The organism is Leeuwenhoekiella sp. CH_XMU1409-2, assembly GCF_037029365.1.
GTDB lineage: Bacteria > Bacteroidota > Bacteroidia > Flavobacteriales > Flavobacteriaceae > Leeuwenhoekiella > Leeuwenhoekiella blandensis.
Genome location: NZ_JAYMEI010000003.1, coordinates 288,358 through 346,028 on the forward strand (window position 1 = coordinate 288,358; position 57,671 = coordinate 346,028).

At 40.6% G+C, this 57,671-nt stretch carries 54 protein-coding genes and 1 tRNA gene (2 of these 55 only partly in view); 36 read left to right on the forward strand and 19 right to left on the reverse strand.

Annotated features, from left to right (window positions below):
* The 4 genes in view from WA338_RS04695 to bglX are tightly spaced (at most 4 nt apart) and all read left to right on the forward strand, a layout consistent with a single transcriptional unit that may run on beyond the window.
* Positions 1-456, forward strand: the final stretch of a protein-coding gene (locus WA338_RS04695) for an AGE family epimerase/isomerase (RefSeq protein WP_273016734.1). Its footprint begins 762 nt before the window's first position; the window shows 456 of its 1,218 coding nt (coding positions 763-1,218); its start codon lies off the left edge, out of view; the stop codon is at positions 454-456.
* Positions 457-460: 4 nt separating this feature from the next.
* Positions 461-1,702, forward strand: coding sequence for a glycoside hydrolase family 26 protein (locus WA338_RS04700; protein WP_272986113.1), 1,242 nt, complete (start codon positions 461-463; stop codon positions 1,700-1,702).
* Positions 1,677-2,987, forward strand: a complete 1,311-nt coding sequence (locus tag WA338_RS04705; RefSeq protein WP_099644533.1) for a glycoside hydrolase 5 family protein — start codon at positions 1,677-1,679, stop codon at positions 2,985-2,987. The genes WA338_RS04700 and WA338_RS04705 overlap by 26 nt, the downstream gene beginning before the upstream one ends.
* Complete coding sequence (gene bglX / locus WA338_RS04710) at positions 2,971-5,304, forward strand: beta-glucosidase BglX (RefSeq protein WP_272986114.1); 2,334 nt, start codon at positions 2,971-2,973, stop codon at positions 5,302-5,304. The genes WA338_RS04705 and bglX overlap by 17 nt, the downstream gene beginning before the upstream one ends.
* Here bglX and WA338_RS04715 read toward each other — a convergent pair whose 3' ends face one another.
* From WA338_RS04715 to WA338_RS04755, 9 genes are all read right to left on the reverse strand, one after another.
* Positions 5,305-6,684, reverse strand: coding sequence for a sialate O-acetylesterase (locus tag WA338_RS04715; RefSeq protein ID WP_272986115.1), 1,380 nt, complete (start codon positions 6,682-6,684; stop codon positions 5,305-5,307).
* A 13-nt stretch (positions 6,685-6,697) separates the two neighbouring features.
* Positions 6,698-7,798: an SGNH/GDSL hydrolase family protein gene (locus WA338_RS04720; RefSeq protein ID WP_272986116.1), complete on the reverse strand. Its 1,101-nt coding sequence runs from the start codon at positions 7,796-7,798 to the stop codon at positions 6,698-6,700.
* A 149-nt stretch (positions 7,799-7,947) separates the two neighbouring features.
* Complete coding sequence (locus WA338_RS04725; protein ID WP_272986117.1) at positions 7,948-8,433, reverse strand: DUF4982 domain-containing protein; 486 nt, start codon at positions 8,431-8,433, stop codon at positions 7,948-7,950.
* Between the two features lie 11 nt (positions 8,434-8,444).
* Positions 8,445-8,816: a BfmA/BtgA family mobilization protein gene (locus tag WA338_RS04730; protein WP_272986118.1), complete on the reverse strand. Its 372-nt coding sequence runs from the start codon at positions 8,814-8,816 to the stop codon at positions 8,445-8,447.
* 442 nt (positions 8,817-9,258) lie between these two features.
* Complete coding sequence (locus WA338_RS04735; RefSeq protein WP_272986119.1) at positions 9,259-9,456, reverse strand: hypothetical protein; 198 nt, start codon at positions 9,454-9,456, stop codon at positions 9,259-9,261.
* Positions 9,457-9,467: 11 nt separating this feature from the next.
* Positions 9,468-9,917 carry a JAB domain-containing protein gene (locus tag WA338_RS04740; protein WP_272986120.1) on the reverse strand — a complete coding sequence of 150 codons (450 nt, stop codon included), beginning with the start codon at positions 9,915-9,917 and terminating at the stop codon, positions 9,468-9,470.
* Between the two features lie 10 nt (positions 9,918-9,927).
* A complete protein-coding gene (locus tag WA338_RS04745; protein ID WP_272986121.1) occupies positions 9,928-10,308 on the reverse strand; it encodes a DUF6876 family protein in 381 nt (126 codons plus the stop codon).
* Between the two features lie 74 nt (positions 10,309-10,382).
* Entirely contained in the window at positions 10,383-10,721 is a 339-nt protein-coding gene (locus WA338_RS04750) for a single-stranded DNA-binding protein (protein ID WP_228231454.1), read from the reverse strand.
* A 1,238-nt stretch (positions 10,722-11,959) separates the two neighbouring features.
* Positions 11,960-12,039, reverse strand: a tRNA-Leu gene (locus WA338_RS04755).
* 308 nt (positions 12,040-12,347) lie between these two features.
* Here WA338_RS04755 and WA338_RS04760 point away from each other — a divergent pair.
* From WA338_RS04760 to WA338_RS04835, 16 genes are all read left to right on the forward strand, one after another.
* The gene (locus WA338_RS04760; RefSeq protein ID WP_009781791.1) at positions 12,348-13,289 is read left to right on the forward strand and encodes a ribose-phosphate pyrophosphokinase; all 942 of its coding nucleotides are present in this window, start codon (positions 12,348-12,350) and stop codon (positions 13,287-13,289) included.
* A gap of 29 nt (positions 13,290-13,318) precedes the next feature.
* Positions 13,319-13,948: a 50S ribosomal protein L25/general stress protein Ctc gene (locus WA338_RS04765; RefSeq protein WP_272986122.1), complete on the forward strand. Its 630-nt coding sequence runs from the start codon at positions 13,319-13,321 to the stop codon at positions 13,946-13,948.
* A 218-nt stretch (positions 13,949-14,166) separates the two neighbouring features.
* Positions 14,167-14,787 (forward strand): aminoacyl-tRNA hydrolase, encoded by a 621-nt coding sequence (gene pth / locus WA338_RS04770; protein ID WP_272986123.1) that lies wholly within the window; start codon positions 14,167-14,169, stop codon positions 14,785-14,787.
* Between the two features lies 1 nt (position 14,788).
* On the forward strand, positions 14,789-15,724 hold the full coding sequence (locus WA338_RS04775) for a bifunctional riboflavin kinase/FAD synthetase (RefSeq protein ID WP_272986124.1): 936 nt from the start codon (positions 14,789-14,791) through the stop codon (positions 15,722-15,724).
* Positions 15,717-17,075 (forward strand): HTTM domain-containing protein, encoded by a 1,359-nt coding sequence (locus WA338_RS04780; protein WP_272986125.1) that lies wholly within the window; start codon positions 15,717-15,719, stop codon positions 17,073-17,075. Before WA338_RS04775 ends, WA338_RS04780 begins: the two co-directional genes overlap by 8 nt.
* A gap of 123 nt (positions 17,076-17,198) precedes the next feature.
* Positions 17,199-18,467, forward strand: coding sequence for a serine--tRNA ligase (gene serS / locus WA338_RS04785; RefSeq protein WP_272986126.1), 1,269 nt, complete (start codon positions 17,199-17,201; stop codon positions 18,465-18,467).
* A gap of 127 nt (positions 18,468-18,594) precedes the next feature.
* Complete coding sequence (locus WA338_RS04790; RefSeq protein WP_336092311.1) at positions 18,595-20,337, forward strand: tetratricopeptide repeat protein; 1,743 nt, start codon at positions 18,595-18,597, stop codon at positions 20,335-20,337.
* 34 nt (positions 20,338-20,371) lie between these two features.
* Positions 20,372-20,698: a DUF4286 family protein gene (locus tag WA338_RS04795; protein ID WP_009781798.1), complete on the forward strand. Its 327-nt coding sequence runs from the start codon at positions 20,372-20,374 to the stop codon at positions 20,696-20,698.
* Between the two features lie 30 nt (positions 20,699-20,728).
* Positions 20,729-21,586 (forward strand): 16S rRNA (adenine(1518)-N(6)/adenine(1519)-N(6))-dimethyltransferase RsmA, encoded by an 858-nt coding sequence (rsmA, locus tag WA338_RS04800; protein WP_336092315.1) that lies wholly within the window; start codon positions 20,729-20,731, stop codon positions 21,584-21,586.
* Between the two features lie 133 nt (positions 21,587-21,719).
* The gene (mgtE, locus tag WA338_RS04805) at positions 21,720-23,072 is read left to right on the forward strand and encodes a magnesium transporter (protein ID WP_272986129.1); all 1,353 of its coding nucleotides are present in this window, start codon (positions 21,720-21,722) and stop codon (positions 23,070-23,072) included.
* A 69-nt stretch (positions 23,073-23,141) separates the two neighbouring features.
* The gene (locus WA338_RS04810; RefSeq protein ID WP_009781801.1) at positions 23,142-23,552 is read left to right on the forward strand and encodes an acyl-CoA thioesterase; all 411 of its coding nucleotides are present in this window, start codon (positions 23,142-23,144) and stop codon (positions 23,550-23,552) included.
* A 17-nt stretch (positions 23,553-23,569) separates the two neighbouring features.
* Positions 23,570-24,514 (forward strand): 2-hydroxyacid dehydrogenase, encoded by a 945-nt coding sequence (locus tag WA338_RS04815; protein ID WP_272986130.1) that lies wholly within the window; start codon positions 23,570-23,572, stop codon positions 24,512-24,514.
* 73 nt (positions 24,515-24,587) lie between these two features.
* Complete coding sequence (locus tag WA338_RS04820; RefSeq protein ID WP_009781803.1) at positions 24,588-25,190, forward strand: MarR family winged helix-turn-helix transcriptional regulator; 603 nt, start codon at positions 24,588-24,590, stop codon at positions 25,188-25,190.
* Positions 25,191-25,196: 6 nt separating this feature from the next.
* A complete protein-coding gene (locus WA338_RS04825) occupies positions 25,197-25,598 on the forward strand; it encodes a VOC family protein (protein ID WP_009781804.1) in 402 nt (133 codons plus the stop codon).
* Positions 25,599-25,617: 19 nt separating this feature from the next.
* On the forward strand, positions 25,618-25,770 hold the full coding sequence (locus WA338_RS04830; RefSeq protein WP_336092322.1) for a hypothetical protein: 153 nt from the start codon (positions 25,618-25,620) through the stop codon (positions 25,768-25,770).
* 20 nt (positions 25,771-25,790) lie between these two features.
* On the forward strand, positions 25,791-26,108 hold the full coding sequence (locus WA338_RS04835) for a GNAT family N-acetyltransferase (protein ID WP_336092387.1): 318 nt from the start codon (positions 25,791-25,793) through the stop codon (positions 26,106-26,108).
* Here the strand turns inward: WA338_RS04835 and WA338_RS04840 are convergent.
* The 4 genes from WA338_RS04840 to WA338_RS04855 form a co-directional block, all read right to left on the reverse strand.
* Positions 26,095-27,927 carry a lysophospholipid acyltransferase family protein gene (locus tag WA338_RS04840; RefSeq protein ID WP_009781806.1) on the reverse strand — a complete coding sequence of 611 codons (1,833 nt, stop codon included), beginning with the start codon at positions 27,925-27,927 and terminating at the stop codon, positions 26,095-26,097. The two genes, WA338_RS04835 and WA338_RS04840, sit on opposite strands and share 14 nt — an antisense overlap.
* A 135-nt stretch (positions 27,928-28,062) precedes the next feature.
* A complete protein-coding gene (locus WA338_RS04845) occupies positions 28,063-29,316 on the reverse strand; it encodes an aspartate kinase (protein WP_272986131.1) in 1,254 nt (417 codons plus the stop codon).
* A gap of 9 nt (positions 29,317-29,325) precedes the next feature.
* Positions 29,326-29,814, reverse strand: coding sequence for a GNAT family N-acetyltransferase (locus WA338_RS04850; protein ID WP_272986132.1), 489 nt, complete (start codon positions 29,812-29,814; stop codon positions 29,326-29,328).
* 107 nt (positions 29,815-29,921) lie between these two features.
* A complete protein-coding gene (locus WA338_RS04855) occupies positions 29,922-30,350 on the reverse strand; it encodes a tellurite resistance TerB family protein (protein WP_272986133.1) in 429 nt (142 codons plus the stop codon).
* A gap of 224 nt (positions 30,351-30,574) precedes the next feature.
* On the opposite strand from WA338_RS04855, the gene WA338_RS04860 reads away from it, so the two are divergent.
* The 7 genes from WA338_RS04860 (at position 30,575) to WA338_RS04890 (ending at position 38,354) form a co-directional block, all read left to right on the forward strand.
* A complete protein-coding gene (locus tag WA338_RS04860; protein ID WP_336092390.1) occupies positions 30,575-31,588 on the forward strand; it encodes a ligase-associated DNA damage response exonuclease in 1,014 nt (337 codons plus the stop codon).
* Entirely contained in the window at positions 31,585-33,195 is a 1,611-nt protein-coding gene (locus WA338_RS04865) for an ATP-dependent DNA ligase (RefSeq protein ID WP_009781811.1), read from the forward strand. The genes WA338_RS04860 and WA338_RS04865 overlap by 4 nt, the downstream gene beginning before the upstream one ends.
* A 109-nt stretch (positions 33,196-33,304) precedes the next feature.
* A complete protein-coding gene (locus WA338_RS04870) occupies positions 33,305-33,667 on the forward strand; it encodes an endonuclease domain-containing protein (RefSeq protein WP_009781812.1) in 363 nt (120 codons plus the stop codon).
* Between the two features lie 131 nt (positions 33,668-33,798).
* Positions 33,799-36,267: a ligase-associated DNA damage response DEXH box helicase gene (locus WA338_RS04875; protein ID WP_009781813.1), complete on the forward strand. Its 2,469-nt coding sequence runs from the start codon at positions 33,799-33,801 to the stop codon at positions 36,265-36,267.
* 146 nt (positions 36,268-36,413) lie between these two features.
* A complete protein-coding gene (locus WA338_RS04880; protein WP_009781814.1) occupies positions 36,414-36,821 on the forward strand; it encodes a VOC family protein in 408 nt (135 codons plus the stop codon).
* 103 nt (positions 36,822-36,924) lie between these two features.
* Positions 36,925-37,560: a ligase-associated DNA damage response endonuclease PdeM gene (pdeM, locus tag WA338_RS04885; RefSeq protein ID WP_009781815.1), complete on the forward strand. Its 636-nt coding sequence runs from the start codon at positions 36,925-36,927 to the stop codon at positions 37,558-37,560.
* Complete coding sequence (locus tag WA338_RS04890; protein ID WP_009781816.1) at positions 37,557-38,354, forward strand: hypothetical protein; 798 nt, start codon at positions 37,557-37,559, stop codon at positions 38,352-38,354. The genes pdeM and WA338_RS04890 overlap by 4 nt, the downstream gene beginning before the upstream one ends.
* On the opposite strand, the gene WA338_RS04895 is transcribed toward WA338_RS04890, so the two are convergent.
* The 3 genes from WA338_RS04895 to WA338_RS04905 all read right to left on the reverse strand — a co-directional run bounded on the left by WA338_RS04895 (position 38,344) and on the right by WA338_RS04905 (position 40,663).
* Positions 38,344-38,802 (reverse strand): RES family NAD+ phosphorylase, encoded by a 459-nt coding sequence (locus WA338_RS04895; protein WP_009781817.1) that lies wholly within the window; start codon positions 38,800-38,802, stop codon positions 38,344-38,346. The two genes, WA338_RS04890 and WA338_RS04895, sit on opposite strands and share 11 nt — an antisense overlap.
* Positions 38,802-39,221: an antitoxin Xre/MbcA/ParS toxin-binding domain-containing protein gene (locus tag WA338_RS04900; protein WP_009781818.1), complete on the reverse strand. Its 420-nt coding sequence runs from the start codon at positions 39,219-39,221 to the stop codon at positions 38,802-38,804. Before WA338_RS04900 ends, WA338_RS04895 begins: the two co-directional genes overlap by 1 nt.
* An 89-nt stretch (positions 39,222-39,310) precedes the next feature.
* Positions 39,311-40,663, reverse strand: a complete 1,353-nt coding sequence (locus WA338_RS04905) for a dihydrolipoyl dehydrogenase family protein (RefSeq protein ID WP_040533794.1) — start codon at positions 40,661-40,663, stop codon at positions 39,311-39,313.
* A 161-nt stretch (positions 40,664-40,824) separates the two neighbouring features.
* Here WA338_RS04905 and mfd point away from each other — a divergent pair, with 161 nt between their 5' ends.
* Together mfd and WA338_RS04915 are read left to right on the forward strand one after the other, a co-directional pair.
* Positions 40,825-44,208, forward strand: a complete 3,384-nt coding sequence (gene mfd, locus WA338_RS04910; protein ID WP_336092340.1) for a transcription-repair coupling factor — start codon at positions 40,825-40,827, stop codon at positions 44,206-44,208.
* 202 nt (positions 44,209-44,410) lie between these two features.
* Positions 44,411-45,238 (forward strand): helix-turn-helix domain-containing protein, encoded by an 828-nt coding sequence (locus tag WA338_RS04915; RefSeq protein ID WP_336092343.1) that lies wholly within the window; start codon positions 44,411-44,413, stop codon positions 45,236-45,238.
* 41 nt (positions 45,239-45,279) lie between these two features.
* Here WA338_RS04915 and WA338_RS04920 read toward each other — a convergent pair whose 3' ends face one another.
* From WA338_RS04920 to WA338_RS04930, 3 genes are read right to left on the reverse strand one after another with little or no spacing between them, the layout of a single operon-like run.
* A complete protein-coding gene (locus WA338_RS04920) occupies positions 45,280-45,603 on the reverse strand; it encodes an HNH endonuclease (RefSeq protein ID WP_336092346.1) in 324 nt (107 codons plus the stop codon).
* Between the two features lie 9 nt (positions 45,604-45,612).
* The gene (locus tag WA338_RS04925) at positions 45,613-45,969 is read right to left on the reverse strand and encodes a YraN family protein (protein WP_336092349.1); all 357 of its coding nucleotides are present in this window, start codon (positions 45,967-45,969) and stop codon (positions 45,613-45,615) included.
* 5 nt (positions 45,970-45,974) lie between these two features.
* Positions 45,975-46,880, reverse strand: coding sequence for a S66 peptidase family protein (locus WA338_RS04930; RefSeq protein WP_009781823.1), 906 nt, complete (start codon positions 46,878-46,880; stop codon positions 45,975-45,977).
* A gap of 215 nt (positions 46,881-47,095) precedes the next feature.
* Between WA338_RS04930 and metG the strand changes: the two genes are divergently transcribed.
* From metG to WA338_RS04965, 7 genes are all read left to right on the forward strand, one after another.
* Positions 47,096-49,177, forward strand: a complete 2,082-nt coding sequence (gene metG / locus WA338_RS04935) for a methionine--tRNA ligase (RefSeq protein ID WP_336092353.1) — start codon at positions 47,096-47,098, stop codon at positions 49,175-49,177.
* A gap of 76 nt (positions 49,178-49,253) precedes the next feature.
* On the forward strand, positions 49,254-51,389 hold the full coding sequence (locus tag WA338_RS04940; protein WP_336092355.1) for a Tex family protein: 2,136 nt from the start codon (positions 49,254-49,256) through the stop codon (positions 51,387-51,389).
* 87 nt (positions 51,390-51,476) lie between these two features.
* A complete protein-coding gene (locus tag WA338_RS04945) occupies positions 51,477-53,870 on the forward strand; it encodes a hypothetical protein (RefSeq protein WP_272986137.1) in 2,394 nt (797 codons plus the stop codon).
* Between the two features lie 17 nt (positions 53,871-53,887).
* Positions 53,888-54,790 carry a histone deacetylase family protein gene (locus WA338_RS04950; protein WP_336092358.1) on the forward strand — a complete coding sequence of 301 codons (903 nt, stop codon included), beginning with the start codon at positions 53,888-53,890 and terminating at the stop codon, positions 54,788-54,790.
* Between the two features lie 168 nt (positions 54,791-54,958).
* The gene (locus tag WA338_RS04955) at positions 54,959-55,423 is read left to right on the forward strand and encodes a hypothetical protein (protein ID WP_336092361.1); all 465 of its coding nucleotides are present in this window, start codon (positions 54,959-54,961) and stop codon (positions 55,421-55,423) included.
* A gap of 136 nt (positions 55,424-55,559) precedes the next feature.
* Positions 55,560-55,817, forward strand: a complete 258-nt coding sequence (locus WA338_RS04960; protein ID WP_272986140.1) for a DUF4212 domain-containing protein — start codon at positions 55,560-55,562, stop codon at positions 55,815-55,817.
* A gap of 105 nt (positions 55,818-55,922) precedes the next feature.
* Positions 55,923-57,671, forward strand: the 5' portion of a protein-coding gene (locus tag WA338_RS04965) for a sodium:solute symporter family protein (RefSeq protein WP_272986141.1). It continues 24 nt past the right edge of the window; 1,749 of the gene's 1,773 nt are visible here — the first part of the coding sequence; it begins with the start codon at positions 55,923-55,925; its stop codon lies off the right edge, out of view.

Below are 57,671 nucleotides of genomic sequence, written 5' to 3' on the forward strand. Positions count from 1 at the left end.
ATTGTTTCTTACGGACATGATATCGAAGCAATCTGGCTTCTAACAGAGGCTTGTAAAGCAGTTGCCAACCCCAAATTACTACTAGAAACCAAATCAATCAGTGTTGCGGTTGCTAAAACCTTTTTAAAACAAGCTTATATACCCAAATCAGGAATTATAAATGAAGTTGATCTTGATACAGGTAACGTTGATACTGATAGACATTGGTGGGCCCAAATGGAAGCTTTGGTAGGCCTGCAATATGCTTATGAATTTTCTGGAGATATTCAATTTAGAAACGCGCAACTTGACATTTGGAATTACACAAAAAAACACTTTATAGATAGTAAATACGGCGAATGGCATTTTCGCCTAAATGAAAATCAAGAGCCCTATACCACTGAGGATAAAGTAAGTATGTGGAAAGCCCCCTATCATAACTCCAGGGCTTGTATGGTATTAATCAAATTAATTTAGAATTATGAAAAGAATATTAACATCACTTTTTATTGTGAATTTTTTCTTGGTAAGCTGTTCAAAAGACGAAGAGTTTATGGAAGAAATAGACGCTACACCTCCGGTTTCTGAAGAACAACCAGAAATAGGTTTCCCTCCTTCCCTTGCGTATTCATTTATGGTAGATGCTGGCGCCACACCAGAGACTATTGCTTTGTTTTATAACCTTAAAGCTTTGTCATACTCAAGTTATATTGTAGGTCAGCAGGACGCTTTCAGTGCATTTTATCAGAATAACGGTGGAATGTCTGACATGAAAAAACTAACCGGTAGTGATCCTGGAATGTTAGGATCAGACTTTATGTTTATCACAGATGATGCAAATGACGAGCAGCCCAACAACTGGTTCTATCAACAAGAGCAACACATCCGTTCAAAAGCCATTGAAGCTTTTGATAAAGGAATGGTAAACATCTTTTGCTGGCACCTTAGAGAACCCTATGAAGGAGACCACTTCTATACTTCTGAAATGACAACAGATCAGAAACAAAATGCCTTCAAAAGTATTCTGCCGGGTGGTGAGAATCACGAGTATTATAAGAAGAAATTACAAAAGGTAGCCACTTTTACAAAAAATCTTAAAAGTACAAACGGCACACTCATTCCTATAATATTTAGACCATTCCACGAGTTTGACAAAGACTTTTTCTGGTGGGGCGCCGCTTATAGTTCCCCTCAGGAATTCATTGATCTGTGGCGGTTTACGGTTTCTTATTTGCGTGATGATTTAGACGTAAGTAATATGTTGTACGCCTTTTCACCCGATAACAGCTATACTACCGAAAACAGCTATTTAACGCGCTATCCTGGAGATGAATACGTAGACGTGGTAGGGATGGATAATTATGGGGATTTAGCCGCACAAAATGGGTCATTGATAAGTCTTGCCAATCAAAAATTAAAAGTGGTGTCAGACCTTGCAGAAAAACGCAACAAAATTGCTGCATTTACAGAAACCGGGTATTTTGTGTCTCCTTCAGATCAATTAGCCTCAGATTTTTACTCCAGAAACGTTTATGAAGTACTTACCAAACAGGACATAAATTTAGGTTTTATGATGTTTTGGCAAAATTATCAAGACTCTTATACGGTACCTGTACCAGGAGCCCGGGGAGCAGATGACTTTTTGAAGTTTAGGGAAAAGGAAAAAACTATGCTATTAACAGATATGCCAGATATTTATGATTTACCTGAAGACGACATTTAAAAATATAAGTTGGAGGTTCTATACTTGGGCATTGTTGCTTATTATGTTCACTTCCTGCGGAAGTATTGAAAAAATAAGGGTTGATGACGGGCGTTTTTACAAGGGTGACCAGCCATACTATTTTATAGGTGCTAACTATTGGTATGGCCCTCTCATAGCTGCACCAAATATAGGTGATCGAAAACGTTTAGTTCGTGAACTTGATTTAATGGATAGTTTAGGAATTAATAATCTACGAATATTGGTAGGGGCTGAAGGCGGAAACGAAGACTTCCAGGTTAAACCCGCATTGCAACCCACGCAGGGCGAGTATAATCAAGACTTACTTGAAGGTCTGGACTTTTTGCTGGCAGAGATGAGAAAACGCAATATGTATGCGGTGTTATACTTAAATAATAATTGGATTTGGTCTGGAGGAATGTCTGCATACCTAAATTGGAATGGATATGGGGAAGTTGCAAATCCCTTTCTGGAAAAATACACCTGGCCCGATTATTTTAAGTATACGCAACAATTTCACACCTGTACACCCTGTCGCCAAGCGTTTTTAAACCATATCCGATTCATTCTGGGGAGAACCAATTCTATAAATGGAAAAAAATATACCGAAGACAATACCATTATGTCCTGGCAAGTTGCCAATGAACCCCGGATTTTTACAGAAGAGGATCGAGCACCTTTTAAAGAATGGCTAGATGAAGTCGTTACCCTTTTAGAAAATTTAGATCCAGACACACTAATATCTACCGGAGCTGAAGGTAAGGCCAGTTATCTTCAGGAAATAGATACCTATAAGATGCTTCATAAAAATCCCAATATTGACTATCTCACGATGCATATGTGGCCAAAGAACTGGCAGTGGTACGACCCGAATAACGAAGAGGAGTCCTTAAAATCTTCTATTGTAAAAGCAAATGATTACATACAAGAACATCTACAGGTTGCCCGGGAACTGAATAAACCAATAGTTATATCAGAGTTCGGTTTTCCACGTGCGAAGGAAAGCCTTTCTAAGAAAGCCTCTATTGGTAATAGAAATACATTCTATAGAGAATTATTCCAACTTATTGAAATAAGCTCTAAAGAAAAATCGGTATTATCAGGTCTAAATTTTTGGGGATTTGCGGGCTTCGCCAAAACGAATGAAAAGAATGGAAAATGGGAAGTAGGAGATGATTTTAGTGCAGATCCCCCTCAGGAACCGCAAGGCTTAAATTCTGTTTTTGCTTCAGACACCTCTACATTAAACCTTATTAAAAAATACAACGATGGCCTACAAGATTAATTGGATAAAATGGGGCTTATCAATTTCTTTAGGGCTAAGTGCTTTTATTTTTTTGAACAGTTTTCGTTTTGCAAACACTTCAAATTTATCAGAAATGCAACGATCGCAAACAGACTCCATCGATGTTAAAGTAGATTCCATTTTAAAAATTATGACCCTTGAAGAAAAAGTGGGTCAAATGAATCAATATAATGGTTTCTGGGATGTAACAGGCCCCTCACCCAAAGATGGAAATGCAGCAAAAAAATATGAGGATATCAAGAGCGGTAGGGTTGGCTCTATGTTGACCGTTCGCGGGGTAGATCAGGTGAGGGAAGTCCAGAAGCTAGTTGTAGAAGAAAGTCGTTTAGGCATCCCTTTACTTATTGGTTTTGACGTTATTCACGGCTATAAAACCTTAAGTCCAATTCCACTTGCAGAAGCAGCCAGCTGGGATATTGAGGCAATCAAAAAATCTGCTGCGGTTGCTGCTTCAGAAGCTGCTGCATCGGGTATCAACTGGACATTTGCTCCAATGGTCGACATTTCTAGGGACCCGCGTTGGGGACGAGTAATGGAGGGCGCCGGTGAAGATCCTTATCTGGGTAGCAAAATTGCAAGAGCACGCGTTGAAGGTTTTCAAGGAAAAAATCTAGATGCCTTTAACACAATTGCGGCTACTGCAAAACATTTTGCAGCTTATGGTTTTGCTGAAGCAGGTAAAGAATACAATAAAGTAGATATAGGCACTGTCACTTTACATAATATGGTACTCCCACCGTTTAAGGCTGCAAACCAGGCCGGTGTAAGTACCTTTATGACAGGTTTTAATGAACTCAACGGTATTCCTGTTACAGGAAGCGAGTACCTTTTACGGGACTTATTAAAAAATAAATGGGGTTTTCAAGGCTTTGTTATTTCAGATTGGGCCTCTATAGAAGAAATGGTAACTCACGGCTATGCAAGGGATAAGGCTGATGCCGCAAACAAGGCGGTAAAAGCAGGTGTAGATATGGATATGGAGTCCTCTTCCTTTGTTGATGAATTGATTGGGCTGATTCAAACTGGGGCAGTACGGGAAGAATTAATAGACGATGCCGTTCGCAGGATTTTAAAAGTAAAGTTTCTGTTGGGCCTCTTTGATGATCCCTATAAATATTGTGATGCAGAACGTGAATTACAAACTATTGGTAGTGAAGAAAACCGCAAAGCCGTTCTGGATATGGCCAAAAAATCTATAGTGCTTTTAAAAAATGAAAACAATTTACTACCCCTTAAAAAAAATGGTCAAAAAATAGCAGTAATAGGTCCGCTTGCTGATGATAGCAACAGTGTTTTGGGAAGTTGGCGCATTGCTTCTGAAGACAGTAGCGGTGTTTCAATAGTAGAAGGTTTAAAGCAGTATACGGGAAATGAATTGATCTTTAAAAAAGGGGCCGATCTAATTACAAATAAGCCTACATTTATCAACGAACTTGAATTTAACACTACCGATAAAAGAGGTTTTGAAGAAGCCCTTTCAGCTGCAAAAGCTGCTGACGTTGTTATAATGGTTTTGGGAGAGCACGGATTCCAGAGTGGCGAGGGACGTAGTAGAACACAATTAGACCTTCCAGGAGTTCAGCAAGAATTAATGGAAGAAGTGTTTAAGGTTAATAAAAATTGTGTTCTAGTGCTTAATAACGGGAGACCCCTGGCTATTGAATGGGCTGCTGAACACATCCCCTCAATTGTAGAAGCCTGGCATTTAGGTACCGAAACAGGAAACGCAGTAGCACAGGTTCTTTATGGTGACTACAACCCTAGTGGTAAATTGCCAATGACCTTCCCCAGAAATGTGGGTCAAATTCCTATCTATTATAACCATAAAAATACAGGAAGACCTGTAGATCCTCAACCGGGTGCAAATATGGTTTTCTGGTCACACTACAGCGACATAGAAAACGCTCCACTATTCCCTTTTGGCTATGGGTTAAGCTACACCTCTTTTAACTACTCCAATCTCAACGTAGAAAAAGAAAGCTACGCTGTAAATGAAGAAGTGCAAATTAGTGTAGAACTTAGTAATACCGGCGATTATGATGGTAAAGAGGTTGTACAATTATACATTCGTGATCTTTTTGCAAAAATAGTAAGGCCGGTAAGAGAACTCAAAGGTTTCCAATTAGTAGAGCTGAAAAAAGGCGAATCTAAAATCATAAAGTTTAGTCTAACCAGCGAAGAGTTGGGTTTTTATGATCAAGACGGAAACTTTACAGTAGAGTCAGGAGAATTTGAAATCTTTGTAGGTACTGATTCAAACGCTAGTCTTAAAACCCATTTTTTACTAAAAGAATAACTACTCTATTTTTATAGTAAAACTAGAAGTAGGTAAGCCTCTTGCGTTAAAGATATTTGGTACACTTGAATTTGCCCAAGAATAACGGACAAAAAGCGGATGTTCCAGTTTTCCTTTTTTAAGAAAAATCTGGTTGTCTTTTATTTTGAAATCTACAGGTTGAAAGTTTTTATCTGCTCCTGCAATTTCAAACTGACTAGCTTTATTATTCTTGTCAATGTGTAAAAGCTCTGCATTACTAAAGTTTAGAATAATTTTATTTTTGTCGCTTGTAGCTTTTTGAATAAGCGGCGGGTATGCCTTTATTTCTTTTTTGAATTTATCAGCCATCACAAGATTTGCAAATCGTATACCTACTTCCTTTTTATTTTTAGGGTGAATGTCATTGATGTTTCCTATATCACTTGTTACAACCATTCCCGTTTTTGCAAGTCTCAAAGCACGTCTTTGAGCATCCCTAATTTGAACACCAGAAAATTCAGTCTCGTACTTATACGGTGCTATTTGGGCAAAGTAAAAAGGGATAATTTCGTTAAACTGAACCCTCCAACTTTCAATTAGGGTAGTGAACATTTTTTCATAATATTGAGAGTTTACTGTATTTGACTCCCCTTGATACCACAGTACTCCGGCAATTTTGAAGTTCATTAATGGATGTATCATTGCGTTGTAAATAGACCCAGGTTCTTTTGGTCCCCATTCTGTTTCAGGCAGTAATCCTGCCGCTTTAACCAATATACTGTCACGCTCAATAGCATGTTTAGGAACCCATGTTTCGGCTGGAGTACCGCCCCAAGTTGATCCAATTAAACCTACGGGAACTTGAAGTTCTTTATTCAATTTTTGAGCAAAAAAATAGGCTACTGCACTAAAGTTTTTCATGGTTTCAGGCTTACTCCCTACCCAGCTCCCATTTAGATCATCTTGAGGAAATCGAGCAGTTTTGTGATTTACCGTAAAAAATCTTATCGAGTCGTTTTTTGAATTTTGGATAGCTTGCTCACCATTTTCAATTCCTGCCGCTGCACTCCATTCCATATTTGATTGCCCTGAAATCAACCAAACTTCACCCAACAAAATATTCTTAAGAGTAATTTTATTATATCCCTCAATTACTAATTCTTGGCTGCCTTTTTTTTCATTTGTTGAAATTGTAATCTTCCAAAAACCCCTATTATTTGGGATTACAGAGTATTCCGCAACATCCCAGCTTGATGAGATCTTGACTGTTTCTCCTGGTTTAGCCCAACCCCATATTGCGACATCAGCATTTCGTTGCAATACCATATTATCGGCAAAAATTGCCGGCAATACTACATTAGAATACATTTGGCTTATTTGCATTACCGTGGCAACAACAATTATTAAGTTGATTTTCATTTGGCGTACTTTTCTAATTGTCAAATAGTTTTCCTAGAAAAGGAATTAACTGTTCTGCCATTTTGCGATGATCTCTAAGATTTGGGTGGCCACCACAACCATTTGGTTCCATCTGAGCAAACTCAAAAATATATACAGGTTTTCCTGTCATATTTTGCTGAATTATTTTTAAAGACTCCAGTAAAATACGTTGTTCCCGTTCACCTATCATTGGGCTGGTCAGCATAACGACCTTAGTCTCAGGATACATATCAAATATCATTTTCACAAAATCAGTATAATTGCTTATAAATCTTTTTTGGTCAAATCCACTTCTATCTTTTTTTCCATCGCCTAAAGAAAGGTCATTAGTACCTAAAGCGATTGAGACTAAATCGGGTTTGCTTTCAAACGTGATTTTCTTAGATGTATCGCTATTCAGTCTTAAATTTTTATACACATCAGGCATTACAGGCTGCTCTTCATCATTCCAATTGCGGTACATACCCATCCCTGATACACAACTCAACCTATAATCACAATTTAAAGCCCTGGCAGTTCTTGGACCATAAGCCAAATATGAATTGTGCTGATCATACCATTCACCAGTATCGCAGGGTATTTCTTCCGTTTGTGCACCCATTCCACAAGTGATACTATTACCAATAAATTCGATTATGGGCTTATATACATGGGTTACTTCAATTAATTTCTTCGCACTTACTTTATTAAAAATAACATCTCCTGTACTGGCTTCCGTAGCTTTATAAATCTTTACATTTGAGGTGTCTGAAGAGGGTAATTTTATCCCAATGGGACTTCCGTCCACAAGAAATCTGCCTTTATATTCTTGATTTACCTCAAGAGCTACGTAGGAATGATCTTGTACACCATTAGATAAAAATAGCGTACAGGTATCTCCCACAATGTTCATTTCAACAACTGAACCTGAACCAATAAGGGCAACCGATGTGTCATTGAGATTTTCGTAGCGCCCTTCATACTGAATTAATTGGCTTGATGCTCTAAAGTTGCGCTCTACTTGTTTACAACCAACTGTTAAAATTAAAATGAATAAAAAACCAAAGCGTTTACACAAATCCATGATTAAAATTTTATGCTGAAAATTAATCATCTATCATAAAGTAAAACGAAACTATTTTCTCAAAAACTTATAGAATATTTTAAGTAGCGACTTACTTAAGTGCTTTAGGTTAATCTTGATTTTTAGTTATTTTCTTTTAATGATGCATAGTAGGAAAGGCGGTGTTTAATAGGATAATTTTATCGAATTTCTAACTGGGTTCTTACCTCGTTTAAACCCTCTCCCCTTACGCTTACATTAGTAAGTCCTTTTTTAAACCCACTACCTATAATGATCATAGCCTTTCCATAAAACAAATTGACCGTATTGCCTTTAAAAGGGGTTAGACTCTGTGGGTTACCATTACCTACACCAGCTAAATAACCGGTACCATTTACTTCAATTTGCAAGGCATTATCTGCAAGTGGCGCAGGATTGCCATCTTTGTCAAAGGCTTCTACAAGTATGTAGCTTAGATCGATCCCGTTAGCCATTATAGTTGTCCTGTCAGGGCTTAGTTTAATCATACTTACTTCCCCCGCCGTTTTTATTGTTTTTTCGCCAATTACAGCACCATCTTTATAGACCACAGCTTTTACTTCACCGGGTTCGTAGGTGACGTCCTTCCACATCGAACTCTGATTGAAATTGGCTCCTAATTTCTGTGGTGTGATGGTGATGTACATAATACTGGCAATTAAAAATCCTTTCCATCCCAATCTTCAAACCGTGCATCATCCAGTTCGTCTTCCCGTTTTATAATCAAGGGCTTTTCTTCCGGAGTTTCCGTCTGGGTGAATAGCGCTTCGAGCATCGCCTGGGTGGGTTTGGTTTGGTTCTTTTCCACGTCCTTGATAATCGCAATGACCGCATTAATGCGTTTCAGGAGTTTGGCTTCCAGGGTGCGTCCGGTAGGACCTAAATGTTCTTTGGGAGAAATCTCATTATACAGGAAAAAGTCGAGCATAGTCTCCATCGCTTCCGTGTGCGTTTTGAAGTGTTTGCGGGAGAATTCCTGAAATCGTTTTGCTGTAGTTTTCTTAAATCGAATGCCTAAAAATGGGTCCATAATTCGCTGATTTGTCGCAAATTCCTCCCATAAAACAGGCGCTTTGAAGGCATTTGTCGCAAATTGTTGAGAATCAACGTATTGCTTAAATTTTAAACCGCTGATTTTCAATGTATTGAAAACGAAAAGGAATTCGTAACAGCGCGCAGCGCGTTACCCTCTTGCTATTCCTTTTCGTTCGCCGCAGGCGAACAAAAATCCCTACAATTTGGTTACCAGATTATCATCTGCAACCCTTGCTTTTTCTCTGGAAAAATTTCCGAAATGTTAGTATTTGCTGGGTAGGTTTATCAGCGAAAGTCAAAAAATGGATACCCCTACTTTTAAAATGTGTGCTGTTTTTCAGCCTTTTAAAGATACGTTATTTTATAAATTTCCGGGTCTTCGTAAACAAAAAAACGCCCCATTTTGTGGAGCGTTTGTTGATTTCAGTCTGGAGTTTTTATATGTTGAATACATAGGTATAGGAATATAAATTCCGCATCGCTTCTTCACCCAGCATCTGGTCAATAGGGGTATGATGTTTTAAAGCGTAATTCATCAGCTCCCTGCCGTATTTCTTTTTGATGTCTTCCCTGGATTTAGCCAAAAGCCGTTCTTGTGCTTCGGGGCTTAAATCGGTAAAATTGAGATAAATCATGGTTCTGAATTTTAAAGAATGCCTTCATCCGCAAAGCTGAAGTATTTGCCTGATGGGGTTAAAATGATGTGATCTAAAACTTTTATGTCCAGAAACTCCCCTGCGCTCTTGATTTTGCGGGTAATGCTCTTGTCGGCTTCACTGGGATTAAGGGTTCCGCTGGGGTGGTTATGCGTCAGGATCATCCCCACTGCCAAAGATTTCAGTGCAACCGCAAATATTAGTCTTACGTCTACCAGCGTTCCTGTTATCCCGCCCTGCGAAACCTGAAATACCCCTTTGATCTGGTTGCTGTTGTTGAGCAACAGAATTTTAAAGGTTTCAAAAGTGGCGATATGGTCTTTATCCCAGTTCTTATAGATTGCCTCGGCAGCATTGGCAGAAGAACTGATTTTAATCCAGTCTGTAGCTTTCTGTTTGGTGGAATACCGAAGCTTGATTTCGTTGAGTTGTGTTTGCATAACGATCGGCTTAATATTCGTTAGGTAGCATCAGGGTATCGTCTACAAAAAACAGGCGCAGTTCATCTAAAGGAAAATCAGTTAGGTCATACTGCTGTTCAAAGAGGGTAATACCATTCCCTTCTCCATAGGTGATTACCGCTTCATTGCGGGTTCGTTTTTGATCTTCTTTGCTGTACCGCTTAAACACAGCCACAATAAATCCGTGTTTGGCTCTAAAGCCTTTAACGACTGCTGCAATATCGGTAAGCATCCAGTAGCAGGCTGCCTGCTCCGCCAGATAGTGTACCCCTGCGGTGTATTTATAATTGAATAGCGGTAAGGTGTAATACACGGCACTTCCGCTGAATTGCTGCAGATTTTGCCCTAAATTGATATTTGAATTTTCCATGGTGATACGAATTAAGAATAAGTAAAAAGGTTGGGCACTATTTCCATCAACAATGCCCAGGCCTTTAAAACAGTTTAAGATTTGCTGCCCATTAAAAGGATTTCGGAAGCTTCGATTTCGGTTACATAGCGGGTTACTCCCTCTTTGTCCTCATAACTGCGGGATTTGAGTTTTCCGCTTAAAGCCAGTTCTTTACCTTTAACTACATAGTTCTCAATGAGGTCTGCGGTTTTACCCCAGGCGACAACGGTGTGCCATTCGGTAGTCTGTACCTTTTCGCCTTTATCCTTTTTATAGAATTCATTGGTGGCGAGGGAAAAGCGTGCGACTTTGCGGCCGCTTTCCAAATTGGTGATGGTTGGCTCCTGACCAACATTTCCGATTAACTGTACATGGTTTCTTAAAGTTCCCATAATTGAAAGAGTTTAAATGCCTGTAAAAAGGCGGTTACTAATTCCCTTTTCCATTTAAGTATTCCCGATTGCGGAACTAAACCTAAATTTTAAGGGGTGTTTGTTTGACTTCTTACGTGCGTAGCACAATGGATGAGGTGGGTTTTGTCAAGGCTTTCCGGGAACAAATCAGGAGTGTCTGCGACGTAGTAAATCCTCCCTGTGACAGGGATGGATTTCAAGGAAGTAGAAACCTTATTTTTCTTGGAAACTCTGTATAACCTTGACAAGTTCCATAAGAGCCTTAGCAATTCTTTTAAAGCCGGATGAGAAGCGAGCGTACGTGAAGTTAAGGGAGCAGAGCAGTCGGGTTTGATTTAGAATTGGTTAGGTTCTGCCTGTTTTTCGCTGTCCCGAAAAACAAGCAAGGCCTTAACCATTAGAAACCCCTTAAAATGACAAGGACGGCACCTGATTTTTCAGGATTTGCGAGCAGGAGCAAAGAAGATCCTGCCGCAAAATCCGGTTAAGAAAATCAGGATGCCGGCTTTCCGATTCTAAAAAGCGGACTAATCTGTTTTTTGTGAAAGAATGAAATGCACCCAAAAGCGCAGCGATCGGGTAAATGCAATGAAGGAATCAAAACAACAGATGGGTCCAAGACTTCGAGTGAAGCTCTTTTACCGTAATAGAGCCTGGCGGAATGAAGGGAAATGGGCTGAACGAATGGATAACTAAACGCTGAAATAAAAACATCCAGTTTTTTAAAAGGAACTGGATGAAACTTTTTCATATTAAAGCCATTCCGTAAACAATATCAAATAGCTTTTGATCTAATGAGTCCTGTTGCCCAAAATTCTTTTTAAGGTATTATGCAAAAAATAATTAAAGGCATTGTAGCCTAACCATAAATTTGGAGTTTCATTTAATGTCAAAGTGATGAACCAAACGCGAATTAATCAAAAGGAAACGAAATAAATAGCAAAGAAGGAAGTCCGACGGCTTTATGCTTAGTCTTTTGATAAAGGTTATTTACGAGTTTAACTTGCGGGGATGTATGATTTTAAACTTTTAATCGAAAAATGATAAGCTGAGAAAAACTAAATTCTAAAAATATATATTAAAAAGCTTAACACTTGTTATTAAATATAAGTATCTCATATCAAATTACAGTTTATCCTGAAAACATACGAAATGTTGTACCTATGTTGTACCTAAGCAATAAAAAAAGGCTCAGGTTTTCACCTAAGCCCTTTAAGTACCCCGGGCGGGAATCGAACCCGCACTCGTAAGAACTGGGTTTTGAATCCAGCGCGTCTACCAATTCCGCCACCGAGGCATTAGGTCAAAGTCTTAAGTTGTTCTTTACCAACACCAGACTTCCAGTATTTTTCTCTTTTACGAGCTTCAATTCGCGTTGAAGCTTCTTCAACCATTAATAAAATCCGGTTTAAATATAAACGGCTTTTGAGGCACATCTACCTCCCGATAATAATCGGGACCGCCACCGAGGCATTAATGGACCGCAAAAGTAATAAAAATTCTCAATCTTCGATCAAATAAATCGCAAATAAATACTTAGAAGCCAATTTAATTTATACTTTTGCAGCCTCTTATACTTTTAGCAAATCTAAACATAAGATAACCATGTCATTATCAGCCCCTGATGCGAAAATTTTTCCCTGCACACAAAGCCGGGATTTGGCCGAAAAAATAGCTAAGGCTTACGGGCAACCGCTGGGCAAAATAATTACATCTACCTATAGCGACGGCGAGTTTCAACCTTCTTTTGAAGAGTCTATTCGCGGTTCACGGGTCTTCATCATCGGCTCAACGATGCCAAGCAGTGAAAACCTGATGGAAATGCTTCTTATGTTAGACGCTGCAAAACGCGCTTCGGCACGTCATATCACAGCAGTGTTGCCGTATTTTGGATGGGCACGTCAGGATCGTAAAGACAAACCTCGCGTTCCTATCGCTGCAAAATTGGTAGCTAATTTATTAGAGACTGCCGGTGCAACCCGTATCATTACGATGGACTTGCACGCAGATCAAATTCAGGGATTCTTTGAGCGTCCGGTTGATCACTTATTTGCTTCAACTGTGTTTTTACCGTATCTGGAGTCTCTCAATTTACCAAACATGACGATCGCTTCGCCAGATATGGGTGGTTCTAAAAGAGCTTATGCCTATTCTAAAGCTTTGGATTGTGATGTAGTAATCTGTTACAAACAGCGTGAGAAAGCAAATGTAATAAGCCATATGGAGCTTATTGGGGATGTAAAGGGGCGCAACGTTATTCTGGCAGATGATATGGTTGATACTGCCGGAACGCTTACCAAAGCTGCAGACCTGATGATGGAACGTGGTGCGTTAAGCGTGAGAGCAATTTGTACACACGCGCTTTTGAGCGGTGATGCTTACGAGCGTCTTGAAAAAAGTAAACTTCAAGAGCTTATCGTAACCGATAGTATTCCGCCTAAGCAAGAAAGCAGCAAAGTGCGCATCTTGAGTTGTGCAGATTTGTTTGCAGATGTTATGCACCGTGTTCATAGCAACACGTCTATAGCATCAAAATTTTTAATGTAGTAATTTATTAATACTTAATATATAATTAAATGAAGTCAATCACGATCACAGGATCTAAAAGAGAAAGCGTGGGCAAAAAGGCAACTAAAGCCCTACGTAATGCTGGAGAGGTTCCTTGCGTATTATACGGAGGAGACGAGCCAGTTCATTTTAACGCACCAGAAATTGCGTTTAAAGATTTGGTTTACACTCCAGATGCGCATACCGCGACTTTGGAGCTTGACGGAAACACCTATATGGCGATCCTTCAGGACATTCAATTTCACCCGGTTACAGATCGCATACTTCACATCGATTTCTATCAAATCTTTGAAGGTAAAGAGGTAACTATGACTATTCCTGTACACTACGAGGGTAACTCTAGAGGTGTACGTAACGGTGGTGTATTACGTAAAACATATCGTACACTTCGCGTTAAGGCATTGCCTAAAAACCTTCCTGATTATGTTGTTGCAGAGATTACCAAACTTAAAATTGGTGATAAATTATACATCACAGGTATCGAGCAAGGAGAGTGGAAATACCTTCACCCAGACAACACGGTTGTTTGTCAAGTTAGAACTTCACGTAACGTTGTTGAAGATCTTGATGACGAGGATGAAGATGAAGAAACTGAAGGAACAGAAGCTACAGAACAAGCTGCTGACGCTGCAGAATAAATATTGGGAAACCAATTCAATCTTAAAACACCCGCACTGTCGGGTGTTTTTTTTTGACGTTTCTGAATCCCTTCGGTTTTGCAATTTTCTGATAAGCTTAACCCTATTCTGCGTCCAAAACGCAACAAAATCATAAATTTGCGCAAAGGTTAACTTGTGAAGTCTAAAGCTTCGGCAAGTACGTTTAAAAGCTACAAAAAACACGATTGTTTTAATATATGTCAGGCTTTTTCAGCAAGCTTTTCGGTTCAAAAAAAGAAAGCATAGATCCTATGAATAAATACCTAATTATAGGTTTGGGGAACATTGGGCCCAAATATGATAACACACGACACAACATCGGCTTTAAGATCATCGATGCTTATGCGCATGAAAAAGAGACTTCCTGGTCTACCGAAAAACTAGGTGATGTCGCATACACCAAAGTGCGTGGACGTACTGTGGTTCTACTCAAGCCCAACACCTATATGAACCTCAGCGGAAAAGCGGTAAAATACTGGATGCAAAAAGAAAACATCAGTATCGAAAATATTCTGGTGATCACAGATGATCTTAACTTGGAGTTTGGGACCATTCGCGTAAAAAGCAAAGGCAGCGACGGCGGACATAATGGATTAAAAGACATTCAAAATCAACTTTCAACAACCAAGTATCCTCGTTTTAGATTTGGAATTGGTGATCGTTTTAGCCGCGGCAAGCAAATAGACTATGTTTTGGGAGCATGGGATAAAGACGAAGAACTCGATATGCCAGAAAGAATGGACATCTCGTGCAAGGTAATCGAAAGTTTTATAGCTTCGGGAATAGCAAATACGATGAACGCTTACAACGGCAAATAAATTGAAACAACATACTTCAGCAGATACATTTGACGGTTTAAAAGGCACCGTTGTGACCATTGGCACTTTTGACGGCGTACATCTTGGCCATCGCAAGATCATAGATCGCCTGTTGGCAAGCGCGCAAAGCAACGACTTAGAATCTGTGGTACTTACCTTTTTTCCGCACCCGCGTATGGTGCTGCAAAAAGACACAGGGATCAAACTCATAAACAGCATAGATGAGCGCATCGCACTGCTTGAAGCTTGCGGTCTTGATCATTTGATCATTCACCCGTTTACGCAAGAATTCTCGAGACTTACCGCAGAAGAATTTGTCAAAGACATCTTGGTAGATCAATTAAAAGCCAGAAAAGTCATCATAGGTTATGATCATCGTTTTGGCCGAAACCGCAATGCCAATATTGAAGATCTAAAAGCTTTTGGAGCGCATTACGATTTTGAGGTGGAAGAGATCTCTAAGCAAGATGTTGATGATGTGGCGGTGAGTTCTACCAAAGTTAGAAAAGCACTCGACGAAGGAAACATCACTTTAGCCAATGAATATTTAGGCTATCCTTTTATGCTGAACGGTATTGTTTCTCGCGGAAAAGGTCTGGGGAAAAAATTCAACTATCCTACAGCAAATTTAAAAATTGAAGAAGACTATAAATTGATTCCGGCTAAAGGCGTTTATGTAGTTCAGGCAACTTTAGCAAATGAACGTGTTTATGGCATGATGAGCATAGGCACCAATCCCACCGTGGGCGGAAGCGATCTTACTATAGAAACCTTTTTCTTTGATTTTGATGCCAACTTGTACGATCAACACTTACAAATTGAATTGCTAACCCGCATTCGCGATGAGAAAAAATTCAATTCGGTTGACGAACTTATCGCGGCCATGAAAGCCGACGAACGATTTTCACGAGACTTTATTCAAAAACTGAATGCTTGATCAATGGCTGTATAAACGTGTAGACAACAGCGCCCTTATCGTTTTTAGGGTGATTTTTGGCTTTCTTATTACCGCTGAAGCTTGGGGCGCTATCGCCACAGGATGGATCAAGAAAACCTTACTCGAAGGTGATTTTACATTTAATTTTATAGGTTTTGACTTTTTACAGCCGCTTCCCGGCGATGGCATGTACTATTATTACGGGTTGATGGGATTGTTTGGCGTTTTTGTGATGCTGGGCTTCAAGTACCGTTTTAGTGTGATCGCCTACGGCCTGATGTGGACCTGTGTCTATTTGATGCAAAAATCATCATACAACAACCATTATTATCTCTTGATGCTTTTACTGGGAGTCATGGCCTGCCTCCCCGCGCACAGGTATTTATCTCTTGATGTAAAGCACAATCCTAGTCTTAAAAAAATAAGTATGCCCCGCTGGGTGTACATAATCATCATCGCGCAATTGTGGATTGTCTACACTTACGCTTCGATCGCCAAGTTATATCCCGATTGGCTCGATGCGAGTATGGCTGCGCAACTTATGGAAGCGCGTAAGGATTATTGGCTGGTGGGTGATTTTCTTCAGCAGAAATGGGTGCATTGGTGCATCGCCTATTTTGGAATTTTATTCGACGGCTTGATCATCCCGGCATTATTGTATAAACCTACTCGGAAGACCGCCTTTTTCATTTCGATATTTTTTCATCTGTTCAACTCCTTTATTTTTCATATTGGGATCTTTCCGTATATGTCACTTGCGTTTACACTGTTCTTTTTTCCGCCGGAAACCATTAGGAATATCTTTTTAAAAGGAAAGCAATTCTACACCGGAAATGAAATTATAAGACCCAAGTATCAAAAGCCCATCTTGGTCTTTTTCGGTATATATTTTATCATTCAGATTGCGCTTCCCTTGAGGCACTGGATCATCAAAGATGATGTACTCTGGAATGAAGAAGGGCATCGCCTGAGCTGGCGGATGATGTTGCGCTCCAAAGGCGGAATCATTAATTTTAAAGTTATAGACAAAGAAACCGGCCTTGAACTTCCGTTTAACCATCGTGAACAACTCTCCCGAAAACAACAGCGCGTGGTCGCTTCAAAACCCGATGTGATCTGGCAGTATTGCCAGCGCATTAAAGAAGATTTTGCCAAAGAGGGCAAGCAAGTCGCCATTTATGTCGATTGTAGAATTCGCGTAAACGGTGGGGATTTAAACCGCCTGATCGACCCTGACGTAGATATGGCTAACGCAAAATGGGATTATTTCTGGCATAATGAATGGGTTTTACCTTCACCCTTGAAAAAGGAAAAACGAAAACCTCCCTACGCTACTCAAATCCTGGAGTAGCCCCCTGCTCACAACCCATATGTTCTAAGAAAAAATATGAGGTGATCATCCTGAAATTAGGATTGAGTTACTTGATTGTTTTCACAGGCATTTATGTATTTTTGCCGTCTAAAATTTAAAGCCATGCTACACGTTACAGACATTCGTGACCACAAAGAAGCCTACATTCAAGCACTTACTAAGCGTAATTTTGAGGCTTCCGCAATTTTTGATCAGGTTCTTGAACTTGACGAAAAACGCCGTAGCACCCAGGCTTCCTTAGACAACACACTCGCAGAAAGCAACAAGCTTTCTAAAGAGATCGGGATGCTTTTTAAAAATGGTGAAGCTCAAAAAGCAAACTTGCTTAAAGAGCGCACCGGCAAACTGAAAGAAGACTCTAAAAATCTTCAAGAAGTACTTAGCGCCACTGTTGAAGAACTCGAGCAGCTGTTGTATACGATTCCCAATATTCCACAAGACAGCGTTCCTGCAGGAAAAAGCGACGAGGACAATGAAGAAGTTTTCCGCAAGGGCGACGTTCCTGTCTTGGCAGAAGGCAGCCTTCCGCACTGGGAATTGGCAAAAAAATATGACATTATCGATTTTGAGCTGGGCACCAAAGTAACCGGCGCCGGGTTCCCTGTTTACAAAGGAAAAGGAGCGCGTTTACAGCGTGCACTCATCAACTATTTTCTAGATAAAAATACCGCTGCTGGATACAATGAAGTACAAGTACCACATTTAGTAAATGAAGCTTCAGGTTTTGGTACAGGTCAGCTTCCGGATAAAGAAGGGCAAATGTATCACGTAGGCGTTGATGATCTTTATTTGATCCCAACGGCCGAAGTACCGGTAACCAATATGTTCCGCGACAGCTTGCTTGAGGAAAAAGACTTGCCTATTACTTGCACGGGATACACACCGTGTTTCCGCCGTGAGGCTGGTTCTTACGGGGCGCACGTACGCGGTCTTAACCGTTTGCACCAGTTTGACAAAGTAGAAATTGTGCGCATTGAGAAGGCTGAAGATAGCGATGCTGCCCTAGACGGAATGGTAGAACACGTAAAAATGATTCTTGACGAATTAAAACTACCTTACAGAATTTTACGTCTTTGCGGTGGCGATCTGGGCTTCACTTCTACCCTAACCTATGATTTTGAGGTGTTCTCTACCGCTCAGGATCGCTGGCTAGAGATCAGCAGTGTTTCAAACTTTAAAACCTTTCAGGCAAACCGCTTAAAGCTGCGTTACCGCGATGCGGAAGGCAACAAACAATTGGCACACACACTTAATGGAAGTTCGCTTGCACTACCGCGCGTACTTGCCGGAATTCTCGAAAACTATCAAACCGAAGACGGCATCAACATTCCTGAAGTTTTGATACCGTATTGCGGGTTTGACAAAATATAAGTTTTAAATACTAGCGTAAACAGGCTTTCGTTTAAGAGAAGAATACTGCCTTAACTTTAGTATCTTTAACTCAAATCGAGAGCCTGTGTTACGCGCATTTTTTATAAGCCTTTTTTTAATTTTCTTTTTGAAGCTTTCAGCTCAAGAAGACTTGCTTGCACGCAATTATATGCAGCAAGGCGCTTATGAAAAAGCAGCTATTTTATACGAAGGCCTCGTAGAAAAAACACCCGGAAACACCAGTCTAGTCAACAGTCTTGTCGAAGCTTATCAACAACTAGAGCAGTACGACAAAGCACAGGAAGTGCTACTTAAAACCTTGGCGTTATCAAAAAGTCTTGCTTTTCTAAAAGTTGATCTGGGCTACAACTACCAACTACAAAGTCGAGATACCGAAGCGCAAAAACTTTATACAGAAATACTCGATCAGGTACGGGAAAATCCGCCACTAGCCAATATGGTGGGTAGAAGTTTTAAAAACTACAGCCTGCTCGATCAGGCAGCTACGGCTTATACCATTGCAAAAGAGGCCGGCCTCAATAGCATATATCTCAATGTAGAATTGGCGCGCATTTATGGCGAACAGGGCAAAATTGAACAGATGTTTGATGCTTACATCAATCTTATTCTCGAGAACGATAGGTATCAAAGTTTAGCGCAACGCTCATTCAATGATTTTATAACCGAAGATGCCGAGAATGAAGCCAATCAAATTTTTAGAAAACTCTTGCTGAAACGGCTTCAGGAAGATCCCAATTTGCTCTACAACCGTTTGTTGAGTTGGTTATTCATTCAGCAGCAAGAATATAACAAAGCTTTTATTCAGGAAAAGGCGATTGCGCGCCGTAACAACAATCTCAATGGGGTTTTTACCTTAGCCGCGGTAGCTGTTGAAAATGAGGCTTATGACCTGGCTAGCATGATTTATGAATATCTTGTAGCTCAAGCCCCAAGTGATGAGATGCGGCTTTTTGCGCATCAAGAATTACTTGATCTTCGGATTCTGAAAAATGATACCGAAGATTTTAAGGCGATCCAAACCGAATTTGAAAGCTTACTCAACCAGTTTGGAAAAACTACCGAAACACTCGAGCTACAAACCAAATACGCACACTTTTTAGCCTTCAACCAAGATAAAAAAGAAGAAGCTTCGGCCTTTTTAAAAGAAACCCTCGATCTAAAACTGAACCGTTTTCAGGAAGCCCGTGTCAAAATGGAGCTCGCCGATATTCTGGTTCTCGAAGAACGCTTTAACGCTGCGCTCATCTATTATTCTCAGATTCAGAAGAATTTAAAAGATAACGTTTTGGCACAGGAAGCGCGTTTTAAAGTGGCCAAAACTAGCTATTATAAGGGAGATTTTGAATGGGCAAAAACCCAATTGAAAGTTTTAAAATCTTCTGCAGAGCAATTGATCGCAAACGACGCGCAAGATCTTTATTTGTTGATCACAGATAACACGGTTGACGATTCTACACAAACTGCACTTAAAACATTTGCCAGAGCAGATTTGTTGCTTTTTCAAAACAAACAAGATGAAGCGCTTGAAGTCTACAACACGCTGTTGGCCGAGCACAAGGATAAAGCGATTGAAGATGAGACCTTACTAGAACAAGCTAAGCTTTTTGAGATTAAAGGTTTGTACGATCTCGCAGCGCAAAATTACAGGCTCATTTTAGAAAAGCACGGCGACGATATTCTGGCAGACGACGCACATTACCGATTGGGCAATTTATATGCTGACCAGCTGCAACAACCCGAGAAAGCTAAGGAACAGTATGAAAGCATCATCTTTAATTTTGCAGACAGTATTTTTTATGTAGATGCACAGCAAAAATACCGCAAATTAAGAGGTGACGCGATTAACTGATGCGTATCTTTGCCGACCAAAAAAATAATTGACTATGATTATATATAATGTTACGGTAAATGTAGACGACAGCGTACATACAGATTGGTTGTACTGGATTCGTAACGAGCACATCCCAGAGATGCTTGCTACAGGTAAATTTGTAAAAGCCCTGATGACCAAAGTTTTGGTTAAAGAAGAAATGGGTGGTCAAAGCTATTCGATTCAATATACCGCAAAGAGCAAAGATTCTTTAGCACGTTACTATAAAGAAGACGCTCCAAAACTTCGCGAAGAAGCCGGTCGTTTTGGCGATAAAGTACTTATGTTTAGAACCGAGTTAGAGATCATTTCTGAACAAACCGAATTCAAACCGCAGTAAGCTCTTAGCCTACTCGCTTAAATCCTATTGATGAAAAAAAAGTTTACCCGTACCCATAAAAAAGCTGCTTCTGAAGATCCTGTAAAGGCCAAGAAGCATTTGGGTCAACACTTTTTAAAGGATGAAAGCATTGCAAAAAAGATAGCCGAAACATTAAGTTATGACGGTTATTCTGAAGTTTTAGAGATCGGTCCCGGGACGGGAGTACTCACAAAATATTTGTTGCGCAAAGACAGCAACGTAACCGCAATGGATCTCGACAGCGAGTCTATCGTGTACCTTAATAACAGCTTTCCGTTAGAGCATCCGCAACTTATGGAAGGCTGTACTTTAAATGTTGTAGAAGCCGATTTTCTCAAGTTTGATCTCAGCAAATTATTTGGCGACCAAGCCTTTGCGATCACCGGGAATTTCCCGTATAACATTTCGACACAAATCGTGTTTAAAATGCTCGAGTGGCGCGATCAGGTGCCTGAATTTAGCGGAATGTTTCAGAAGGAAGTAGCGCAGCGTATCTGCGAGAAAGAAGGCAGCAAAGCCTACGGAATTCTTTCCGTATTAGCACAAGCGTTTTACGATGCTGAATATTTATTTACAGTACCGCCCGGCGTTTTTAATCCGCCGCCTAAAGTAGACAGCGGCGTTTTAAAACTCACCCGTAAACCCAATTATAAAGACCTCGCTTGTGATCCTGACGCATTGTATAAAGTGGTGAAAATGGCATTTCAGCAACGCCGAAAAACCCTTAGAAACAGCCTCAAGCAATTAGAACTGAGTGATGCCTTTCGCGAAAGCGAGATCTTCAATATGCGTCCTGAGCAACTTAGCGTCGACGCCTTTATAAAACTTACGCAAGACATTACAAACGATAAAGCAGGACGTAGTTAGAAGCTTCTGTGCTTGTACATCGTTTTCGCCACGGCAAGAGGGTAAATGTATCTTAAAGCGCCCTAAATCTGTGTTGACTTTATTTATATTTGCCTGACTCAAAAAAATACAAACCCTCAATAAAGTAGCGACTATGGCTTTTGAACTTACCGAAGACCTTATTGAGCAGATTGAAAACTTTATTGAAGTTGGTGATAACACGAGTATTCTTGCGCTTTTAGAAGAGGTTCACCACGCCGATATCGCCGAAATTCTTGACGAGATCTCTACGGAAGAAGCTACCTATCTGATCAAGCTTCTGGACAGCGAGAAAACTTCTGAAGCCTTGATGGAGCTTGATGAGGATTATCGGGAAGAAATTCTTGACAACCTCTCCCCTCAGGAAATCGCAGACGAACTTAACGAACTAGACACCGATGATGCGGTTGACTTTTTATCTGAACTGGATGAGGACATTCAGCGGCAGGTAATTGATGCGATCGAAGATGAGGAGCACGCGCGCGATATCATTGAGATGTTGCGCTACGATGAGGATTCTGCCGGTGGTCTTATGGCAAAAGAACTCGTACGCGTGCGCGAAACGTGGACGGTTGCCGGTTGTGTGCGTAAAATGCGGGCACAGGCACAAAATGTAACCCGCGTACATTCGGTTTATGTGGTTGACAAAAACGATCACCTTATCGGGAGACTTTCGCTTAAAGACCTGCTTACCGCTGAAGCCAAGTCAAATATTTCAGATATTTATATTCCTAATGTAGACTCGGTAAACGTGCACGATACCGCAGAGGATGTTGCCCGTATAATGCAGAAATATGACCTCGAAGCGGTACCGGTTATCAACGATGCCGGAGTTTTGCTAGGTCGCATTACGGTAGACGACATTCTTGATTTCATTAGAGATGAAGCTGACGAAGATTACCGGATGGCAGCAGGTATTTCGCAAGTTGTAGAAGCCGATGATAATCTTTTAAAACTCACACGAGCACGCCTCCCCTGGTTATTGATCGGGATGTTTGGTGGTCTTGGAGCTGCGAGTATCATTACCGGTTTCAACAGTATTTTTGAAACTTTTCCCAAGCTGCTTGTCTTTGTTCCGCTCATTCAGGCTACCGCCGGAAATGTGGGGGTGCAATCTAGCGCGATCGTAGTTCAAGGTTTGGCTAACGATTCATTAAAAGGCAATATTGCAGGACGTTTACTTAAAGAATGTGCCTTAGCCATTATTAATGGTCTTGCCATTGCAACAGTGGTACTTGTCATTAGCCATTTCTTCTTTGAAACCACCTACTTAGAGTCGGTAAGCATTGGTGTCGCGATAATTGCGGTTATTATTTTAGCAGCCTTGATCGGTACTTTTATTCCGATTGTATTAGACAAGCGAGGTATAGATCCGGCTGTAGCAACCGGTCCATTTATTACAACCAGTAATGATGTCTTTGGTATCCTTACCTACTTTTTAATCGCCAAGCTTATTTTAGGTTTTTAAACCTATTAAATTCTTCTCAAAACTGTTTATAACAGGTACGCACCCTTTATAGTTTCGTATTTTTGCCTAATGATGAATGCAAAAACCTTTAAGCTAAACATTACCGTTCCCGCCGAAGCTATTGACGGCTTAGGCCACGTAAATAATGTGATTTATTTGCAATGGGTTCAAGATGTCGCAGAAGCCCACTGGCAACACAATTCAACCGAAGAAATGCTTGAAAAATACGCCTGGGTCGCTTTGGAACATACGATTAAATATCACGCTCCGGCATTTGAAGGCGAGCAGATCACGATAGAAACCTGGGTCGAAAAGTTTGAAGGTGTTCGTTCTATTCGCCGGACCAAAATCTTTAGACCTTCAGATAACAAAATTCTTGCAACCTCCATCACAAATTGGTGCCTGCTGAATATGCAAACACGTAAACCTATGCGTGTGCCCGAGACATTTACCGCATACTACGAAGAGGTTAATCAATAAGCATCCAACTTTTAACTATGAGAATTCTACATATAGACAGCAACCACGAATTGATGATCGAGCAACTCAAAGCCGCCGGTCATATTAATGATGAAGATTATACTTCTACAAAAGAAGAGATCGAAGCAAAAATCGATCAGTATGAAGGAGTGGTCATTCGCAGCAGATTTAAGATCGACAAGCAATTTCTTGATGCAGCGACCAATCTTAAATTTATTGCGCGCGTGGGTGCCGGTCTGGAAAGTATAGATATTCCTTACGCCGAATCTAAAGGAGTCGCTTTGATCGCCGCTCCTGAAGGCAACCGTAATGCCGTGGGAGAACACGCTTTGGGTATGTTGCTTATGTTGTTCAACAAACTAAAGCAAGCAGATGCCGAAGTACGCTCAGGTCAGTGGAATCGTGAGAAAAACCGCGGATTGGAGCTCGAAGGCAAAACAGTAGGACTTATCGGTTACGGGAATATGGGAAATGCATTTTCTAAAAAACTGAAAGGCTTTGACTGCGAGGTGCTCTGTTATGATATTCGCCCGGATTTAGGCAACGAGAATGCCACTCAAGTGAGTTTAGAAGAACTTCAGCAACGTGCAGATGTATTGAGTTTGCATACACCGTGGACGCCACTTACCGATAAAATGGTAAATACTGAATTTATCAACGGATTTAAAAAACCCTTTTGGCTCATCAATACTGCACGAGGTAAAAGTGTTGTAACAGCTGATCTTACAGCAGCCTTAAAAAGTGGAAAAATTTTAGGTGCAGGACTTGATGTTCTAGAGTATGAAAAACTCTCCTTTGAAAATCTGTTTACAGCTACCAAGCAAATGCCCGAACCACTGCAATACTTAATTCAGGCAGAAAATGTAGTGCTCACACCCCATATCGCAGGATGGACCGTTGAAAGTAAAATCAAACTCGCCCAAACTATTGTAGATAAAATCCTGGCACTACAAACTGTTTAGGAATCCTAACTAAAAGCAATAGCTATCTGATTATCAGATATATTTTATAACTTAGAAGTGAAATTTCACTTCTATGCAACATCTTTACAATCCGCAGTTTCAAAATCAGGATCTAGCCGCTCGATCTGCTGCTGCATTTGACAAACTCGCTGATGCTTTTAAAACCATGCAGTGGGCAAGTCAAAAAGAAAATGGCTTCTCCCCGCTTCAACAAAAATTGTTATTCTTTATTGCTTATCACGGTCCTTCTGAAAATACCGTAAGTCAACTGGTTAAAGAATTTCAAGTTACCAAAGCAACGATTAGCGATTGTGTCAAAACGCTTGAACAACGCAAACTGCTCACCAAAGTTCTCAATTACAAAGACAATAGACGTTTTCATATTACGCTTACCCAAAAAGGAAAAGAAGTCGTTGCACAACTTACCGAACCTGCGACAACACTTTATGAAGCTTTAAATACCGAACATACAGAAGATTTAAAGCAACTCTACAATAGTTTGTTTTCCATACTATCTAAATTGAACAAAGAAAATACTGTCGCTTTAAGCAGATCGTGTCAAGATTGCAAAGCCTATCGTTCAGATGGTATCAATCACGCCTTTTGTATGGAATTACGCGTTCAATTACCCCCGGAAAATCGAAGAATAGATTGTCCTAAACATCAACCTAAATAATACATTATGAAAAAAAGAGTAACCGGATTGGGCGGATTTTTCTTTAAAACCCAAAATCCAGATGCAATTAAAGCCTGGTACAAAACACATTTAGGAATTCCTACAGACCAATATGGCTGGACGTTCTGGTGGCGTGATGAACATGGAAATAAATGCTCAACACAGTGGAGCCCCTTTCAGCAGGATACCTCCTATTTTTCTCCAAGCGAGAAGCAATTCATGATGAATTTTAGAGTAGAAAATTTAGCCGAATTGCTAGAGGTTTTAAAACAAGAAGGTGTCGAGATCGTAGGAGAAATGGAAGAATATGATTACGGTAAATTTGGCTGGATCTTAGACCCGGAAGGCAATAAAATCGAACTATGGGAACCGGTAGATACGTCATTTTTAGATGATAGTGAAGAATAATCTCCCATATTTCTAAACCATGGATCTTCTAATTCGACCATTTAAGCCTGAGGATTATCCTGAAGTCGCTAAAATCTACCATGCAGGAATCGACACCCAAATAGCAACTTTTGAGACAGAGGCCCAGATTTTGAAGCCTGGAATTTACGCTTTTGCAAGGTTTGTAGATTAGTTGCGCAGTTTGATAATGAGATTGCCGGCTGGGCAGCGTTGAGTCTGGTTTCTAAACGGCAAGTGTATCACGGGGTTGCTGAAGTTACGGTGTATGTCGCGCCGCAACATCAAGGTAAAAAAATAGGTTTTCAATTGCTTGAGGCACTAATTCAAGCGAGTGAACAAGAAGGCTTTTGGACGCTAACTGCACATATTTTTCCGCAGAATAAAGCCAGTATTCACGTACATCAAAAGTTAGGCTTTAGACTTTTAGGAATCCACGAAAAAATCGCTAAACGCAATGGTAAATGGCAAGATAATGCGCTTTTAGAACGCCGAAGTACTAAGATTCTTTAGCGGACTCGTCTTCGTTGCGTGCCTGCTCCAGCTTCTGTTCTAATTCGGCTTGAAATTCCTCAAGAACCGGCTTTACGGTACTTTCAGGAAGATCTTCGATCTTGATATACATTAGCCCATCTATAGCATCATTAAATAATGGATCCACATTAAAAGCAATCACTTTTGCATTCTGCTTGATGTATTTTTTGATCAATACCGGGAGACGTAGATTACCGGTTTCCATCTCTTCAATGATCTTATCAAACTTGTTCAAATCTGCTTCGGTCTCGTCAAAAACAAATTCTTTATCGGCATCTTTCAGCTTGACCTTAAATTCCTTTTTCGGTCTGATGTATTGTGCGATATACGGATCGTAATAGTGCGAACGCATAAATTCGATCATCAGCGACTTAGAAAAATTTGAAAACTGATTACTGATACTCACGCCACCAATAAGGTATTTATGCTCAGGAAAACGCAAGGTGGTATGTACAATTCCGCGCCACAATAGAAAGAGCGGCATTGGCTTTTGTTGATATTCTTTGATCACAAATGCACGGCCCATTTCAATACTTTCACTCATCATTTTATGCAGCTCAGGCTCAAACCTAAATAGGCTTTGTAGATAAAAACCGTTAATCCCATGTTCCGGCATAATATGGGCTCCAAGTCCCATTCTGTAGGCTCCAGCGATTTTTTTACTGTCTTCGTCCCAAAGGAATAAGTGATGATAATGATGATCGTAGCGATCAAGATCTGTAGGCTCATTGGTCCCCTCTCCCACTTCTCTAAACGTGATCTCACGCAAACGCCCAATCTCATTTAAAATGTTGGGAATGATCTCTGCGGAAGCCAAAAACACCTCATAATTTTTGCTCTGCAACAGCCTTTTCTCGTTCTCACGAAGACTATTCACCTCCTGCTCAATAAGTTCGGCCTTGACTTCGTTGGCAATTTTCTTAGGTTCTTTAGGGGTTTTTAGAGAATGTGGAATTGTGCTCAAAAGCGACGATTTCTTCTCGAAGGTCTTCGCCAGAATATAGGTTTTACGTCTTAGAAATTCCGTAAAATCTTCTAAGCTTTCGTGCTCTTTTTGCGCTTTAACCGAAATCGGATTCCCGATACGCACGTGAATGGTACGCTTTTTCTGCGTAAGCAATTCCGAAGGAAGTTTAGCCGTACGCAGCGTATCGCTGATGCGTGAAAGCTGATAGAACAGCCTGCTATTTTTAGCGTGAAAATAAATAGGAACTACAGGAACTTCTGCACGTTTGATGAGTTTCATTGCAGCCTCTTCCCAAGGTTTATCAATGATAAGCTTATCATCCTTATATGTAGAAACTTCTCCCGCAGGAAAAATCCCTAAGGGATGCCCGTCTCTCAAATGCCTGATCGCCTGTTTGAATCCGGCGATACTCGATTGCGCATCCTTATGATCTTCAAACGGATTTACCGGCATCACATAAGGCTTTAACGGCTTGATACGATGCAAGAGAAAATTAGCGATGATCTTAAAATCAGGACGCTGCTCAATGAGTAGTTTAAGCAATAAAATCCCGTCAATTCCTCCTAACGGATGGTTACTGATCGTGATATAACTTCCTGCTTTGGGCAGGCGTTTTAAATCTTCTTCGGGGATATCAAAATCGATCTCAAATTCATCTAAGATCGCATTTAGAAATTCTAGATCGCTTAAGTGCTTGTTGCGATCGTAGATCTCGTTGGCTTTTGAGATCTTAAGTACTTTCATCAAGGTCCATCCCATAAACGTACCCGCAAAACCAAATTTATCTACATTGATCGCCTTTGCAACTTCTTTTGCGGTAACTAATCCCATGAATTCCTTGTCTTCAAAAAACCTTTACATCAGGTAAAGATCGTAAGTTATAATTTGTTAGGTTCTTGTTTTTGCAATCGCATAAACCCACTTAGTAAGTAGGAAACAAAGATAGCAAAAAAGGCTGCAAGCACGTTATACAGTTAACAACTGAACCGTATTTTGCATCACCTGTTTTAAAAGAATTTTTTTGTCTTTTTCAAGCGATTTGAGCGCTTCTTCTGTGGCGTGACGCAAGGTATATAGCGACACATTCTCGTGTACCGTCACTTTAAAATCGGCACGCAGTTTGGCGACCAGCGCATCTAGATTTTTATATTTATTATCTACACACACCGAAAAACTAATCGCCGAATTTTGAATCAAATCAACTTTCATCTTATAGGTGCCTAAAAGTTTAAAGATCTCGCTGATGTTATCTTCAGCCATAAACGAAAAATCCAATGAGGAAAGCGCAATAAGCACTTGATTGGTTTTTCTGATATAACACGGAACCAACGGTTCTATTAAATTCCCGACACTCACCTGAGTTCCTGCTTCCTGCGGATTCAAGAAGGATTTCACAAAAAGCGGAATTTCTTTACGCTGCAACGGCTGAAGCGTTTTAGGATGAATTACTGAAGCGCCGTAGAACGCCAACTCTATTGCTTCTTGATAGGAAATAAAATTAAGCAACGTCGCGTTTTCAAAATAGCGTGGATCTGCGCTCAATACACCGGGAACATCTTTCCAAATGGTAACGCGCTCAGCATTTAGACAATAGGCGATAATCGCAGCAGTGTAATCACTTCCCTCTCTGCCTAAAGTGGTTGAAAATCCGTTTGGGTCTGAAGCGATAAAACCTTGCGTAAGCTGAATTCCTTTTTTGGGAACCTTTCTACTCAAATTGCGCATAGTTACTTCCCAGTTCACTTTTCCTTCGCGATAATGCGTATCGGTTTTAATGTAGTCACGCACATCGTGCCAGGTAGTTCTATATCCTTCTTTTTCCAAAAATGCATTAACGATCGTAGTGCTTAATAATTCTCCATAGATCACCACTTGATCGTAAACAAAATTATAGTCGGGTGATTTGTTGCGCTGCAAAAAGCCTTTCAACTCCTCAAGCAGTGCTTGAATCTTTTTAAAGACCGGAGCAGCAGGGTTTTCAAAAAGTTCTAATGCAATGTTGTGGTGAAACGCTTCAACGGTTTCAATGGTATCGGTTTTTAAAGAAGCTTCAAAATAAGCAGCTACCACATCCTCAAGCGCATTGGTTATTTTACCCATCGCCGAAATCACGATCACCAGATCCTCTACTTGCGTTTGTTCTAAAACCTTGACCAGATTTTTTACACCCTCTGCATTTTGAACTGAAGCACCACCAAATTTATATACCTGAAAACCCATGCAATCTGTTTAAGCTAAACCTTTTTTGCTCAGAAACGTTTTCATCGCTTCGGTATCCATTTGTACCGTGTTCCATTCTTTCATCACATTTGCTCCTGAAGCTTCATAAAAATCAACCGCCGAAGTATTCCAGTCGAGCACTACCCATTCTACGCGTTTGAGACCTAGCTCATACGTGTACTTGATCACTTCGGTATACAGCGCCATCCCTAAGCCTTCGCCACGATACTGCTCGCTCACGATGAGATCTTCAAGATGTACCGTACGCCCCTTCCAGGTTGAAAAGCGATAATACACCAATGCGATGCCCAGGATTTCGCCTTCCCGTTCTGCAACAAAACACGTAAAATCGGCATTGCTTCCGGTACCGTATGCGATAAGATCATCTACCGTTACCTCAACAGCATCAGGCTCTTTTTCATAAATCGCCAGTTCTTTTATAAGGCGTAATACTTGAGCCATATCATCGGCTTCCGCTTTGCGAATTGTTGCTTCCATATTAAAATGTTTCTCTGTTAAATATACAGCTTAAGAAGCGAATCAACCACCACAAAAACAAAAACCCATCGCTTTTACGATGGGTTTTAAAAAACGTATGTGGTTTCTTAATTCTTCTTATCTAAAAGGTATAGATAATCATCAAAATCGATTCCTCCTTGAAAAATCTGAATAGAACGCTCGATTAAAACCTTGGCACGCTCTGCGCTAAAGCCAAGACCTATCGCATATTTCTCGATTAAGAAACGCTCGTGATCATCAATGGTATGATCTACAAAAATCATTCTGAACAAATCGTGTAAACGCTCTAAACGCTTTTCTGAATTGTTAGGTGGGTTTATAGGGTATCTGCGTGCATTCTCAACGATATCAACATATTCGGTCTCGTCGATGTCTAGTTTTACTGCAAAACGCTTTAAAAGTTTAGTTTCTTCAGCATTCAACTCGCCGTCTACCGTAGCCATATTTGCAATTGCTGCAAAATGCCCAAGGTTACGTCTATGCTCGCCACTATCAAATAAATCTGTAAAAGACATGGTTAAAATTTTAAGTCGTCAAAGATAATTATTTAAGGCTCTTTTTAAAATTTAAAATTCAGTTTATATCAAACACCTTCTGTGTTTTACGCCATCCTTTGGCAACCCCTAAAAACACTAAGCTTTCTTAAATCCTGCTAATGTTTTCTTAATCGGTTTACGGCTTAAAATTCTACTTTATACCTTTAAAATTCAATCGTTTGAATCTTAAAAGCTCCAATACCATTAAACCACCACTTCTTCAATTTAACGAAAAGGGCATTTATTGCGCTGCGGCAGATGTGTATCTCGACCCCTGGAAACCGGTCGAAAAAGCCATTATTTCTCACGGCCACGCAGATCACAGCCGCTGGGGGCACAAAGCATACATTACCCATCATATTAACGTGCCCATAATCAAACACAGGCTGGGCGAAATAAACGTAACCGGTAAGGAATGGGGCGAAACCTTTAAGATTAAAAATGTAAAATTCAGTTTGCATCCTGCAGGTCATATTATTGGCAGTTCGCAAATTCGCGTAGAACATAAAGGCGAAGTCTGGGTATTTACAGGCGATTATAAAACCGAAGATGACGGCATCGCCACTCCTTACGAACCCATCAAATGTCACACCTTTATTACCGAATGTACCTTTGGACTTCCCGCTTTTAAATGGCGACCGCAAAGCGAAGTGTTTAACGATATCAACACCTGGTGGTCAGCTAATAAGGCTGAAGGTAAAACCTCTGTGATTTTTGGCTATTCTCTAGGAAAAGCACAGCGTTTATTACGGTATCTAGATACAGATATTGGTAAAATTTATACCCACGGTGCTATTGAAAATATGACGGAAGTAATACGACCGCTCAGCACTATGCCAGAAACCACGCGCGTCACCCGCGAGACCAAAAAAGAAGAACTTCTGGGAAATATTGTGGTCGCTCCTCCCAGCGCACACGGCAGTACATGGATTCGTAAAATGGTGCCTTATGTTACTGCTTCGGCTAGTGGCTGGATGACCTTTAGAGGAGCCCGAAGACGCCGGGCGATCGATAAAGGTTTTGTCCTGAGCGATCACTGTGATTGGCAAGGATTATTAGAAAGTATTGAGGCTACTGGTGCCGAAAAGATCATCAGCACGCACGGCTATACCGATATTTTCACTCGGTATTTGCTGGAGCAAGGTTATGATGCACGTACCGAAGCGACACAATATGAAGGCGAATTAGGAGAGGAAACTGAAAAAGAACAGGAATGAGAGCATTTGCCCAACTTATTAAAAAGATAGACAGCACCAACAAAACCAACATCAAGGTTGATGCCCTCACCGAATATTTTAAAGTGGCTCCGCCGCAAGACAAAGTGTGGACGATCGCAATACTTTCACACCGCAGACCTCCCCGACCGGTAAATACAACCTTACTGCGCACTTGGGCTTCGGAGTTGGCAAACATTCCCTTGTGGTTGTTTGAAGAAAGTTACCACATCGTAGGCGATCTCGCTGAGACGATTGCTTTGGTCATTCCCGCTTCAGAAGAAAGTACCGACAAAAGTCTCACCCAGTTTCTGGAAGAAATTATCGCACTCAAGAAAAAACCCGAAGAAGAAAAACGAGCTTATCTGCGATCCAACTGGACCGACCTCAACTATTATGAGCGTTTTGTATTTAGCAAACTCATTACAGGAAGTTTTCGCATTGGCGTGAGCCAGAAATTGATGACGCGTGCGCTCGCAAAGGCTACCGGCATTGACGTTGATATTTTGGCCTATAAACTTATGGGGAATTGGGATCCCAAGACCATAAGCTTTCAAGAGCTTATTTTAGAAGAAAACAAAGCAGATTACCTCAGCAAACCGTATCCGTTCTACCTCGCTTACGCAATCGAAGATGAGCCCGAAGATTTAGGAGATGTGTCTGAGTGGTTTGCAGAACATAAATGGGACGGCATTCGCTCGCAAGTGATCATTCGGGATAACGAACTCTTTGTATGGAGTCGCGGTGAAGAATTAGTTACCGATAAATATCCTGAGTTTGAGGCTTTGGTCGAAGCCTTGCCTAACGGAACCGTTTTGGATGGTGAAATTCTTCCGTTTAAAAATGGGGTGATCGGCACCTTTAATGATTTACAAACGCGTATTGGTCGTAAAAATGTTTCTAAAGCATTGCTCAAAAAAACGCCGATAATCCTCAAAGCTTATGATATTTTAGAATGGAAAGACAAAGACATTCGCGATCTGGCTTTCGCCGAAAGGCGCAAAATCCTTGAAAAATTATATAGCGAAGTTAAAACGGAATCGCTGCCGCTGCATCTTTCTGAAACTATGGAATTTGACACCTGGGAAGCTGCGGCTCAAGAACGCGAACGCAGCCGCGAAGTCATGTCTGAAGGTTTGATGCTGAAGCGAAAAGATTCACCCTACCTAGTAGGACGTAAAAAAGGAGACTGGTGGAAATGGAAGGTAGAACCCCTTACCATTGACGCTGTACTCACCTATGCGATGCGCGGGCACGGCCGTCGCAGTAATTTATTTACCGACTACACTTTTGGTCTTTGGGACGATAACAAAGAAGAACTTGTCACTTTTGCCAAAGCGTATTCCGGCCTTACTGATAAGGAGTTTCGCAGTCTCGATGCGTGGATCAAAAAGAACACTTTAGAACGTTTTGGTCCTGTGCGCAGCGTGACTCCGTATCACGTTTTTGAGATCGCTTTTGAAGGCATCGCCCCTTCCAAACGTCATAAAAGTGGAGTTGCAACCCGTTTCCCAAGAATGCTGCGCTGGCGGAAAGATAAAAAAATAGAGGATGCCAATACCCTTGAAGATTTAAAACAATTGATCCCAAAGCCTGAGAAATCTAAATAAGGAAACATTTGAAATTTTAACTTTAAAAGGATTAAACGCTCTCCTCCTTTTCAAGGAGGAGAATGAATTTGCCAAAGGCAAAGAAAGAGGTGGTAACAGGTTGTTTAAAATGAAAAAACAAGTACATAATTTAAAGGAACTCGAATCTCAACGAAAGTATCTAAGGTCTAATTTAACAGCGGCTGAAGCTTATTTATGGAACTATTTAAAAAAATCTCAACTTAATGGAAGAAAATTTAGAAGACAACACAGTATATCACATTTTATCGTTGATTTTTATTGCCCGAAAGAAAAATTGATCATAGAACTTGACGGACAACATCATTTAAGCTCTACCGCCATGGAGTACGATGAATTCCGCACAAAGAAGTTGAATGATTTAGGTTATACTATAATTCGCTTTGAGAATAAAATGGTGTTTGACCTTTTACCAAGTGTTTTGAAAGAAATCGAGGATAATTTTAAATGCTAAATTAAATCAATGTTATTGGCGGTAATGAAACCACCCCGTCGCGATTTAGATCGCGACACCCCTCCTAAATTTAGGAGGGGAGCCATAACAATCTGAGTCCAGTTCAAAACCCATCTGCTATTCATAACGAAATGACCCACAAACAACTTCATAAACTTGCCACTAATTGGTTTAAGGATCAAGGGTGGAAACCTTTTGCCTTTCAGGAAGAAACTTGGAATGCATTTTTAGAAGGTAAAAATGGATTGCTGAATGCACCCACAGGTAGCGGAAAAACATACGCCTTATGGGTAGCCTTCGTATTGGATTATATCAAAAACAATCCCGATTATAAAACCAAACACAAGCCCGGTCTTAAAGCGATTTGGATCACACCTCTTCGCGCGCTTTCTGTTGAAATTGCACAGGCAGCCCAACGTTTTGCTGATGGTTTGGATACCCAACTAACAGTTGGGATTCGCACCGGTGACACGCCTCAAGCCGAACGGGCGAAGCAAAAAAAGAAAATGCCCGATTTGCTGGTCACCACTCCAGAAAGTCTTCAGTTATTGCTGACTTCAAAAGGATATGACAAGGTTTTTAAAAACACTACTGCTATCGTTATTGATGAGTGGCACGAACTTTTAGGAAGCAAACGCGGTGTGCAAGTAGAGCTCGGTTTGTCTCGCCTCAAAACGATCGCGCCGCAGTTGCGCATTTGGGGTGTTTCGGCAACTATAGGGAATCTAAATCAGGCACGCGAGGTGCTTCTGGGACCCGAATCTCAAGCATTTAAAAATTCTGCATTAATCAAAGCCAATCTTGGAAAAACCTACAAAGTAGAAAGCATCATCCCGGAGACTATGGAAAAATTTCCGTGGCGTGGGCATATGGGTTTGCATTTGCTTGAAGAGGTGGTTCCCATCATCAATAATAGTAAAACCACTTTGCTTTTTACCAATACCCGGGCGCAATGTGAGTTGTGGTTTCAAAAACTGATGCATAAACATCCCGAATTTGCCGGCGAGATGGCGATGCATCACGGCAGCATCAATAAAGAAACGCGATTGTGGGTTGAAGAAGCCATTCGCAACGAAAGCCTTAAAGCCGTGATTTGTACCTCGAGTCTAGATCTGGGCGTTGATTTTGCGCCGGTAGAAAGTATCATTCAAATTGGTGGTCCAAAAGGGGTTGCGCGCTTTCTACAACGTGCAGGACGCAGCGGTCACCAGCCCGGTAAAGAAAGTGTGATCTACTTTTTACCTACGCACGCCATCGAGTTGATCGAAGCTTCAGCACTGGGAAAAGCGGCGATCAATCAGGTCGTTGAAGATCGTATTCCGTATTTGTTGAGCTTTGATGTATTGATTCAGTATTTGACGACTTTAGCAGTTTCAGACGGTTTTTATCCTGCGGAAATTTATCAGGAAGTCAAGCAAACCTTCTGCTTTCAGGCAATGTCAGACGAGCAATGGCGATGGATCTTAAATTTCATCACAAAAGGCAGTCAGTCGTTGCAAGCCTATGATGAGTATAAGAAAATTGAGATCGAAGAAGACGGAAAATTCAAAGTAAACAGCAGATCGGTAGCGATGCGCCACCGGCTACAAATTGGTACCATTGTTGGCGATGCGGCGCTTCAGGTAAAATATTTAAAAGGTGGCTACATCGGTACAGTCGAAGAATGGTTTATCTCTAAACTAAAGCCCGGCGATGTCTTTACTTTTGCAGGAAGAAATCTCGAACTCTACCGCATTAAAGGAATGCAGGTTTTGGTCAAAAAAGCCAAAACCAAAAAACAAGCGCGCGTGGTAAGTTGGATGGGTGGCCGACTCACATTATCTGCGCAAATGAGCGAATTGCTGCGCGAAGAGTTGTACTCGGCAAATCTTCCTTTGGAAGAACAAACGCGCGAACTGCAAGCCCTCAAAGATATTTTTGAGCGGCAACGCGTAGAATCTATCGTACCGACTGATGATCAATTTTTGATCGAAACCTTTAAAAGTCGGGAAGGTTATCACCATATTTTTTATCCGTTTGAAGGGCGTTTTGTACACGAAGCTTTGGGCAGTTTGCTCGCCTATCGCATCAGTTTGCTGTCGCCCATTACCTTCAGCATCGCTTTTAACGATTATGGTTTTGAAATTCTTTCTGATCAACAAATAGATATGCAGCAAGTGCTCGACAACGACTTGTTTACTTCGGCTTATTTATTTGAAGACTTGCAGAAAAGCTTAAACAGCACAGAAATGGCCCGCAGAAAATTCAGAGATATTGCGGTGATCAGCGGTATGGTTTTTACAGGATTTCCCGGGAAAATCATCAAAAACAAACATTTGCAAAGCAACAGTCAGTTGTTGTTTGAAGTATTCAGAGATTATGAACCGGAGAATCTTTTGTTTCAGCAAGCCTATCGCGAGACTTTTGAACATCAATTGGAAGAAGGCCGTTTGCGCATTGCTCTTGAGCGAATAGAACAACAAGAGATCGTAGTTAAAAACTGTAAAAAAGCGACCCCATTTTCCTTCCCAATCATCACCGATCGCCTTCGTGAAAAACTAAGCAGCGAGAAGCTTGAAGATCGCATTAAAAATATGCTGAAGTATCTCGATAAATACTAGCAGCACCCTTTCAATCTTAACAAACTTTAGCCTTTCTTTAAATCTAAAATAACAGCTTACAGCCTATAAACACTAGTGTTTATCAGTATCTTTAATATAAAGAAAACTAATCTTTCCGCTTTGCGGAAAACCAAAAAAATAAAGTTATGAAAAGTGTACAACCGTATTTAACCTTTAGAGGAAATTGTCAGGAAGCCTTAAATTTTTATCAGAACTGCTTTGGTGGTCAGATCAAAAATAAAGACACCTATGAAGGCAAAGAAATTGATATTCCCGGAGATTATCGCAACAAATTGCAGCACGCGGAATTAGAAGGAAAAGGCATTCATATTATGGCGTATGACGCGGCACCAGATACACCACTTACTGAAGGAAATCAGGTTCAATTAAGCGTGGATCTAGAGAGTAAAGAAGAAACTGATGAATTATTTGAAAAACTTTCTGCCGGCGGACAAGTAGTAACTCAATTGCAAGAAACCAGCTGGAATGCATACTACGGAAGATTGCGCGATCAATTTGGCGTAAACTGGATGCTGAATTATCAAAAAAATTAAGATTCCATATTCTAGAATTTTTAGAAAAATCTGCTCATCACGAGCAGATTTTTTGTTTTTATAAACAGCCTTTCAATCTAGAAAACTTGAAATTTGCGTTGTAATGACGCAAGAGATCAGCATACAGAAGAATACGTTTACCATGCATCCTTCAGGAGGAATGCTTTGGCATGAGAAGCGCATGCTGTTGATCGCTGATGTACATCTGGGGAAGGTCTCGCATTTTAGAAAACATGGGAGCGCAGTACCGCTAAGAGCGGTTGCTGCTAATTTTGACCAACTCACGCGCGTCGCCGACTATTACCAAGCGCAGTCCATTTGTTTTCTGGGAGATCTCTTTCACAGCAGCTTAAATACCGAGTGGAAACTTTTTGAGAAATGGGTGCAGTCTCGTGATGAAACCTTGATACTCATCGCCGGGAATCACGATATCATTTCGCCTGTAAAGTATGATAATCTGAATATTGATATTTACAGTGAATTTCAATCAAATGGTTTTTTATTAACGCATCACCCTGAGGAGCGTAAAGGCTTTTTCAATTTTTGCGGACACATACATCCCGGAATTCGGCTGGGCGGAATTGGCCGACAAGTACTTAAACTTTCGTGTTTCTTTAAGACTGAAAATCAACTGATTTTACCTGCGTTTGGTACCTTTACCGGAAACTATTATCTCGAACCTCAATCGGGAGATCAGGTTTTTGCAATAACTAAAAATGAGGTAATCCCCATTCAATGAAAAAAAAATTAGCCCTTATCAATTTGATCTCTGTGATTACCGCCGTTGTAGTCAATTATCTATCACAAACGCAACGCTGGAACAATACGACCATTGGCGAGATGAGCGCTAAATATGATAATTTATTCACCCCTGCAGGCTATGCTTTTGCTATTTGGGGTGTGATTTTTTTAGGGCTGATAGCCTATGCCCTTTTCGGAATCAAACGCGCATTTTTTAGTAAAAAAGAAACGCCGCATATTGAGCAAACCGGTTATTGGTTTGCGCTAACCAACTTTTTAAACACGGCTTGGGTTGTTGCTTTTACCTATGACTACGTCTGGCTTTCTGTTTTGATCATCATCGGGATGTTAATCGCACTTTTAAAAATCGTTTTTAAAACCAATATGGAGCGCTGGGATGCACCTATCGAGATCATCGCTTTTGTGTGGTGGCCTGTTTGTATTTACAGCGGTTGGATCGCCGTGGCAACTATTGCAAATATTTCGGCATTTTTGGTTAAGTTAGGATTAGCCGGAAGTCAGTTAACGCAAATCATTTTCACCATGCTTTTGATTACGATCGCGGTTTATATCAATCTTTTAATAACCAATCTGCGCAATATGCGTGAATTTGCGATGGTGGGTGCCTGGGCACTTTTTGCCATTTTTATTCGCCATAAGGAAAGCTTAGAAAGTGTTGCTTATTTTGCTTTGGCAGGCTGCGTCTTACTTGTTGTTACTGCAGGATTGCACGGCTACCGCAATCGAGCTACCAATCCGTTTAATAAACTCAAGCAGCGATTTAACAATTAAGCTGAAAAGGTATTTCTTCTTCGGAAAGAACTTTTATTTTTTTAAGAAAATCTGGATGAAATGGGTTAATAAGTAGATTGTATTCCTGTTCAAAAAACCTTAGTGGTATTCTTGCAGAAGGTACAGCTAAAGCTAGGGATTCTTTCTTTAAAGCCCAATTACTTCCAATTTCCTGAGTACTTCTTGGGTGTGGGCGAAAATCCCAACCTCTTGGCAACTCATTTAAATCTATTCGCTGCGGCTCTGCATCAAGTTCTAATACGGCAATTTTCCAGTTAAAATCAGAAACCGAAGCGCCACGAATAGAAAGATGCTCCATCATTGACACAGACACATAACTACTTGCATAAATGATTGGTGTAAATCCTTTATTCCAGCGTGCAGCAGCCGGACCATAACCTAATGCAGAATATCCTTCTCGATCTATATAAATGCGATACACTTTCATTAAATAATTGCTCCCCAAGCTAGTGCATCTAGTGCCTCATCAACGTACTCTAAACCATTGGGGTCTTGAATCATCTGTTTAGGAATAACATTACCTAAGGCCTGATTGGGAGTTCCCAACCAATCTAGAAATTGCTGTTCTGAACCAAAAATTGAAATACCTTTTTTAATAAGCTCATTTACATCATAGATCATTTTTGAACTTAGCTTACTCAAAATGCCATTATTTGATTTCCAACGCGAAATAGTAGATGGATTAACATCTAGAAAATGGGCACTTTCTTCCTGATTAAATTCAAGAAAATCGAGAACAGACTTTGCTTTTTGGTAAGGTAAACTTTCTTGCCGCCAATAAGCAACAGCCTCTTCTTTCACAGAAGCGCTACTAAGAGACTCTTCAACAGATTTGTAAGATTTCATTGTATTACACATATAATTGCAAATGCAATATACAAAATAATTAAATGCAATTAAACCCTAAACACTTGATAATTAAACACTAGTCCTTTTTAAAGCATAGACTTAATATCATTTGCCCAACTGGGGTAGCTAAAAACCATTCCTTTTAAGGTATTTACCTCAAGCTTGCTGTGCATCGCCATCATAAATAAATTGATGGTTTCCGCAGCTTCACTGCTTAGTAGATGTGCCCCTAGAAGTTGTCCGGTTTTCTTATCAACTAGCGTTTTGTACGCATAATGTGTTTCATTCAAGCGCTTGGCATTATACCAATCTTCAACCGAAGCCGTTTTTACCTCAAAATCATAGCCTTGCTTTTGAGCCTCTTGCTCTGTCAGTCCCACACTCGCCAATTGCGGAATGGTAAAAACTACTGAAGGCGTTGCGGGAACATCGACTTCTGCGCTGTTTCCATTTAAAATATTCTTGGAGACATAATAAGCTTCTTGATGCGCCACCGGAGTTAGGGGCAGATTACTCGTGTCTGAAACATCACCACAAGCATAAACCGAAGGATTTGTCGTGCTTTGCATAAATGTATTCACCGCAACCCCTTTTTTTGAAAACGCCACATTGCCTTTTTCCAGATCGAGTTCGTCTACCGCCGGGACGCGACCCGCAGTATTAAAGATCAATTCGGCTTTCAGTTTTTCTGAATTTCCGTTATGATCTACCGTTAATCTATGGTTTTTGCGCAGTTTTTCGATTGCTTTTGCTTCGGCGTTAAAAAGGAATTTAATCCCAAGTTCCTCCGATTTTTTTTGAAGCTGAAGCGCTAAATCTTCATCAAAATTAGAAAGTATACGCGCATTCACATCAACTATCGTAACATCCACGCCACATCGTGCGGCAATATGGGCAAATTCCATCCCAATATAACCGGCGCCAATAAAGATTATACTTTCAGGTAAAGCTTCGAGCTCGAGAAAATCATCACTGATCAAGGTGTGTTCATCTCCAGGAATATTTAAATGCATTGGAATATTTCCTGTGGCGATCACGATTTTATCGGCAGTAACCGTTTTTCCTTCTACAGACAAAGTGTTTTCATCTAGAAACTTCGGCGATTGATGATACAAGGTTATCCCTTGATCTTTCAGTTTTTCTTCGGTGGTAAACGGCACGGCCCCAGTGAATGTCTTTTTGAACTCCATCAAATCAGACCAACGTACCTCAGGAACTTCTGCAATTCCTTTTCCTTTTAAATTTTGGCTGCGCTCGATAATTTCTGTCAAGCCTACTAAAACCTTTTTGGGGTCACAACCTCGATTGGCGCACGTTCCGCCAAACTCCCGATTGTCTGCAATCGCAACGTTTAGGCCCGCTTCGACCGCATCATAAGCCACATGTTTACCGGCATTTCCGGTTCCTATCACAAAAAGATCGTAGTGCGCTATCGCCATAAATTTTTGATTTTTATAAAGATAAAGGGCGTGCGCCGGTTTTATGTTAGCAAAATTGTAAATCGCTGTTAGGCTTTTGCCAAAAGCAATTTTTGTTACCAAAATGCTAAATCTCAAATCCTGTTTTAAAACCAAGTTTTACGCAGTATCTTTGCCCACCTATGGGTAAAACCACGATCACCAAGCCTTTTTTAGAGTCTGCACAACTGCAAGAACTCGGGAACGCTATTGCCGTTTCTCAAAATAGAATCAATCTCGACGGACTTATAGGTTCGTCGCTTTCTATTGCCATTGCCGAAAGTTTTAAAACTGCAGATAAGCCTTTTCTGGTCATTCTAAATGACAAAGAAGAAGCGGCGTATATTCTTAACGATCTTGAGCAATTGGTCAAAGAGGATCACGTGTTGTTTTATCCCGGAAGTTACCGCAGACCTTATCAAATTGAAGAGACCGATAACGCCAATGTTTTATTGCGTGCCGAAGTGCTTAACCGCATTAACAGTCGCAAAAAACCGGCGCTTATTGTCACCTATCCTGATGCGCTTTTTGAAAAAGTAGTCACCCGGAAGGAGCTTGATAAAAGCACGCTTAAGGTGAAAGTCAACGATAATCTCTCGCTGGATTTTGTTAATGAAATGCTCTTTGAGTATAAGTTTAAGCGTGTTGATTTTGTGACCGAACCCGGAGAATTTTCGGTGCGTGGAGGAATTATAGATGTGTTTTCTTTTTCACACGATCAGCCTTATCGTATTGAGTTTTTTGGCGATGAGGTAGACAGCATTCGAACGTTTGATGTAGAAACACAACTTTCTGTTGACAAGATCAACAAAATAAGCCTGATGCCCAATGTAGAAAACAAGGCGCTTCAGGAAACCCGGGAAAGCTTTTTAAAATATATCGCTGCAGATACGGTGATTTTTACTCAGGATATTGAGCAATTGGCTACACGTATCGATACCAATTTTAGCAAGGCGGAAGAAGCCTTTCAAAAGTTAGATAGTGAGATCAAAAGGCATAAACCTTCAGAGTTATTTTGCGACGCTACAAGCATCAAAAAACAACTTCTGGATTTTACACTGGTTCGGGTGAGCGAAGGCTTATCCTTACCGAGCGATAAAGCTTCCGCGAGCATCAATTTCAATCAGCAGCCGCAACCCGCATTCAACAAGCAATTTAATTTGCTTATCGAAAATCTCAATGAAAATCACGAGGCCGGTTACACCAATTATATTTGCTGTGCCAGCGAGCAACAGGCCAAACGTTTTCAGGATATTTTTAACGACGCCGACCTCAACGTAAAGCAGTACGAGACTATTATTATCTCCCTTTACCGCGGTTTTATTGATGACGATCTAAAAATGGTATGTTACACAGATCATCAGATCTTTGAGCGTTATCATAAGTTTAAACTGAAAGACGGCTACGCCAAAAAACAAGCGATCACACTTAAAGAATTGACCAGTCTTCAAGTAGGCGATTATATCACGCATATTGATCACGGGATCGGGAAATTTGGCGGACTCCAGAAAATTGAAGTAGAAGGAAAACGTCAAGAAGCTATAAAACTCATTTATGGCGAGCGCGATGTGCTTTACCTAAGTATTCACTCGCTGCATAAAGTGACCAAATACAACGGCAAAGATGGAAAGCCGCCACAGATCTACAAACTAGGAAGCGCTGCCTGGAAAAAGCTAAAGCAAAAGACCAAAACCAAGGTTAAAGAAATCGCCTTTAACCTCATTAAATTATACGCCAAGCGCCGTCTTGAAAAAGGTTTTGCTTTTGGCCCCGACACCTATTTGCAAAACGAACTCGAAGCCAGTTTTATTTACGAGGACACACCAGATCAAAGCAGCGCCACCGAAGCTGTAAAAGCCGATATGGAAAGTCCGCGCCCAATGGATCGCCTAGTTTGTGGTGATGTAGGTTTTGGTAAGACTGAAGTTGCCATAAGAGCTGCATTTAAAGCAGTGGATAACGGGAAGCAGGTTGCCGTGCTTGTGCCCACCACGATTTTGGCTTTTCAGCATCATAAAACCTTTAGTGAACGACTAAAAGATTTACCGGTCACGGTAGATTATCTCAACCGTTTCCGCACTGCGAAAGAAAAAAGAGAAACGCTTGAACGTCTTGAAAATGGACGTGTGGACATCATCATAGGTACGCACCAGCTTACCAACAAAAACGTAAAGTTTAAAGACCTCGGGCTGTTGATCGTTGATGAAGAACAAAAATTTGGTGTTGCGGTAAAAGATAAACTGAAGACCATTAAGGAGAATGTTGATACGTTGACCTTAACGGCGACGCCTATCCCGCGTACGTTGCAATTCAGTTTGATGGCGGCGCGTGATTTGAGTACGATCACCACACCACCGCCCAACCGCTACCCTATTGAAACGCACATCATCAGACTTTCTGAAGAAACGATACGCGATGCGATCTCGTATGAAATTCAGCGTGGTGGTCAGGTATTCTTCATACACAACAGGCTACAAAATATTAAGGAAGTTGCAGGAATGATTCAGCGTCTGGTTCCTGATGCTAAAGTGGCTATCGGTCACGGGCAGATGGACGGGAAAAAGCTTGAAGAGCTAATGCTGCAATTTATGGATGGCGCTTTTGATGTTTTGGTTTCTACAACCATTATAGAAAGCGGTCTCGATGTGCCTAATGCCAATACGATCTTTATCAATAATGCCAATAATTTTGGCCTGTCTGACTTGCACCAGATGCGCGGACGTGTAGGCCGAAGTAACAAAAAAGCGTTTTGCTATTTCATCACGCCGCCACTTTCGGCGATGACTGATGATGCGCGCAAACGAATCACGGCTTTAGAGCAATTCTCAAGTTTGGGAAGTGGTTTCAATATTGCGATGAAAGATTTAGAAATACGCGGCGCCGGAGATTTATTAGGTGGTGAGCAAAGCGGATTCATCAACGAAATAGGTTTTGACACCTACCAGAAAATCCTCAACGAAGCGATTGAAGAGCTGAAAGAAAATGAGTTTGCAGAGCTCTATGCACACGAGAATGTTGATGACGAAAACAAAGAATACGTCAAAGACACCGTCATAGATTCTGACTTTTCATTGTTGTTTCCGGATGACTACATCAACAATATTACCGAGCGTTTAAATCTCTATACCGAATTAAACAACCTCAAAACCGAAGAAGAACTTGCAGCTTTTGAAGCGCGATTGATCGACCGTTTTGGAGAGTTGCCTAAGCAAGCCGAAGACTTGTTAAACTCGGTGCGTATCAAATGGATCGCTACGCATTATGGCCTGGAAAAAGTGGTGATGAAAAACAAAAAACTCATCGGGTTCTTTATTGCAGATCAGCAGTCTAAATTTTATCAAAGTCCGGCGTTTTCCAGAGTGCTTCAGTTTGTACAAACCCATTCAAACAAGGTCACGCTTAAAGAGAAAAAAACCAGCAAAGGTTTACGTTTGTTGTTGACCGCTGCAGGGGTTTCTTCAGTAGAAAAAGCTTTGGATATCTTAAGACCTTTGATGCCTAAAAAGGTAGAACAGGTTTCAGAATAGGTTAAAACCGATACAGATTCACTAGAATTTTTAAAATCATCAATTCACCTCAACCCGCATTATACTTGAAATGTCGGGTGAATGTCGGGTAAATTGTGTGCCAAAAAATTGGCTGAAATAGGTTGCTGTTTTTAGTATTGCACTGTCTAACATTCTTGTATTTTTAGATGCGCATCACTACAAGAGCAATCTTATGTCACTCATGAAACAACCACAATTAGGGCTGAAAATTTTAGAATTACGTCAGCAAAAAGGATTTACTCAAGAAGAACTTGTAGAACAGTGTAATATTTCGGTGCGCACCATTCAGCGCATTGAAGCCGGCGAAGTTATGCCGCGTGTATACACCGTAAAAACCATTCTCGCTGCGCTAGATCGCGACCTCGACGACTTACAGGAATCTGTTTTTGAAAAGAAAGTAAAGAAGGCTTTTTTCCTTGAAATCGATGACAATAAAAAGGTGTCGTTCTTATTCAACCAGCTCAATCTCGGTTGGGTTGCGGGAATTCTGAGTATGCTCTTATTGGTTTTTCAACTTATTGAAGAAACCACTTTTCTTGCCACCGGCGGTTATTATTTTGGCGAAGTATTCTATGTTACCATCACCATACTTGCCGCCATCGCTTTTGCGTTGCATATGCGCGCTTTTGTTTTGATCGGCGAATTGTTTAAAGCCGGCTTTCTAAAAACCAGTGCGCTTATCGCCATTGCGATCAACACCTTGATCGCGATCTACTCGATCGTTGATCTCCATTTTCAATACATCAAGCTTGAAGCTTTTGCATTGATCTACAGCGTGCTTTTTGGAATTGTTTTTATCTGTATGGGAATTGGGCTTTATAAAACCAATCATCTTGGCCAGCTGCCCAAAGTAACCGGGATAATCACTTTAATTTTAGGATTTATGTTCTTAACCGTAATCATGGTGGCCATTGCCGGTCCTGCAAGTATTCTAGTTCAAGGACTTTATGTAGCGATTATTTTGAGGGCGATAGCGACCATAAAACAACAAATTACTGCGGAAGACTAACTTTTAAAAAAGAGGAATCAACTCAAGTTTGATTTCTCTTTTTAGGTTTTAGAGATGTTCTTTCTGATTACATTTTGAACTACTCCTGCTACCGTATTCTCGTTTATATTTTTTGATAAACAATAGTTGCTAGTAAGCCATTCTTCTAATTTCTTAGCTCCTTTGCTCGCGTTACAAGAAGTACAACAGAGCGCAATATTATCTGCTGAGGAAAGATGAATATCATTAATTATATGTTCCCAAGATGGCTTAGTTTTTCTTGATACGTGAGTGATTGAAAAATCAACGCCGCAATACACACACGTTTTATCACGAATTAAAACCAATTTTTCAACGTCTTCCGGAATACCCCACTGATTAGCCATAATAATGTCTTAGAAATAATAAAACGCATCTTCAAAATGCTCCAGTTGTTCTTGGGTTTTATTTTTTAAAACAGCGATCACATCAAAACGAACTTCAAGATCCAGATCGTTTGAGATGATGTATTCGTTGGTCGCTTTTACCAGCAATTTGATCTTTGCCGGCGTCACAAAATCTTGTGGATCACCAAAAAAATCAGAATTACGGGTTTTGACCTCAACAACGACCAATTGATCGTCTTTTAGCGCGATAATGTCCAATTCGGCTTTATTGAAAAACCAATTGCGTTCTAATAGTTCGTACCCCTTTTTCTCGAGATAGTTCGCAGCATATTCTTCACCCCATTTCCCGAGTTCGTTATGGTTCATAAGCCTTATTCCAATTGATCAAAATAGAGTTTGGCACCACGCTCATTCACCTCAAGTGAAGCGCTTCGGCCCAAAATAAGCGCGCGATTATCCTTTAAATGCCCCGCCGGAAAATCAAAACATACCGGGTAATCGTATTCTTCAACAGCATCCATAACTATTTCCTGGGCCGTTTTCCCAAAAGGTGTAGAATTGTCGTGCATACTGGTAAGTCCGCCTACCACCAAGCCGCGTATATTACGCAGCATGCCGTTGCGTTTTAAATTGACCATCATTCGGTCTACGTGGTATAAATATTCGTCCAGGTCTTCAAGAAACAAAATCTTGTTGGTCGTATCTATGGCAGAGTGGCTTCCGCAAAGCGAATATAAAATAGAGATATTTCCGCCTACTAGTTCACCTTTTGCTGTTCCCAATCGGTTTAAAGGAGCACTTTCAATGTGATAATGTACGGGCTTACCAAACCAGGCATTTTCAAGCGTTTGTTTGGCAACAGCAGTATTGCGACCTATTCCCACAGGCATAACTCCGTGAATGGTTTCAAACCCTAATTTGTGAATTTGAGAATGCAAAACCGTCACATCGCTATATCCTATGATCCATTTAGGATATTTAATGAATTTATAAAAGTTGATCTCATCGATGATACGCACCGTCCCATAACCTCCTTTTGCACACCAGATCGCGTTGATTTCTTCGTCGTCAAGCATCGCTTGTAAATCTGCTGCGCGCAATGCATCAGAACCACCGTATTGATGGTCTGAAGCACCAATGGTTTTTCCTAAAACAGGTTCTAGTCCACAGGCTTCTAAAAGCGCAATTCCTTCTTCCAGATCGTCACGGTCTACTTTACGTGCGGTACATACAATACCAACTTTATCTCCTTTTTTTAAATAGGGCGGGGTCAACATAAACAGCTAAATAGTGCCTAAAGGCTTTAATTTTAAATCGTTAATCAAGAAAAACAACTACTGCAATCGCCGATTAGTTTGTCAAAAAGCCACAGAAAACACAGTATTGTTTTAAAATGTAATATACCAATATACGCACTAATTAAATGAAGTGCCAGTCTGGTTTTGTTTATATGCATAAATGGTATCTTTGCCGCTGAAATTTTATTCGCATTATGAGTCCGAAACGATATACGATTACCGCCGCATTACCTTATACCAATGGGCCAATTCACATTGGGCATTTAGCCGGAGTTTATGTTCCTGCAGATATTTATGCCCGCTACCTGAGAGGGATGGGTAAAGATGTCGCATACATCTGCGGTAGTGATGAGCACGGTGTTGCCATTAGCATCAAAGCCAAAAAAGAAGGAATCACTCCGCAAGAAGTGGTAGACAAATACCACAAGATCATCAAAGATTCTTTTGAAGATTTTGGGATTTCTTTTGACAATTACTCGCGCACTTCGGCACAAGTACATCACGATACGGCTTCAGAATTTTTCAAAACGCTTTATGCAAAAGGTGATTTTATTGAAGAAGTGACCGAGCAGCTTTTTGATGCCGAAGCCAATCAATACTTAGCCGATCGTTTTGTAACCGGAACATGCCCAAAATGTGGTCACGAGGAAGCGTATGGTGATCAGTGCGAGAATTGCGGTTCTTCTTTAAATGCAACCGATTTGATCAATCCGAAATCAACCATTTCTGGATCAAAGCCGGTTTTAAAAGAAACCAGACACTGGTTTTTACCACTGGATCGCTATGAAGATTTTCTAAAAAAATGGATTCTTGACGGACATAAAAAAGACTGGAAACCGAATGTTTACGGCCAATGTAAATCGTGGATCGACGAAGGTTTACGTCCTCGTGCAGTAACCCGCGATCTTGATTGGGGAATTCCCGTACCGGTAGATGGTGCTGAGGGTAAAGTGCTTTATGTATGGTTTGATGCCCCAATAGGCTATATTTCTTCAACCAAAGAATGGGCTGCGCGCGAAGGCAAAAACTGGGAAGACTACTGGAAAGCAGACGACACTAAGTTGGTACACTTTATCGGGAAAGACAATATTGTTTTTCACTGTATCATTTTCCCGAGTATGCTGGAAGCCGAAGGAAGCTATATTTTACCAGATAATGTGCCCGCAAATGAATTTTTGAACTTAGAAGGCAACAAGCTTTCTACTTCAAAAAACTGGGCGGTTTGGTTGCACGAGTACCTTGAAGAATTTCCGGGGCAGCAGGATGTGTTGCGTTATACGCTTACGGCCAACGCTCCAGAAACGAAAGATAACGACTTTACCTGGGCAGATTTTCAAGCCAGAAATAACAACGAGCTGGTTGCTATTTTCGGAAACTTCATCAACCGCGTGGTGGTGTTGACCAATAAATACTATGAAGGGAAAATTCCGCAGGCGCTTGATTTTAATGCTGAAGACGAAAAAGTCTTAGCCGAAATGAAAGCCTATCCTGCAGTGATCGCGAGTTCTATTGAACGCTACCGTTTCCGCGAAGCGCAAAACGAACTGATGAATGTTGCGCGCTTAGGAAATAAATACCTGGCTGATGCAGAACCTTGGAAAACCTTCAAAACCGATCCTGAGCGCACCAAAACGGTAATGTACATCGCATTGCAAATTGCAGGAACCTTAGCTGTTTTGAGTGAACCGTTTTTACCACACACGGCAAAAACACTCAAGCAAATGCTCAATATAGAGAGTGAAGATCCGCTTATGCAACTTCCTGAGCCGTTGAGCTGGGAGGTTCTTGGAGAGAAAATAGATTTACTTCCTGTAGGGCACAGCATCAACAAAGCTGCACTTCTATTCAGTAAAATAGAAGACGAGCAAATACAAAAACAACTTGACAAATTAGAAGCGACTAAAATGAGCAATCAAGCCGAAAACACTCCGGTAACCACACAAAAGGACACCATCGAATTTGATGATTTTACCAAGTTAGATTTACGGGTAGGAACTATTCTGGAAGCTGAAAAAATGGCCAAAACCAAAAAGCTTTTAACCCTAAAAGTAGATACTGGTCTTGATGTGCGCACCATTGTTTCTGGTATTGCAGAAAGCTTTAAACCGGAAGACATCATTGGTAAGCAAGTAACCGTTGTAGCTAATTTGGCTCCGCGTAAACTTCGCGGTGTAGAAAGCCAGGGAATGATCTTAATGACCGAAGATAAACAAGGAAAACTCGTGTTTATGAATCCTGATACCGCCGGAGTAAAGAACGGTGAGGTTGTGAGTTAATGTCTCGATCCAATTTTTATAAATTTTAAAAGGGAGGTAGTAATTTTACTTCCCTTTTTTTAGTATTATTCTTTTTATGACAGCACTCCTCTCCTACCTAAAATCTTCGACCAATCTTCCGGAAACGGGCATCAAGAATGTGTTGCAACTTCTTGATGAAGATGCGACCATCCCCTTTATTGCGCGTTACCGTAAAGAACGCACCGGGAATTTAGATGAAGTGCAACTGGGCGAAATTGTAAAGTTTAAAGAGCTATTTGAGACTTTAGAAAAGCGGAAAGCTACCATTCTGAAAGCTTTAGAAGAGCAAGAGGTCTTGACTGCAGAACTTCAAAAGCAAATAGAAAACACTACAGATGCTACTGCTTTAGAAGATCTATATCTTCCGTATAAAAAGACGCGTAAAACCAAAGCAGATACCGCCCGTGAGAACGGTCTAGAACCGCTCGCCAAAATAATTATGGCGCAAAACACGCGCGATCTGGAGCAAGCTGCCGGAAGGTTTTTGAACAACGAAGTAACTTCCATAGAAGAAGCACTTGAGGGTGCTCGACACATCATTGCAGAATGGGTGAATGAGCGCAGCGATGTGCGCAACTATTTAAGAAACCAAATAGAACGTTACGCACAGATTACTTCTAAGGTAGTGAAGTCTAAAAAAGACGATGAGAAAGCGCTTAAATACAAAGATTATTTTGATTGGGAAGAGGCCTTAAACCGCATTCCCTCGCATCGCTTTCTGGCACTTTCTCGTGCGGCTGATGAAGGTTTTGTTCGTTTAAAGCTGGATATTGATACCGATCGCGCTTTAGCGCATATCGCCAATAGAATGGTCAAATCACGCGGAGACTGTGCTGAGCACATTGAGCTTGCCATTGCTGATGCTTATAAACGTTTGCTGTTTCCGGCGTTGAGCAACGAGGCTTTAAGCATTGCTAAAGAAAAAGCGGATGCAGAAGCGATTAGTGTTTTTGCAAAAAATTTACGCCAACTGCTTCTAGGTTCGCCACTTGGCGAAAAACGTATTCTTGCGATTGATCCGGGTTTTAGAACAGGTTGTAAAGTGGTTTGTCTTGACGAAAATGGCGGTTTACAGCATAATGAAACCATTCACCCACATCCTCCTAAAAACGATACTAAAGGTGCGATGCGTAAGATCAGTTTTCTGGTAGATGCGCATAAGATCGAAGCCATCGCCATAGGTAACGGGACCGCCAGCAGAGAGACCGAGCAGTTTATCAAGCGCATGCAATTTAATCGGGATCTTGAGGTATTTGTGGTGAGCGAGGCCGGTGCAAGTATTTATTCGGCTTCAAAGATCGCGCGAGACGAGTTCCCCAATTATGATGTGACGGTGCGCGGTGCGGTTTCCATTGGTCGCCGACTTGCAGACCCGCTTGCGGAGTTGGTAAAAATCGATGCGAAATCCATTGGCGTGGGACAGTACCAACACGATGTGGATCAAACCAAATTGAAAAACGAACTCGATCGCGTGGTAGAAAGTTGTGTGAACACGGTAGGTGTAAACATCAACACCGCCAGCATTCCGTTGCTGAGTTATGTTTCTGGAATTGGATCAAAACTGGCTGAAAATATTGTAACCTACAGAGATGAAAATGGTGCTTTCGCTTCGCGGAAAGAAATTTTAAATGTTCCGCGTTTGGGTGCGAAAGCTTACGAGCAAGCCGCTGGCTTTTTACGTATCAAGCATGCTGAAAATCCGTTAGATGATTCGGCTGTGCATCCTGAGCGTTATGCTTTGGTTGAAAAAATGGCTAAAAATCTGAAGCTTTCCGTAGCAGAATTGGTCGGCAATAAAACTGTGATCAAAGAATTAAGTCTCGAGGATTATGTTTCTGATGAAGTGGGCGAACTTACCTTAAAAGATATTCTAGACGAACTCGAAAAACCTGGTTTGGATCCACGAGAACCGGCAAAGGCCTTTACCTTTAATCAAAACATACATAAGATCGAAGATCTTGAGCCGGGTCAATTACTTCCCGGGATCGTGAATAACATCACCAACTTTGGCGCCTTTGTAGATATCGGGATCAAAGAAAGTGGACTGATTCACATTTCAAATCTCGCTGACGGGTACGTAAGTGATGTAAATGCCCACGTGAGTTTGCAAGAACAGGTCGTGGTTAAAGTGCTTGAGGTAGACATTAAACGTAAGCGCATTCAACTTAAATTGCATAAACTAAATACTTAAATCCATAAACAATGCTTATCTTATTACGATAAATAATAGTTTATTTAACTACTATTAAGTATTTGATATAATCGTAATCTCTAAGCAATGGGTAAAGCGCTTCTCCTTTTCATTTTCTCCTTCTTCTTAACATTAAATATATATAGCCAATATTCACTTGAGAAGCTTAGTAATTTAATTGATTCTCAAACGCAACTCCCTGTTGAGACGGCTTATTTACATTTAAATAAAACAAGTTATATTGTTGGTGAACAAATAGGGTTCAAAGCTTATGTACTAGATAGGAAATCGCTTAAACCTTCAAGAAACACTACTAATCTCTATGTTCAAATCAAAGATGAACATAGTAATGTTATAAAAGAGAAAATGCTCTTAATTGAAAATGGTGTTTCTCAAAATACGTTTCAAATAGACTCTTTATTTTCTACAGGCACCTATTCTATCACGGCGTACACCAACTGGATGAAAAATTTTGATGCTCATAATTACTTTATTCAGCAACTTCAAATTTTTCCTCAAAACCACGAAATTACCGAAAGCAATACTACCTTTTCAAAAAAACCAGACATTCAATTACTCCCAGAAAGTGGTCATTTTCTAAGCGGAGTTGTTAATACTGTTGGCATTGTTGCCAAAGATGGCCAAGGAAGAGGAATTCCTAACTTAAATATTGAATTGGAAACTGATGAAGGAATTACTATTGCAAAAACCACTCTAAATCAAATGGGGCTAGGACGTATTGCCTTTATTCCTTCTAAGGGAAACAGCTATACCATCAAAACATTTTTTGCAGGAAAATATTATGATTTTAGAGTTACTCCGACGGTAAATGAAGAAGGAATAACTCTATCTGCTTCAGAATATAAAGGAAATCTAAATGTAGCCGTAAATACCAACTCAAACACGCTTAAAAAAATTAAACAAAAGCAATTCTATCTAACATTAAAATCAAGAAACCGAAGCACTGCACTCTCATTTAATTTTGAAAATAGAAAGACAGTCCCTATTGCCTTCCCTCTAGACTCACTTTCATCTGGCATTCAAGTACTAACAATATTTAATTCTAATTTTCAGCCTTTAGCCGAAAGACTTTTTTTTAATTATCAAAATTTACCACTTAAAAATCTTGAAAAACATCAATTAACATCAACAAGCGATTCTTTAAAAATTAAGTTTTCAAATATTTCATTGGAACAAGACAGCTTAAGTGCTAGTATCGCGTTACTCCCGTCAAATAGTATTTCTTACAATCCAGAGAACAGCCTGATATCCCAAGTTATGTTGCAACCTTACATCAAGGGCGATTTAGAGAACGGCAATTGGTATTTTGATAACACTTCAAAAAACAAACGCATAGAATTAGACAATCTTTTGCTTACACAGGGCTGGAGTAGTTATAATTGGGAAAACATATTTAAAAAGGATCAAAAGTATGAATACAGCTTTGAACAGTATACCACACTAACTGCTCAAATAAACAATAAGCCTAAAAAAAGATTAGGCCAGAAATATCTATTACACGCCACCTCAACAAACATCCCTGCATACTCTGATATACCATTGGATAAAGAAAGTTTTAAAGTAGAAAACTTTATCCCTATGGAAGGAGATAGCCTTTATGTATCGCAAATACTTCCTAATAAAAAACTACAACCCGCAGAACTTTCCTATACTATCTACCCCTCAAAAATCCCAACCTTTAATATCCACTATGATCTCAATCCTAAAACAAAAACAAAAGAATTTATAAATACAGATGTAAAACCATTTGTATTAGAAAAAGATGTTGAAAAACTTGACGAAGTAGTTGTCAAAAGTAAATTGGATAAAAAAATAATTAGAACTAATAAATTAGAGGCTCGTAGTTTTGGCGATATACATATCCTTACTCCAGAAGACAAGATTTATTATAATACTCTAGGTGACTACCTTATGACCAAGCCTGGTATAGAGGTGCAACAAGATTTTGGAAAAAAAATGACCGTAATAAACTTAAGGAGTAAAGTTACCTTAAGCAAATCAAAGGCACCTGGCCAAATGCAATTTTATATTAATGACATGCCTGTTTACAGTAGTGAAATGCTCATTACTCTTCCTTTTAATTTTATAGACTATATAGAAATCAATCGTTCGGGTCTTGGTGAAAGCAGTATGGCTGGAGCAGGTTCTATAAAAATCTATATGGACTATAGTAAGAATTTTATAGATTATCTTGATGTTCCTGTCGCTCAAAATTTCAAATACCCTCTATATTTTTCAAAAGAGAAAAAATATTACGTCCCTAAATATCAAAGTAATACTGACGAATTCTTCCAAAAATTTGGAGTCATTGACTGGAAAGGAAACTTAGAAACAAATGATCGCGGGGAGGTGGTAATTACGATTAAAAAACCGGCAGTAAACTTTAGATATTTCATTCAAGGAATAACTTCTAATGGGCAACTAATAGATACACAAAAAGAAGTTATATTGTATGAGTAGAATACTCTGAATTTTAAATGCTGAAAATCGCCTATCACCCTATTTATAAACACCCCTTGCCAGAAGGACATCGGTTTCCGATGGAAAAATATGACCTACTCCCAAAGCAATTGCTTTGCGAAGGCACCTGTACTGAAGCTAATTTTTTTGAACCCGGCTTTCCTGAGGAAAAATATCTTACCGCGGTTCACACCCAAGAATATGTCACCGATCTTAAAGCCCTTAATCTGGACCGCAGGGCGATTCGAAAAACGGGATTTCCACTCTCTCAGGAGTTGGTAGACCGCGAGCAAATTATCGCTCAAGGTACAATGACTGGTTGCGAATTTGCTTTAAAATATGGGATCGCCTTCAATATTGCGGGCGGCACACATCATGCCTATTCGGGTCATGGCGAAGCTTTTTGCCTACTTAATGATCAAGCGATTGCAGCACGGTATCTTCAGTCAGAAGGCCTGGCAAAACAAATTCTTATTGTTGACCTAGATGTACATCAAGGCAATGGTACAGCTGAGATTTTTCAAGACGATCCTTCGGTATTTACGTTTTCTATGCACGGTGCTGGAAATTATCCCTTTAAAAAAGAAACTTCAGATCTTGATATCGCCGTTCCGGATAAAAGTGGTGACGCAGTTTATTTAGAAAAGCTGAAAGAAACGCTTCCCGGCCTAATCGCTCAGGTGAAGCCCGATTTTATCTTTTACCTCAGCGGCGTAGATATTTTAGAAACCGATAAACTAGGTAGACTATCTTGTACGGTTGAAGGTTGTAAAGAACGGGATCGATTTGCCCTGTCTTGCTTTCGCGAAAGCGGAATTCCGGTTCAGGTGAGTATGGGTGGCGGCTATTCTCCCGACATCAAAGTCATTATCGAAGCTCACGCAAACACCTATCGCCTGGCTCAAGAACTTTTCTTTTAAACGTAAATAAGGGTGATTTCCCCCATTTTACCATAAAAAATTGGTTTGTAAGGTTTTATCATTATTTTTGTTAAAACTATTAACAATTTTGAACATGAAAAAATTACCACCTTTTTTGCCCTTTGCCTTTTTGCATTTGCATTCAACGCTTGTGATGCAATAGATGATTTGACTGAATTTGACGCAGATGAAACAATTATTAAGGATCTTACCATCACAGTTGCTGAAGGAGAAACTACTTTTTCTGAATCAGTAAGTATAAGCATTGATAATGAAGATGTTCAAGACAACTTAGACAAAATAGAAAACGTACAAATTGAAAAACTTACCTATCAAATTATTAGCGTAAGTGGTACTGAAGATGTTATTGCTAGCGGAAGTTTTAGCGCTGCAAGCAGCTCCTTTCCTTGGTTTTCTTATTCTGATGGTGATACTGTAAATTTAACCGCCGCTGCTGCTGCTGGAACAGTTTACGAAATTGAAGTAGACCAAACTTTTGTAGATGCTTTTGAAGCTGACTTGAGAAATGGTGCAACTGCAACTTTATCAGCTTCAGGAACCGTATCTGATGCTCCTGTTACTTTTGTTGTACGCATCACGGCCGACGTAAAAGTTACCGTAGACGCGATATAAAAAAGAATGAACTTATAAAAAAACCCGGTGCCAATGCACCGGGTTTTTTTATGCAAATTTCACACAAACAGGTAAGTACAGGGAACTCCCTTTAACTTTATCAACTATATTAGGGAGCATTTTAAACGTAATTTTCATGTCTAAATCTGAAAAATCTAAAGCCTACTGGCGCGAAAACAAGAAATATCTAGCCATTTTACTCAGCATTTGGTTTGCGGTTTCCTTTGGCTGTGGCATTCTTTTTAAAGACTTACTCAATCGATATAGTTTAGGGGGTTTTAAATTAGGATTTTGGTTTGCACAACAAGGAAGCATCTATGTTTTTGTGTTGCTCATCTTCGTTTATGTCTTGCTCATGAACCGGCTTGATAAAAAATACGGCTATAATGAGTAAACTACCTCAGGGCAAGCTTCGGAGTATTAAACCCTTTGGCGGTGCCAATAAATGCCTTCACCATCTATTTAAGCAGATTCTTGCTGCAAATTAAACCATCACATTATGAGCGTTCAACTTTGGACCTGGATTTTAGTAGGCATCACCTTTGCCTTATACTTTGGAATTGCTATTTGGGCTCGGGCCGGCTCTACCAAAGAATTTTATGTCGCCGGTGGCGGCGTTTCTCCATTAGCCAACGGAATGGCCACCGCAGCCGACTGGATGAGTGCGGCCTCCTTTATCTCGATGGCTGGTATCATCTCTTTTGCGGGTTATGACGGCTCGGTGTATTTGATGGGTTGGACCGGCGGCTACGTGCTTCTCGCACTTTTGCTGGCTCCGTACTTGCGAAAATTCGGGAAATTTACGGTTCCTGATTTTATTGGCGATCGCTACTACTCCAACACCGCGCGTACCGTAGCGGTGATCTGTGCGCTCATCGTTTCCTTTACCTATGTTGCCGGGCAAATGCGCGGTGTGGGCATTGTATTTTCTCAGTTTCTTCAGGTTGAAATCACTACCGGTGTGATCATCGGAATGGCGGTGGTTTTGGTTTTTGCTTTTTTAGGCGGAATGAAAGGAATCACCTATACTCAAGTGGCGCAATATTGCGTGCTCATTTTTGCCTTTATGGTTCCTGCGATTTTTATTTCGATTCAAATGACGGGAAATATTATTCCTCAAATCGGAATGGGAGGTCGTGTTGAGGATGGCACCTTTCTTCTTGAGAAACTAGACAATCTACACACCCAGCTCGGTTTTAAAGAATATACTGAAGGCACCAAATCAACTTGGGATGTCTTTGCGATCACCCTCGCATTGATGGCAGGAACTGCAGGTTTACCGCACGTGATCGTAAGGTTTTTTACAGTACCTAATGTAAAAGACGCCCGTAAATCAGCCGGACTCGCACTTTTACTTATCGCGATTCTGTACACCACGGCACCAGCGGTTTCTGTTTTTGCACGTACTAACCTCATCGAGACGGTAAGCAATCAAGAATATGCATCGCTTCCTGAATGGTTTAAAAACTGGGAAAATATGGGGTTGATAGCCTGGTCTGATAAAAATAAAGATGGAAAAATTCAATATGTAAATGGTGACGCCACCACAGGAAAACCGGAATTCACCGAGGCGCGTGGCGCCAGCGGAGAACGTATCATCACTAACGCTTCAGCTGAAACAAATGAGTTGTACGTAGATCGGGATATTATGGTACTCGCCAATCCTGAAATTGCTCAACTTCCGTCTTGGGTGATCGCCCTCGTGGCAGCCGGTGGTCTGGCAGCAGCGCTTTCTACAGCGGCAGGTTTACTTCTTGTAATTTCAACTTCGGTATCTCACGATTTGATCAAAAAACAACTCAAACCCAATATTTCAGAAAAAGGCGAATTGCTTGCCGCACGTTTAAGCATTTTAGTTGCTATCATCGTTGCGGGATTATTTGGTATTTATCCGCCGGGATTTGTCGCCGCAGTGGTCGCATTGGCTTTTGGGCTCGCTGCAGCCTCCTTTTTCCCCGCAATCGTGCTGGGGATTTTTGATAAACGTATGAACAAACAAGGCGCCATAAGCGGAATGATCGTGGGCACCCTATTGATGCTTTTTTATATGATTCGGTTTAAAACCGGATTGATAGGAGTTCTTGAGCCGCTTCCTGCTTCAGAATGGTGGTTTGGTACTTCTCCAGAGGGTTTTGGAACGTTTGCGATGTTGATCAACGTGGTCATTTCGGTCACCATAAGCAGGCTTACTCCTGCTCCGCCAGAAGACGTGCAAGAGATCGTTGAGCGTATACGCATCCCTAGTGGT

What these genes read in the sequence shown, in the direction of transcription:
- WA338_RS04840 (WP_009781806.1), bottom strand. Translation starts at nt 27,927, where the DNA reads ATGGGATTAGTTACCGCAAAAGAAGTTGCAAAGGCGATCAATGTAGAT.
- WA338_RS04795 (WP_009781798.1), top strand. Translation starts at nt 20,372, where the DNA reads ATGATTATATATAATGTTACGGTAAATGTAGACGACAGCGTACATACA.
- WA338_RS04870 (WP_009781812.1), top strand. Translation starts at nt 33,305, where the DNA reads ATGAAAAAACAAGTACATAATTTAAAGGAACTCGAATCTCAACGAAAG.
- WA338_RS04950 (WP_336092358.1), top strand. Translation starts at nt 53,888, where the DNA reads ATGCTGAAAATCGCCTATCACCCTATTTATAAACACCCCTTGCCAGAA.
- mgtE (WP_272986129.1), top strand. Translation starts at nt 21,720, where the DNA reads ATGGCTTTTGAACTTACCGAAGACCTTATTGAGCAGATTGAAAACTTT.
- WA338_RS04765 (WP_272986122.1), top strand. Translation starts at nt 13,319, where the DNA reads ATGAAGTCAATCACGATCACAGGATCTAAAAGAGAAAGCGTGGGCAAA.
- WA338_RS04865 (WP_009781811.1), top strand. Translation starts at nt 31,585, where the DNA reads ATGAGAGCATTTGCCCAACTTATTAAAAAGATAGACAGCACCAACAAA.
- WA338_RS04900 (WP_009781818.1), bottom strand. Translation starts at nt 39,221, where the DNA reads ATGAAATCTTACAAATCTGTTGAAGAGTCTCTTAGTAGCGCTTCTGTG.
- WA338_RS04940 (WP_336092355.1), top strand. Translation starts at nt 49,254, where the DNA reads ATGACAGCACTCCTCTCCTACCTAAAATCTTCGACCAATCTTCCGGAA.
- WA338_RS04875 (WP_009781813.1), top strand. Translation starts at nt 33,799, where the DNA reads ATGACCCACAAACAACTTCATAAACTTGCCACTAATTGGTTTAAGGAT.
- WA338_RS04760 (WP_009781791.1), top strand. Translation starts at nt 12,348, where the DNA reads ATGTCATTATCAGCCCCTGATGCGAAAATTTTTCCCTGCACACAAAGC.
- WA338_RS04715 (WP_272986115.1), bottom strand. Translation starts at nt 6,684, where the DNA reads ATGAAAATCAACTTAATAATTGTTGTTGCCACGGTAATGCAAATAAGC.
- WA338_RS04830 (WP_336092322.1), top strand. Translation starts at nt 25,618, where the DNA reads ATGGATCTTCTAATTCGACCATTTAAGCCTGAGGATTATCCTGAAGTC.
- WA338_RS04745 (WP_272986121.1), bottom strand. Translation starts at nt 10,308, where the DNA reads ATGGAAAATTCAAATATCAATTTAGGGCAAAATCTGCAGCAATTCAGC.
- bglX (WP_272986114.1), top strand. Translation starts at nt 2,971, where the DNA reads ATGGCCTACAAGATTAATTGGATAAAATGGGGCTTATCAATTTCTTTA.
- WA338_RS04845 (WP_272986131.1), bottom strand. Translation starts at nt 29,316, where the DNA reads ATGGGTTTTCAGGTATATAAATTTGGTGGTGCTTCAGTTCAAAATGCA.
- pth (WP_272986123.1), top strand. Translation starts at nt 14,167, where the DNA reads ATGTCAGGCTTTTTCAGCAAGCTTTTCGGTTCAAAAAAAGAAAGCATA.
- WA338_RS04750 (WP_228231454.1), bottom strand. Translation starts at nt 10,721, where the DNA reads ATGGGAACTTTAAGAAACCATGTACAGTTAATCGGAAATGTTGGTCAG.
- WA338_RS04915 (WP_336092343.1), top strand. Translation starts at nt 44,411, where the DNA reads ATGAAACAACCACAATTAGGGCTGAAAATTTTAGAATTACGTCAGCAA.
- metG (WP_336092353.1), top strand. Translation starts at nt 47,096, where the DNA reads ATGAGTCCGAAACGATATACGATTACCGCCGCATTACCTTATACCAAT.
- WA338_RS04700 (WP_272986113.1), top strand. Translation starts at nt 461, where the DNA reads ATGAAAAGAATATTAACATCACTTTTTATTGTGAATTTTTTCTTGGTA.
- WA338_RS04815 (WP_272986130.1), top strand. Translation starts at nt 23,570, where the DNA reads ATGAGAATTCTACATATAGACAGCAACCACGAATTGATGATCGAGCAA.
- WA338_RS04850 (WP_272986132.1), bottom strand. Translation starts at nt 29,814, where the DNA reads ATGGAAGCAACAATTCGCAAAGCGGAAGCCGATGATATGGCTCAAGTA.
- mfd (WP_336092340.1), top strand. Translation starts at nt 40,825, where the DNA reads ATGGGTAAAACCACGATCACCAAGCCTTTTTTAGAGTCTGCACAACTG.
- WA338_RS04930 (WP_009781823.1), bottom strand. Translation starts at nt 46,880, where the DNA reads ATGTTGACCCCGCCCTATTTAAAAAAAGGAGATAAAGTTGGTATTGTA.
- WA338_RS04725 (WP_272986117.1), bottom strand. Translation starts at nt 8,433, where the DNA reads ATGTACATCACCATCACACCACAGAAATTAGGAGCCAATTTCAATCAG.
- WA338_RS04825 (WP_009781804.1), top strand. Translation starts at nt 25,197, where the DNA reads ATGAAAAAAAGAGTAACCGGATTGGGCGGATTTTTCTTTAAAACCCAA.
- WA338_RS04855 (WP_272986133.1), bottom strand. Translation starts at nt 30,350, where the DNA reads ATGTCTTTTACAGATTTATTTGATAGTGGCGAGCATAGACGTAACCTT.
- WA338_RS04880 (WP_009781814.1), top strand. Translation starts at nt 36,414, where the DNA reads ATGAAAAGTGTACAACCGTATTTAACCTTTAGAGGAAATTGTCAGGAA.
- WA338_RS04705 (WP_099644533.1), top strand. Translation starts at nt 1,677, where the DNA reads ATGATTTACCTGAAGACGACATTTAAAAATATAAGTTGGAGGTTCTAT.
- WA338_RS04730 (WP_272986118.1), bottom strand. Translation starts at nt 8,816, where the DNA reads ATGGACCCATTTTTAGGCATTCGATTTAAGAAAACTACAGCAAAACGA.
- rsmA (WP_336092315.1), top strand. Translation starts at nt 20,729, where the DNA reads ATGAAAAAAAAGTTTACCCGTACCCATAAAAAAGCTGCTTCTGAAGAT.
- serS (WP_272986126.1), top strand. Translation starts at nt 17,199, where the DNA reads ATGCTACACGTTACAGACATTCGTGACCACAAAGAAGCCTACATTCAA.
- WA338_RS04890 (WP_009781816.1), top strand. Translation starts at nt 37,557, where the DNA reads ATGAAAAAAAAATTAGCCCTTATCAATTTGATCTCTGTGATTACCGCC.
- pdeM (WP_009781815.1), top strand. Translation starts at nt 36,925, where the DNA reads ATGACGCAAGAGATCAGCATACAGAAGAATACGTTTACCATGCATCCT.
- WA338_RS04820 (WP_009781803.1), top strand. Translation starts at nt 24,588, where the DNA reads ATGCAACATCTTTACAATCCGCAGTTTCAAAATCAGGATCTAGCCGCT.
- WA338_RS04735 (WP_272986119.1), bottom strand. Translation starts at nt 9,456, where the DNA reads ATGATTTATCTCAATTTTACCGATTTAAGCCCCGAAGCACAAGAACGG.
- WA338_RS04960 (WP_272986140.1), top strand. Translation starts at nt 55,560, where the DNA reads ATGTCTAAATCTGAAAAATCTAAAGCCTACTGGCGCGAAAACAAGAAA.
- WA338_RS04780 (WP_272986125.1), top strand. Translation starts at nt 15,717, where the DNA reads ATGCTTGATCAATGGCTGTATAAACGTGTAGACAACAGCGCCCTTATC.
- WA338_RS04945 (WP_272986137.1), top strand. Translation starts at nt 51,477, where the DNA reads ATGGGTAAAGCGCTTCTCCTTTTCATTTTCTCCTTCTTCTTAACATTA.
- WA338_RS04925 (WP_336092349.1), bottom strand. Translation starts at nt 45,969, where the DNA reads ATGAACCATAACGAACTCGGGAAATGGGGTGAAGAATATGCTGCGAAC.
- WA338_RS04720 (WP_272986116.1), bottom strand. Translation starts at nt 7,798, where the DNA reads ATGATTAATTTTCAGCATAAAATTTTAATCATGGATTTGTGTAAACGC.
- WA338_RS04895 (WP_009781817.1), bottom strand. Translation starts at nt 38,802, where the DNA reads ATGAAAGTGTATCGCATTTATATAGATCGAGAAGGATATTCTGCATTA.
- WA338_RS04920 (WP_336092346.1), bottom strand. Translation starts at nt 45,603, where the DNA reads ATGGCTAATCAGTGGGGTATTCCGGAAGACGTTGAAAAATTGGTTTTA.
- WA338_RS04905 (WP_040533794.1), bottom strand. Translation starts at nt 40,663, where the DNA reads ATGGCGATAGCGCACTACGATCTTTTTGTGATAGGAACCGGAAATGCC.
- WA338_RS04740 (WP_272986120.1), bottom strand. Translation starts at nt 9,917, where the DNA reads ATGCAAACACAACTCAACGAAATCAAGCTTCGGTATTCCACCAAACAG.
- WA338_RS04810 (WP_009781801.1), top strand. Translation starts at nt 23,142, where the DNA reads ATGATGAATGCAAAAACCTTTAAGCTAAACATTACCGTTCCCGCCGAA.